General features: G+C 68.6%; 60 protein-coding genes and 1 pseudogene (1 of these 61 cut by a window edge). 50 read left to right on the top strand and 11 right to left on the bottom strand.

All coding sequences use genetic code 11. The features are described 5' to 3' along the window. The first annotated feature begins 27 nt into the window (after positions 1–27). Entirely contained in the window at positions 28–525 is a 498-nt protein-coding gene (locus JI746_RS02415) for a hypothetical protein (protein WP_201687173.1), read from the top strand. After that, positions 522–1,370 (top strand): hypothetical protein, encoded by an 849-nt coding sequence (locus JI746_RS02410; RefSeq protein ID WP_201687172.1) that lies wholly within the window; start codon positions 522–524, stop codon positions 1,368–1,370. The genes JI746_RS02415 and JI746_RS02410 overlap by 4 nt, the downstream gene beginning before the upstream one ends. Positions 1,371–1,877: 507 nt before the next feature. Here the strand turns inward: JI746_RS02410 and metK are convergent. Continuing rightward, on the bottom strand, positions 1,878–3,059 hold the full coding sequence (gene metK, locus JI746_RS02405) for a methionine adenosyltransferase (RefSeq protein WP_201687171.1): 1,182 nt from the start codon (positions 3,057–3,059) through the stop codon (positions 1,878–1,880). A 132-nt stretch (positions 3,060–3,191) separates the two neighbouring features. Here metK and JI746_RS02400 point away from each other — a divergent pair, with 132 nt between their 5' ends. Further along, complete coding sequence (locus JI746_RS02400; protein WP_201687170.1) at positions 3,192–4,016, top strand: lysophospholipid acyltransferase family protein; 825 nt, start codon at positions 3,192–3,194, stop codon at positions 4,014–4,016. Then, positions 4,013–4,879 (top strand): LpxL/LpxP family acyltransferase, encoded by an 867-nt coding sequence (locus tag JI746_RS02395; protein WP_201687169.1) that lies wholly within the window; start codon positions 4,013–4,015, stop codon positions 4,877–4,879. The genes JI746_RS02400 and JI746_RS02395 overlap by 4 nt, the downstream gene beginning before the upstream one ends. Positions 4,880–5,013: 134 nt before the next feature. Here the strand turns inward: JI746_RS02395 and JI746_RS02390 are convergent, their stop codons facing one another. Further along, on the bottom strand, positions 5,014–5,907 hold the full coding sequence (locus JI746_RS02390; protein ID WP_201687168.1) for an alpha/beta fold hydrolase: 894 nt from the start codon (positions 5,905–5,907) through the stop codon (positions 5,014–5,016). Further along, positions 5,904–6,581 (bottom strand): ribosome biogenesis GTP-binding protein YihA/YsxC, encoded by a 678-nt coding sequence (gene yihA / locus JI746_RS02385; RefSeq protein WP_201687167.1) that lies wholly within the window; start codon positions 6,579–6,581, stop codon positions 5,904–5,906. The genes JI746_RS02390 and yihA overlap by 4 nt, the downstream gene beginning before the upstream one ends. A 69-nt stretch (positions 6,582–6,650) precedes the next feature. On the opposite strand from yihA, the gene JI746_RS02380 reads away from it, so the two are divergent. From JI746_RS02380 to JI746_RS02365, 4 genes are all read left to right on the top strand, one after another. Continuing rightward, a complete protein-coding gene (locus JI746_RS02380) occupies positions 6,651–7,472 on the top strand; it encodes a c-type cytochrome (protein ID WP_330892921.1) in 822 nt (273 codons plus the stop codon). 159 nt (positions 7,473–7,631) lie between these two features. Then, positions 7,632–8,630, top strand: a complete 999-nt coding sequence (gene msrP / locus JI746_RS02375; protein ID WP_201687166.1) for a protein-methionine-sulfoxide reductase catalytic subunit MsrP — start codon at positions 7,632–7,634, stop codon at positions 8,628–8,630. A 16-nt stretch (positions 8,631–8,646) separates the two neighbouring features. Further along, positions 8,647–9,303: a protein-methionine-sulfoxide reductase heme-binding subunit MsrQ gene (locus JI746_RS02370; protein ID WP_201687165.1), complete on the top strand. Its 657-nt coding sequence runs from the start codon at positions 8,647–8,649 to the stop codon at positions 9,301–9,303. A gap of 125 nt (positions 9,304–9,428) precedes the next feature. Beyond that, positions 9,429–9,839 (top strand): hemerythrin domain-containing protein, encoded by a 411-nt coding sequence (locus tag JI746_RS02365; RefSeq protein WP_201687164.1) that lies wholly within the window; start codon positions 9,429–9,431, stop codon positions 9,837–9,839. 16 nt (positions 9,840–9,855) lie between these two features. Here JI746_RS02365 and lysA read toward each other — a convergent pair whose 3' ends face one another. The 3 genes and pseudogenes from lysA to JI746_RS28330 form a co-directional block, all read right to left on the bottom strand. Further along, on the bottom strand, positions 9,856–11,133 hold the full coding sequence (lysA, locus tag JI746_RS02360; RefSeq protein ID WP_201687163.1) for a diaminopimelate decarboxylase: 1,278 nt from the start codon (positions 11,131–11,133) through the stop codon (positions 9,856–9,858). A gap of 5 nt (positions 11,134–11,138) precedes the next feature. Beyond that, entirely contained in the window at positions 11,139–11,276 is a 138-nt protein-coding gene (locus tag JI746_RS28335; protein ID WP_236599545.1) for a hypothetical protein, read from the bottom strand. Between the two features lie 21 nt (positions 11,277–11,297). Then, positions 11,298–11,381: pseudogene (locus JI746_RS28330) on the bottom strand (hypothetical protein); the annotation flags it as partial. Between the two features lie 12 nt (positions 11,382–11,393). Here JI746_RS28330 and cyaY point away from each other — a divergent pair. Beyond that, the gene (cyaY, locus tag JI746_RS02350; protein WP_201687161.1) at positions 11,394–11,729 is read left to right on the top strand and encodes an iron donor protein CyaY; all 336 of its coding nucleotides are present in this window, start codon (positions 11,394–11,396) and stop codon (positions 11,727–11,729) included. A 52-nt stretch (positions 11,730–11,781) separates the two neighbouring features. Here cyaY and JI746_RS02345 read toward each other — a convergent pair whose 3' ends face one another. Then, on the bottom strand, positions 11,782–14,262 hold the full coding sequence (locus JI746_RS02345) for a penicillin-binding protein 1A (protein ID WP_201687160.1): 2,481 nt from the start codon (positions 14,260–14,262) through the stop codon (positions 11,782–11,784). A gap of 267 nt (positions 14,263–14,529) precedes the next feature. On the opposite strand from JI746_RS02345, the gene JI746_RS02340 reads away from it, so the two are divergent. From JI746_RS02340 to JI746_RS02280, 13 genes are read left to right on the top strand one after another with little or no spacing between them, the layout of a single operon-like run. Next, positions 14,530–15,609, top strand: coding sequence for a pilus assembly protein PilM (locus JI746_RS02340; protein ID WP_201687159.1), 1,080 nt, complete (start codon positions 14,530–14,532; stop codon positions 15,607–15,609). Continuing rightward, positions 15,606–16,310, top strand: coding sequence for a PilN domain-containing protein (locus JI746_RS02335; RefSeq protein ID WP_201687158.1), 705 nt, complete (start codon positions 15,606–15,608; stop codon positions 16,308–16,310). The genes JI746_RS02340 and JI746_RS02335 overlap by 4 nt, the downstream gene beginning before the upstream one ends. A 41-nt stretch (positions 16,311–16,351) precedes the next feature. Beyond that, entirely contained in the window at positions 16,352–17,032 is a 681-nt protein-coding gene (locus JI746_RS02330) for a type IV pilus inner membrane component PilO (RefSeq protein WP_201687157.1), read from the top strand. Then, complete coding sequence (locus JI746_RS02325; protein WP_201687156.1) at positions 17,029–17,571, top strand: pilus assembly protein PilP; 543 nt, start codon at positions 17,029–17,031, stop codon at positions 17,569–17,571. The genes JI746_RS02330 and JI746_RS02325 overlap by 4 nt, the downstream gene beginning before the upstream one ends. Then, positions 17,571–19,688 (top strand): type IV pilus secretin PilQ, encoded by a 2,118-nt coding sequence (gene pilQ, locus JI746_RS02320; RefSeq protein ID WP_201687295.1) that lies wholly within the window; start codon positions 17,571–17,573, stop codon positions 19,686–19,688. Before JI746_RS02325 ends, pilQ begins: the two co-directional genes overlap by 1 nt. Before the next feature lie 29 nt (positions 19,689–19,717). Further along, positions 19,718–21,481 carry an Ig-like domain-containing protein gene (locus tag JI746_RS02315; RefSeq protein ID WP_201687155.1) on the top strand — a complete coding sequence of 588 codons (1,764 nt, stop codon included), beginning with the start codon at positions 19,718–19,720 and terminating at the stop codon, positions 21,479–21,481. Between the two features lie 12 nt (positions 21,482–21,493). Continuing rightward, positions 21,494–22,021, top strand: coding sequence for a shikimate kinase (locus tag JI746_RS02310; protein ID WP_201687154.1), 528 nt, complete (start codon positions 21,494–21,496; stop codon positions 22,019–22,021). A 9-nt stretch (positions 22,022–22,030) separates the two neighbouring features. Continuing rightward, positions 22,031–23,134, top strand: coding sequence for a 3-dehydroquinate synthase (gene aroB / locus JI746_RS02305; protein WP_201687153.1), 1,104 nt, complete (start codon positions 22,031–22,033; stop codon positions 23,132–23,134). Positions 23,135–23,147: 13 nt separating this feature from the next. Beyond that, positions 23,148–24,281 carry a deoxyguanosinetriphosphate triphosphohydrolase gene (locus JI746_RS02300; RefSeq protein WP_201687152.1) on the top strand — a complete coding sequence of 378 codons (1,134 nt, stop codon included), beginning with the start codon at positions 23,148–23,150 and terminating at the stop codon, positions 24,279–24,281. After that, positions 24,278–25,507, top strand: a complete 1,230-nt coding sequence (locus JI746_RS02295; RefSeq protein WP_330892911.1) for an MFS transporter — start codon at positions 24,278–24,280, stop codon at positions 25,505–25,507. Before JI746_RS02300 ends, JI746_RS02295 begins: the two co-directional genes overlap by 4 nt. Before the next feature lie 11 nt (positions 25,508–25,518). Continuing rightward, complete coding sequence (locus JI746_RS02290) at positions 25,519–26,169, top strand: hypothetical protein (RefSeq protein ID WP_201687151.1); 651 nt, start codon at positions 25,519–25,521, stop codon at positions 26,167–26,169. A 2-nt stretch (positions 26,170–26,171) separates the two neighbouring features. Then, positions 26,172–26,723 carry a DUF1415 domain-containing protein gene (locus JI746_RS02285; RefSeq protein ID WP_201687150.1) on the top strand — a complete coding sequence of 184 codons (552 nt, stop codon included), beginning with the start codon at positions 26,172–26,174 and terminating at the stop codon, positions 26,721–26,723. Next, complete coding sequence (locus JI746_RS02280) at positions 26,720–27,583, top strand: class I SAM-dependent methyltransferase (protein ID WP_201687149.1); 864 nt, start codon at positions 26,720–26,722, stop codon at positions 27,581–27,583. The genes JI746_RS02285 and JI746_RS02280 overlap by 4 nt, the downstream gene beginning before the upstream one ends. Here JI746_RS02280 and JI746_RS02275 read toward each other — a convergent pair. Beyond that, a complete protein-coding gene (locus JI746_RS02275; protein WP_201687148.1) occupies positions 27,577–27,783 on the bottom strand; it encodes a hypothetical protein in 207 nt (68 codons plus the stop codon). The genes JI746_RS02280 and JI746_RS02275 overlap by 7 nt on opposite strands. Positions 27,784–27,897: 114 nt before the next feature. Here JI746_RS02275 and JI746_RS02270 point away from each other — a divergent pair, with 114 nt between their 5' ends. From JI746_RS02270 to hisF, 21 genes are all read left to right on the top strand, one after another. Next, positions 27,898–28,632 carry a transposase gene (locus JI746_RS02270; RefSeq protein ID WP_201687147.1) on the top strand — a complete coding sequence of 245 codons (735 nt, stop codon included), beginning with the start codon at positions 27,898–27,900 and terminating at the stop codon, positions 28,630–28,632. Positions 28,633–28,720: 88 nt separating this feature from the next. Beyond that, positions 28,721–33,457 carry a glutamate synthase-related protein gene (locus JI746_RS02265; RefSeq protein ID WP_201687146.1) on the top strand — a complete coding sequence of 1,579 codons (4,737 nt, stop codon included), beginning with the start codon at positions 28,721–28,723 and terminating at the stop codon, positions 33,455–33,457. Positions 33,458–33,475: 18 nt separating this feature from the next. Then, entirely contained in the window at positions 33,476–34,942 is a 1,467-nt protein-coding gene (locus tag JI746_RS02260; RefSeq protein WP_201687145.1) for a glutamate synthase subunit beta, read from the top strand. 210 nt (positions 34,943–35,152) lie between these two features. Beyond that, positions 35,153–35,968: an ABC transporter ATP-binding protein gene (locus JI746_RS02255; protein WP_201687144.1), complete on the top strand. Its 816-nt coding sequence runs from the start codon at positions 35,153–35,155 to the stop codon at positions 35,966–35,968. A gap of 85 nt (positions 35,969–36,053) precedes the next feature. Beyond that, the gene (gene mlaE / locus JI746_RS02250; protein WP_201687143.1) at positions 36,054–36,836 is read left to right on the top strand and encodes a lipid asymmetry maintenance ABC transporter permease subunit MlaE; all 783 of its coding nucleotides are present in this window, start codon (positions 36,054–36,056) and stop codon (positions 36,834–36,836) included. Between the two features lie 10 nt (positions 36,837–36,846). After that, on the top strand, positions 36,847–37,329 hold the full coding sequence (mlaD, locus tag JI746_RS02245; RefSeq protein ID WP_201687142.1) for an outer membrane lipid asymmetry maintenance protein MlaD: 483 nt from the start codon (positions 36,847–36,849) through the stop codon (positions 37,327–37,329). Continuing rightward, positions 37,326–38,111: an MlaA family lipoprotein gene (locus JI746_RS02240; protein WP_201687141.1), complete on the top strand. Its 786-nt coding sequence runs from the start codon at positions 37,326–37,328 to the stop codon at positions 38,109–38,111. The genes mlaD and JI746_RS02240 overlap by 4 nt, the downstream gene beginning before the upstream one ends. Positions 38,112–38,217: 106 nt before the next feature. Beyond that, positions 38,218–38,871: an MlaC/ttg2D family ABC transporter substrate-binding protein gene (locus JI746_RS02235; RefSeq protein WP_201687140.1), complete on the top strand. Its 654-nt coding sequence runs from the start codon at positions 38,218–38,220 to the stop codon at positions 38,869–38,871. 4 nt (positions 38,872–38,875) lie between these two features. Then, positions 38,876–39,145 (top strand): STAS domain-containing protein, encoded by a 270-nt coding sequence (locus tag JI746_RS02230; protein ID WP_201687139.1) that lies wholly within the window; start codon positions 38,876–38,878, stop codon positions 39,143–39,145. Between the two features lie 84 nt (positions 39,146–39,229). Continuing rightward, positions 39,230–40,150: an ABC transporter ATP-binding protein gene (locus tag JI746_RS02225; protein ID WP_201687138.1), complete on the top strand. Its 921-nt coding sequence runs from the start codon at positions 39,230–39,232 to the stop codon at positions 40,148–40,150. Positions 40,151–40,298: 148 nt separating this feature from the next. Next, positions 40,299–41,054, top strand: coding sequence for an ABC transporter permease (locus JI746_RS02220; protein WP_201687137.1), 756 nt, complete (start codon positions 40,299–40,301; stop codon positions 41,052–41,054). Positions 41,055–41,071: 17 nt separating this feature from the next. Continuing rightward, positions 41,072–41,317, top strand: a complete 246-nt coding sequence (locus JI746_RS02215) for a BolA family protein (protein ID WP_201687136.1) — start codon at positions 41,072–41,074, stop codon at positions 41,315–41,317. Between the two features lie 5 nt (positions 41,318–41,322). Beyond that, positions 41,323–42,588 (top strand): UDP-N-acetylglucosamine 1-carboxyvinyltransferase, encoded by a 1,266-nt coding sequence (gene murA, locus JI746_RS02210; protein WP_201687135.1) that lies wholly within the window; start codon positions 41,323–41,325, stop codon positions 42,586–42,588. After that, positions 42,585–43,274, top strand: a complete 690-nt coding sequence (hisG, locus tag JI746_RS02205; RefSeq protein WP_201687134.1) for an ATP phosphoribosyltransferase — start codon at positions 42,585–42,587, stop codon at positions 43,272–43,274. Before murA ends, hisG begins: the two co-directional genes overlap by 4 nt. Positions 43,275–43,362: 88 nt before the next feature. Further along, positions 43,363–44,682, top strand: coding sequence for a histidinol dehydrogenase (gene hisD / locus JI746_RS02200; RefSeq protein ID WP_201687133.1), 1,320 nt, complete (start codon positions 43,363–43,365; stop codon positions 44,680–44,682). A gap of 140 nt (positions 44,683–44,822) precedes the next feature. Continuing rightward, positions 44,823–45,899, top strand: a complete 1,077-nt coding sequence (gene hisC, locus JI746_RS02195; protein ID WP_201687132.1) for a histidinol-phosphate transaminase — start codon at positions 44,823–44,825, stop codon at positions 45,897–45,899. After that, the gene (hisB, locus tag JI746_RS02190; protein ID WP_201687131.1) at positions 45,896–46,492 is read left to right on the top strand and encodes an imidazoleglycerol-phosphate dehydratase HisB; all 597 of its coding nucleotides are present in this window, start codon (positions 45,896–45,898) and stop codon (positions 46,490–46,492) included. The genes hisC and hisB overlap by 4 nt, the downstream gene beginning before the upstream one ends. Beyond that, positions 46,489–47,139, top strand: a complete 651-nt coding sequence (gene hisH, locus JI746_RS02185; protein WP_201687130.1) for an imidazole glycerol phosphate synthase subunit HisH — start codon at positions 46,489–46,491, stop codon at positions 47,137–47,139. The genes hisB and hisH overlap by 4 nt, the downstream gene beginning before the upstream one ends. A 50-nt stretch (positions 47,140–47,189) precedes the next feature. Next, positions 47,190–47,930: a 1-(5-phosphoribosyl)-5-[(5-phosphoribosylamino)methylideneamino]imidazole-4-carboxamide isomerase gene (hisA, locus tag JI746_RS02180; protein ID WP_201687129.1), complete on the top strand. Its 741-nt coding sequence runs from the start codon at positions 47,190–47,192 to the stop codon at positions 47,928–47,930. Positions 47,931–47,942: 12 nt separating this feature from the next. Beyond that, complete coding sequence (locus tag JI746_RS02175; protein ID WP_201687128.1) at positions 47,943–49,127, top strand: AAA family ATPase; 1,185 nt, start codon at positions 47,943–47,945, stop codon at positions 49,125–49,127. Positions 49,128–49,149: 22 nt separating this feature from the next. Next, on the top strand, positions 49,150–49,929 hold the full coding sequence (gene hisF / locus JI746_RS02170; RefSeq protein WP_201687127.1) for an imidazole glycerol phosphate synthase subunit HisF: 780 nt from the start codon (positions 49,150–49,152) through the stop codon (positions 49,927–49,929). A 29-nt stretch (positions 49,930–49,958) separates the two neighbouring features. On the opposite strand, the gene JI746_RS02165 is transcribed toward hisF, so the two are convergent. After that, a complete protein-coding gene (locus JI746_RS02165) occupies positions 49,959–50,369 on the bottom strand; it encodes a hypothetical protein (RefSeq protein ID WP_201687126.1) in 411 nt (136 codons plus the stop codon). Between the two features lie 106 nt (positions 50,370–50,475). On the opposite strand from JI746_RS02165, the gene hisI reads away from it, so the two are divergent. The 7 genes from hisI (at position 50,476) to tatC (ending at position 53,616) form a co-directional block, all read left to right on the top strand. Then, complete coding sequence (gene hisI / locus JI746_RS02160) at positions 50,476–50,868, top strand: phosphoribosyl-AMP cyclohydrolase (RefSeq protein WP_201687125.1); 393 nt, start codon at positions 50,476–50,478, stop codon at positions 50,866–50,868. Positions 50,869–50,870: 2 nt separating this feature from the next. Next, positions 50,871–51,239, top strand: coding sequence for a phosphoribosyl-ATP diphosphatase (locus JI746_RS02155; protein WP_201687293.1), 369 nt, complete (start codon positions 50,871–50,873; stop codon positions 51,237–51,239). Between the two features lie 16 nt (positions 51,240–51,255). Continuing rightward, on the top strand, positions 51,256–51,609 hold the full coding sequence (locus JI746_RS02150; RefSeq protein WP_201687124.1) for a DUF4870 family protein: 354 nt from the start codon (positions 51,256–51,258) through the stop codon (positions 51,607–51,609). 10 nt (positions 51,610–51,619) lie between these two features. Further along, on the top strand, positions 51,620–51,979 hold the full coding sequence (locus tag JI746_RS02145) for a histidine triad nucleotide-binding protein (protein ID WP_201687123.1): 360 nt from the start codon (positions 51,620–51,622) through the stop codon (positions 51,977–51,979). A gap of 72 nt (positions 51,980–52,051) precedes the next feature. Next, positions 52,052–52,297, top strand: a complete 246-nt coding sequence (gene tatA, locus JI746_RS02140; RefSeq protein ID WP_201687122.1) for a Sec-independent protein translocase subunit TatA — start codon at positions 52,052–52,054, stop codon at positions 52,295–52,297. Positions 52,298–52,319: 22 nt separating this feature from the next. Beyond that, positions 52,320–52,778: a Sec-independent protein translocase protein TatB gene (gene tatB / locus JI746_RS02135; protein WP_201687121.1), complete on the top strand. Its 459-nt coding sequence runs from the start codon at positions 52,320–52,322 to the stop codon at positions 52,776–52,778. A 40-nt stretch (positions 52,779–52,818) separates the two neighbouring features. After that, positions 52,819–53,616 carry a twin-arginine translocase subunit TatC gene (gene tatC / locus JI746_RS02130; RefSeq protein WP_201687120.1) on the top strand — a complete coding sequence of 266 codons (798 nt, stop codon included), beginning with the start codon at positions 52,819–52,821 and terminating at the stop codon, positions 53,614–53,616. A gap of 131 nt (positions 53,617–53,747) precedes the next feature. Here the strand turns inward: tatC and JI746_RS02125 are convergent, their stop codons facing one another. Together JI746_RS02125 and JI746_RS02120 are read right to left on the bottom strand one after the other, a co-directional pair. Further along, positions 53,748–54,917, bottom strand: a complete 1,170-nt coding sequence (locus JI746_RS02125; RefSeq protein WP_201687119.1) for a S1C family serine protease — start codon at positions 54,915–54,917, stop codon at positions 53,748–53,750. A gap of 65 nt (positions 54,918–54,982) precedes the next feature. Next, a protein-coding gene (locus JI746_RS02120) for a 7TM diverse intracellular signaling domain-containing protein (RefSeq protein ID WP_201687118.1) crosses the window boundary here: on the bottom strand, positions 54,983–55,267 show its end. It continues 984 nt past the right edge of the window; the window shows 285 of its 1,269 coding nt (coding positions 985–1,269); its start codon lies off the right edge, out of view; the stop codon is at positions 54,983–54,985.

Below are 55,267 nucleotides of genomic sequence, written 5' to 3'. Positions count from 1 at the left end.
CACGCTGTGCCGAACCGGGTGACACCCATGAAATACTCACTGCGCAAGACGCCTTCCCACCTCCACCTCACGTACAAGTACGGCGAGGCGAATGGAGGACTTCTCGGTCGCAACCTGATGCTCGAAGTCGAGGGCAACGTGCTCACGCTCGAGGTCGACCTGTCCGCGAACCTGCTGGCCCGCAACAAGCAGTCGGCCTGGTACCTGGACGCCATCAGCCTGTCGACCAACTACCACAAGCTCAAGTCGCTGCAGTGCCCGGACAACCTGGTGCGGGCGCGGCTGATCCGCATCTGGGACGGCATGCAGGAGCCGAAGCTGCGCATGCGCCTGGTGCTCAATCCGCGCGGGCGCTACCTGTACGAAGTGGCGCCGCATTCGCTGTTCATGGGCGGCATCCAGCTCGACGTCCAGGCCTTCCTGGAAGAAGAGTCCGAGACCACCTCCGCCGAAACCGAAACCACCTCCACCGAAACCGAGGCTGCGCCGATGGCGGAAGCCGACCCCCACAGGAAACACGCATGATGCGCACCCAAAGACTCGCCCGCTGGTTCGCCGGCGTGGGCACCGCCTGCCTGCTGGCGTTCAGCAACATCGCGGCGCACGCCGACGCGGGCAGCCTGCGCGCCCGGTACGACGAGCTCAAGCCCCAGCTGCAAAGCAACTCGTACGGCCGCGAACTGTTCATCGATTCCTCGCAGGCCAGCAACTCGCTGCAGGGCGACGTCTACGCCGTGCTGGACCACCCGTACGACAAGGTCAAGGAAGCGCTGCAGGACCCGAATGCCTGGTGCGACATCATGCTGCTGCCCTTCAACACCAAGGCCTGCCAGGCGGGCGGTGGCCGGCTGGCCGTGCGCATCGGCCGCAAGTACAACCAGCCGGTGGAGGAGGCCTACCGCCTCGACCTCGGATTCCAGCGCGCGGCCGCCGGCCCCGACTTCCTGGAGACGCGGCTGGGCGCCGGGCAGGGTCCCTTCGGCACGCGCGACTACCGCATCGTGGCGGAGGCGATCCCGCTGGATGGCGGGCACACGTTCATGCACCTGAGCTACGCGTACGGGTATGGCGGCACGGGCAAGTTCGCGATGCAGGCCTACCTGGCCACGGCCGGCGCCAACAAGGCGGGCTTCACGTCGGGCGGCATGCGTGGCGCGATCGAGCGCAACGCGATGCGCTACTACCTCGCCATCGACGCGTACCTGGACACGATGGAGCTGCCGGCGGCGCAGCGCGTGGACCAGCGCATCAACAAGTGGTTCGCCGCGACCGAACGCTATCCGCGCCAGCTGCACGAGATGGACCGCAACACGTACGTCGAGATGAAGCGGCAGGAGTACGGAAGGCAGACGACGGCGTCGGTGCAGTAGATTTTCGTCATCCCGCGCGGGCAATGCACGTACGGTGAAGGTCCGGCGGCTTCGCGCGCCGGACTTCCCCGGAAAATCGGGCCTGCCGGCACGCGCAACATAACTTCCTCCAGGTTTGCCCCCGGTGCTTCGCGCCCCACGTGCGTCATTCCCGCGGAGGCGGGAATCCAGGGCGTTGGAAACTCGCCGCGCGCGGCGAGCATCGGGAGCCCTGGATTCCCGCCTTCGCGGGGATGACGTGAGAGGGCGCGGGGATGAGGGGAGAGGGCGCGGGGATGACGGGAGAGGGCGCGGGTGTGACGGGAGAGGGCGCGGGGATGACGGATCCCCACCGGCGATCCGTAGGCTGGCGGTGAGCGCCGAAGGCCGTGTCCCGCACCGTGCGCCAGCCGCCACGACGATCGGCCGCGCCCGGATGCCACGTACGCGACCACCGGAAAACAAAAGAGGGCGCCGTAGCGCCCCTCTGGGTTCCCGCCTGCGCGGGAATGACGAAGCCGAACCGGTTCAGCGAATCCCGGCCGCAGCGCGCAGCGCCCCCGCCTTGTCCGTCCGCTCCCACGTGAACTCCGGCTCCTCGCGGCCGAAGTGGCCGTAGGCGGCGGTCTTCGAGTAGATCGGACGCAGCAGGTCCAGCATCTGGATGATGCCCTTCGGGCGCAGGTCGAAGTGCTCGTTCACCAGTTGCGCGATCTTGTGGTCGGGGATCACGCCCGTGCCTTCGGTGTAGACCGTCACATTCATCGGCCGGGCGACGCCGATCGCGTACGCGACCTGGATCTGGCACTGGCGCGCCAGGCCGGCGGCCACCACGTTCTTGGCCACGTAGCGCGCAGCGTAGGCGGCGGAGCGGTCCACCTTCGAAGGGTCCTTGCCCGAGAAGGCGCCGCCGCCGTGCGGGCAGGCGCCACCGTACGTGTCGACGATGATCTTGCGGCCGGTCAGGCCGCAGTCGCCCTGCGGGCCGCCGACCACGAAGCGGCCGGTGGGGTTGATCAGGTAGCGGGTTTCCTTGAGCCACTCCTTTGGCAGCACCGGCTTGATGATCTCCTCGATCACCGCCTCGACGAAGGCCGGCTTCATCTTGTGGCCGTCGCTCATCTCGGGGCTGTGCTGCGAGGACAGCACCACCGTGTCGATGCTGTGCGGCTTGCCGTCGACGTAGCGCATCGTGACCTGCGACTTGGCGTCCGGGCGCAGGAAGGGCAGGCGGCCATCCTTGCGCACCTGCGCCTGGCGCTCCACCAGCCGGTGCGCGTAGTGGATCGGCGCGGGCATGAGCACCGGCGTCTCGTCGCAGGCGTAGCCGAACATCAGGCCCTGGTCGCCGGCGCCGGTGTTCAGGTGGTCGTCGGAGGCGTGGTCCACGCCCTGGGCGATGTCGTTGGACTGCTTGTCGTAGGCGACCAGCACCGCGCAGCCCTTGTAGTCGATGCCGTAGTCGGTGTTGTCGTAGCCGATGCGCTTGATCGTGTCGCGCGCGACCTGGATGTAGTCGACGTGCGCGTTGGTGGTGATCTCGCCGGCCAGCACCACGAGGCCGGTGTTGGCCAGGGTCTCGGCGGCGACGCGGCTGCGCGGGTCCTGCGCGAAGATGGCGTCGAGGATCGCGTCCGACACCTGGTCGGCCAGCTTGTCGGGGTGCCCTTCGGACACGGATTCGGAGGTGAAAAGGAAGTCGTTCGCCATTTGAATAAACTCCAGCGGTTGATGGGAAGGCGCGTTGCCTTCTGCCGGAGCTCGGGCGAACGCTTTAGCAGAATTTTTTCGCGTCGCCCTGCAAGTAGTTCAATAACTCGGCGACGCCCCATTCTAACCCGCGTGAAACGACTCTTCCAACTGCTCTCCGCCTGGCCGCTCCCCCTTTTGCATGGGGTCGGGACCGTGCTCGGCTGGATCACTTTCCTGGCCTCGCCCACCTACCGGCGACGCTTCGTGGCCAACGCCGCGCAAGGCGGCTACGGGTTTGCCCGGGTGCGCCACGCCGTCGCCGAGTCCGGCAAGCTGGTGGCCGAAACCCCGCGCCTGTGGTTCGGGGCCATGCCGCCGGTGCACTGGGAGCAGGCGGAGATGATCCGCGCGCTGCGGGCCGAAGGGCGCGGCATCGTCTTCCTCACGCCGCACCTCGGGTGCTTCGAGGTCACGGCGCGGTCCTATGCGGCGCAGTTCGGGCCGGTGACGGTGCTGTTCCGGCCGGCGCGCAAGCCCTGGCTGCGCGAGCTGGTCGCCACGTCGCGCAACCGCCCCAACATGACGGCCGTGCCGACCACGCTGGCCGGGGTGCGGCAGATGCTGCGCGCGCTCAAGGCCGGCGAGGCGATCGGCCTGCTGCCGGACCAGGTGCCCCCGCAGGGGCTGGGGGTGTGGGCGCCGTTCTTCGGCCGCGAGGCCTACACCATGACGCTGCCGGCGCGGCTGGTGCAACAGACCGGTGCCGTGCTGCTGTTCGTGTGGGGCGAGCGGCTGACGCGCGGCCGCGGCTACCACGTGCACGTGCAGCGCTTCGAGGGCGAGCTGTCGCGCGAGCCCGCGGAGGCGGCAGCGCAGATCAATGCCGAAATGGAGCGCATGGTGCGCGCCGGGCCGACCCAGTACCTGTGGGGCTATGCGCGCTACAAGCAGCCCCGCGAGGAGGCCGCGGCATGATGAGCCACCTCGGCGTGGCCTTCATGCGGCTGATCGCGCACCTGCCGCTGTCCTGGGTGCGGGCGCTGGGCCGCGCACTCGGCGCCGCGCTGTACGCGCTGGTGGCATCGCGCCGCAAGGTGGTCGACACCAACCTGCGCCTGTGCTTTCCGCAGTGGACGGCGCAGGAGCGCAGGCGCCGCTCGCGCGAGGTGTTCGTGTACGTCGCGCAGTCCTTCCTCGATCGCGCCTGGCTGTGGCATGCGCCGCCCGAGGTGGTGAAGCAGCGCGTGCACCTCACCGGCGCCGTGCAGGAGCTCGCCGGGCAGGATGCCACGATCCTGTTCTGCCCGCACTTCGTCGGCCTCGACGCCGGGGTGAGCGCGATGTCGCAGCAGGTGCCGCGCAGCTTCGTCGGCATCTACACGCAGCAGAGCAACCCGGTGGTCGACGCCTGGGTGCTCAAGGGGCGCAACCGCTTCGGCGATGCGCGTCCCATGAGCCGCTCCGAGGGCGTGCGCGACCTGATAGCCGCCCTGCGCGCGGGCCACGTGATGTACCTGCTGCCGGACATGAACTTCGGCCCGGAGGAGTCGATCTTCGTGCCGTTCTATGGCGTGCCGGCGGCCACGGTGCCCTCGCTCTCGCGCTTCGCCCGCCTGGGCCGGGCCAAGGTGGTGCCGCTGATCACGCAGCTCACGCCCACAGGCTACGAGGTGCGGCTCGGGGAGGCCTGGAAGGATTTCCCGACCAAGGACCTCGAAGCGGACACCGCGCTGATGAACCTGCGGCTGCAGGCCTACATCGACGAGATGCCGTCGCAGTATTACTGGGTGCACAAGCGCTTCAAGACGCGCCCGCCGGGGGAGCCCGGCGTTTACTGAGGGGATGCGCGGTTTCGTAGGCTGGCGGTGAGCCTTGCGAACCCCAGCGATCGGCGAGCGATGGCGGAGCTGGGGTTCACGGCGCGCATCCGCGCGCGTTCACCGCCAGCCTACGGTTCGCGCCAGCGATGTGGTCAGGACTGCAGGAATTCCGCCAGCCGCTCGACGACCAGCGCCGGCTGCTCGTGCACGATCCAGTGCGACGCCTCCGCCACCTTGTGCAGCGCCAGCCGCGGCACGTACGCCTCGAGGCCGTCGACCAGCTCCGGCAGCAACGCCGTGTCCTGCAGGCCCCACAACACCAGTGTCGGCACGTCCACCGTCAGCATCTCGCGCGGCAGCGTGATCGCGCTGGCGCCGGGATCGTCGGTGCGCGCCGGGCGCAGCGGCGAGGCGCGGTAGTAGTTCAGGCCGCCGGTGAGGCTGCGGTCCCACACGGCCCGGTACTGCGCCTTCATCGCCTCGGTGAGCCAGCTTGCCGGCCCCCAGTGCGTGAAGAACCCGAACAGGCGCCGGTAGCCGTCCTCGCGCAGCAGCGCCTCGGCATCGGGGCGCACCAGGAAATTCATGTACGCGCTGGCCTGCCGCTGCGCCTCGCTGTGCTGCAAGGCCTGCAGGAAGGTGCCGGGATGCGGCGCATTGAGGATGGCCAGCCGCTGCAGCAACGGCGGCTGCTGGTTGGCCACGCCCCAGGCGACGGCCCCGCCCCAGTCGTGCGCCACCAGGCAGGCCAGCGGCGCGCCTTCGAGCTGCGCCAGCGCCACCACATCCTGCACCAGGTGCCTGGGCCGGTAGGCGGAGACATCGGCGGGCTGCGACGAAGCTTCGTAGCCCCGCAGGTTGGGGGCCACGCAGCGGTAGCCGCCGTTGGCTTCCTGCGCGAAGTGCTCCAGGAGATCGTCCCAGATGAAGGCGGCTTCCGGGAAGCCGTGCAGGAACAGCAGGACCGGGCGGCCGCGCTCTCCCGCGGCGCGGCAACTCAGGGTGATACCGTGCGGAAGCGCCTGCTGCCAGGTCTCGATCGTCATGCCGGTTCCGGATGGGCCCAGTGCCACAGGAGCAGCGAAGTCTCCTCCACGCCCTGCTTCTTGAGGGCGGAGAAAAGTTTGACCTCGCCGCCGGCCGTCTGCAGTCGCGCGATCGACAGCGCCTTGCTGGCCTCCGAGCGATTGAGCTTGTCGGCCTTGGTCAGCAGCACCAGGAACTTCAGGCCCTCCTCGACGCGGGGGCGGATCACCTCGAGCAGGATCTCGTCGAGTTCGGTCAGCCCGTGGCGCGGGTCGACCATCATCACCACGCCCGTCAGGTTGGGCCGCGTGACCAGGTAGTTGGCCATGACCTGCTGCCAGCGCAGCTTGTCCTGCTTGGGCACGGCCGCATAGCCGTAGCCGGGCAGGTCGGCCAGCACGGCGTCGGTGATGCCCTGCTTGCCGAGCGCGAACAGGTTGATCGCCTGCGTGCGGCCCGGCGTCTTGGAGGCGAACGCGAGGCGCTTCTGCTGCGTCAGCGTGTTGATGCAGGTGGATTTGCCCGCGTTGGAGCGGCCGACGAAGGCGATCTCGGGCACCTCCGATTCGGGGAGGTGCTCGAGGCGCGGCGCGGTGGTGAGGAAGCGCGCGGTGTGCATCCAGGCGACGGCCTGCGCAGCGGAAGTCCCCGGCGTGGAGGTGGTGGGGGCACTGGGGCCCGGCGGGGAGGTCATCAGGGACGGAAGAGGGGAGGAGGCGGCATTGTAGAATCCCGGGGTTTTGCGCCAACGAACAGAAGAAACGTGATCAAGTCGCCTGCTTCCCTGCTGCTGGCCGCCGTGCTGGCCACCCTCGCGCTGCACACTGGGGCCCAGCAGCCGGCGGCTGCGCCCGCCAGCGGCGCCGCACCCGCAGCCAGCGCCGCCCCCGAGGCCGGCGCCGCGCCTGCCGCCAGCGCCGCCGCGCCGGGCGCTTCCGGCCTCACCGTCGCTCCTCCGGCCGCCCCCGCGGAATCCGCTCCCGGCGCGGCCGCTGCCACGCCGGCGCCCGCCGCGCCGAATACCGTGGCCGCTGCGGCCACCGGCAAGCCCGACCCGGCCGCCGGCGAGGCCCGTTTCGGCACCGTCTGCGTCGCCTGCCACGGGCAGGGCGGCAACTCGGGCACCCCGGCCAACCCGAAGCTGGCAGCCCAGCACCAGGCCTACATCGTCAAGCAGCTGGTCGAATTCAAGAGCGGCAAGCGCCCCAACCCGATCATGCAGGGCTTCGCCTCGCAGCTGACCGAAGCCGACATGAAGAACATCGCGGCCTACGTCGGCGCGCAGAAGGCCAGCCCGGGCTTCGCCAAGGACAAGGAACTGGTCTCGCTGGGCGAGAAGATCTACCGCGGCGGCAACCAGTCCCGCCAGCTGCCCGCCTGCGCCGGCTGCCACAGCCCCAACGGCGCCGGCATCCCCGCGCAATACCCGCGCCTGTCGGGCCAGCACGCGGACTACACCGCCAGCCAGCTGGTCGCCTTCCGCGACGGCATCCGCAAGAACAGCCCGCAGATGGCCCAGATCGCCGCCAAGCTGAACGATCGCGAGATCCGTGCCGTGGCCGACTACATCGCCGGCCTGCGCTGAACACGTCGAACGGTTGAACCAAGCGCCGCAGTGACGAACCAAAGGGCGGGTGCCTCGCAAGAGGGCCCGCCCTTTTTGCTGCGATTCCGCCGCCGCCGGCGGGGTTGCTGAATCCTTGCAAGAATGGGCTGCGTATCCAGACTACAAGGAGACACCAGGATGTTGATCCGGACCGGCCGCGACGGCTTCGAGCACCCCATCGCCAGCGAAATCACCCCGCGCGGCGTCTACGAGGACCGCCGGCGCCTGCTCAAGTGGATGGCCACCGGCGTGGCGGGCGCGGCGCTGGCGCAATGGGCGCAGCGCGAGGCCTTCGCACAGCAGGTGGCGCGCCCGGGCAAGCATGCGGTGCTGCAGGCCGTGCGCTCCACGGTTCCCGGCGCGGTGACGATGGAGAAGGTCACCGAGTACAAGGACGCCTCGGGCTACAACAACTACTACGAATTCGGCACCGACAAGGGCGATCCGGTCGAACACGCGCACACGCTCAGGACCTCGCCGTGGACGGTGGAGATCGAGGGCCTGGTGAAGAAGCCCGCGAAGTACGCGCTGGAAGACCTGGTCAAGCTCGCCCCGCAGGAAGAACGGATCTACCGCCTGCGCTGCGTCGAGGGCTGGTCGATGGTGATCCCCTGGGTCGGCTACTCGATGGCCAGGCTGATCGAGAAGGTCGAGCCGCAGGGCAGCGCGAAGTTCGTCGAGTTCGTCTCGCTGGCCGATCCGAAGCAGATGCCCTACGTGGGCTCGCGCGTGCTGGACTGGCCCTACGTCGAAGGGCTGCGCCTGGACGAGGCCATGAATCCCCTCACGCTCCTCACCTTCGGCATGTACGGCGAGGTGCTGCCGAACCAGAACGGCGCGCCGGTGCGCGTGGTGGTGCCGTGGAAGTACGGCTTCAAGAGCGGCAAGAGCCTGGTGAAGATCCGCTTCACCGACCAGATGCCCAAGACGGCGTGGAACAAGGCGGCCGCCAACGAGTACGGCTTCTATTCCAACGTCAACCCGAACGTCGACCACCCGCGCTGGTCGCAGGCGACCGAGCGTCGCATCGGCGAGGACGGCCTGTTCGCCAAGAAGCGCAAGACCCTGATGTTCAACGGCTACGAGCCGCAGGTCGGCCAGTTGTATGCGGGCATGGACCTGAAGAAGAACTTCTGATGGGCGCCGCGCACGCATGACGCTCGCGCGCACGCTGCTGCACCCTGCGGCCAAGCCGGTCCTGTTCGTCCTGGGGCTGCTGCCGTTCGCCTGGTTGTTCTACGGGGCGGCGACGGACCATCTCGGCGCCAATCCCGCCGAGTACCTCTCGCGCTCCACCGGCGACTGGACGCTGCGCTTCCTGTGCCTGACGCTCGCCGTCACGCCGGTGCGCGTGGTGGCGGCCCTGCCGACGCTGGCGCGCTTCCGCCGCATGCTGGGGCTGTTCACGTACTTCTACGTCTTCCTGCACTTCCTCGCCTGGGCCTGGTTCGACCAGGGGCTGGATCCGACCGAAATGGGCAAGGACATCGCCAAGCGCCCCTTCATCCTGGTGGGCTTCGCGGCCTTCGTGCTGCTCACGCCGCTGGCGGCGACCTCCTTCAACCGCGCCGTCAAGGCACTGGGCGCGCGGCGCTGGCAGGCGCTGCACAAGCTGGTCTACGTGATCGCCGGCCTCGGCATCCTGCACTTCTTCTGGATGCGGGCGGGCAAGAACAACTTCGCCGAAGTGTTCGTGTATGCCGCGATCCTCGCCGTGCTGCTTGGCTGGCGGGTGAGCGAGTTCCTGCGCAAGCGCCGTTCGGGCGGCCGCATGCCGGCCGGCGCGACGGGGCCGCGGCCCTCGCGCTGATCGGCGTTCGCCTGTCGGATGGCCATCGCCGGCCGTCGCCCTGCGCTGTGCCGGCGCGAAGTCTGCACGCACGGTACTGTTACTCCTCGATACGATCCGCCCCTTTCGAGCTGGCGGAGCAATCGATGGCGTATACGGACAACTTCAGGCGGCAGCACCAGGACCTGCTGGCCATGGCGGGGGAGATCGCGACCAAGCTGAAGGCGCAGCCGTTCGACGCGCGCGGGCTGCGCAACCTGCTGTCCGCCCTGGCGGGCAAGCTGACGGTGCACCTGACGATGGAAGACAAGGCGCTGTACCCGAGGCTGGTGCAGGTGAACGTGGAGAACTCGCGCGGCTTGGCCGAGGCGTTCCAGCAGGAGATGGGCGGCCTGGCCGCCACCTTCGCGACCTACAACCAGAAGTGGCAGATCAACGCGATCGCGGCCGACCCGGCCGGTTTCTCGCGCGACACGCATGCGGTGTTCGCGGCCATCGGCCGGCGCATCGCGCGCGAGAACAGCGAACTGTATCCGCTGGCCGACCGGGCGCTCTGAACGCTCTGCGCGTGACTCAGGGCAGCAGGTGTTCCTTGCGCAGCAGGTCGGCGTCGTCCTCGCGCTCGCGCACCAGGTGCACCTGGGCGCCGTCCACCAGCACCTCCGCGGCGCGCCCGCGCGCGTTGTAGTTGCTGGCCATGCTCATGCAATAGGCGCCGGCCGAGAGCACCGCGAGCAGGTCGCCGGGCTGCACGGACAGCGTTCGCTCGCGGCCGATCCAGTCGCCGCTCTCGCATACCGGCCCCACCACGTCGTACACCGCGGACTGCGCGATGCGCCGCTGCAGCGGCACGATCTGGTGGAAGGCCTCGTACATCGCCGGGCGGGGCAGGTCGTTCATCGCCGCATCGATGATGCAGAAGTTCTTCTGCTCGCCCGGCTTGAGGTACAGCACCTCGCTCACGCACAGGCCGGCGTTGCCGACCAGTGAACGCCCCGGCTCGATCATCAGCTGCCGGTCGCCGAAGCCGCGCGCGTCCAGCCGCTGCAGCAGGCGCTGCCACAGCGCATCGGCCGCCGGCGGCTGCTCCTCGTTGTAGACGATGCCCAGGCCGCCGCCGAAGTCGATGTGCGCGATCGGGATGCCGGCCGCCTCGATCTGCGTGACCAGGTCCATCACGCGGTCCATCGCATCGAGGTAGGGCGAGACCTGCGTGATCTGCGAGCCGATGTGGCAGTCGATGCCGACCACGCGCAGCCCCGGGAGCGCGGCGGCGCGCTGGTAGGCGCGCAGCGCGTTCTTGTGCGCGATGCCGAACTTGTTGCCCTTCAGGCCGGTCGAGATGTAGGGATGGGTGAGCGGATTGACGTCGGGGTTGACGCGCAGGCTCACCGGGGCGCGCGTGCCGAGTTCGACCGCCACCTCGCTCAGCACCTCCAGCTCCGCCTCGCTCTCGACGTTGAAGCAGTGGATGCCGACTTCGAGCGCGCGCCGCATCTCGCGCCGGCTCTTGCCGACGCCGGAGAAGATGATGTCGCCGCCGCTGGCGCCGGCGGCCAGCACCCGTTCCAGCTCGCCGCCGGAGACGATGTCGAAGCCGCAGCCGGCGCGCGCGAACACCTGCAGGATCGCGAGCGAGGAGTTGGCCTTCATCGCGTAGCAGATCTTCGCCTTGCGGCCGGTGAAGCCGCGCTGGTAGGCCGCGAGCGCCGCGAGCATCGCCGCGCGCGAATAGACGAACAGCGGCGTGCCATGTTCACGCGCGAGGTCGCCGACCGGGACCTCCTCGACGAACAGCTCGTCGCCGCGGTACTGCACGAAGGGAGCGCCCGGCAGGCGTGCGGGGTTCATGGCGCTCATGGCCGCGGCGCCGGGACGGCGGTGCCGGTCGGCGGTTGCGATGCGGCGGGCGTGGGCGTCACGGCGGTGGTGGACGGCGCCAGGGTCTGCGGCAGCGTCGCGCGGCCGGCCGCGGCCTCCCCGCTGGGCAGCACGAGCGGTCCCTTCTGGCCGCAGGCCCCCAGCAGGGAACTCGCGACGAGGGCGAGAAGCGCGCGGCTTGCGCGAGCGCTGACTAGAATTTGGCGATCACCTGGCATCTGGAAATTGTAATGACCGATCTCGAGTACCTCGACCGCGCCGAAGCGCTGCTGAAGGCGGTGGAAGCCGCTTGCGACCGGATCAACGAGAACACCGACGCCGACGTCGACAACCAGCGGGTCGGCGGAATGATCACCCTGGTGTTCCCCAACGGCAGCCAGATCGTCGTCAACCTGCAGAAGCCGCTGCAGGAAGTGTGGCTGGCCGCCAAGGCGGGCGGCTTCCACTACCGCTTCGACGGCCAGGCCTGGCGCGATACCAAGGGGCAGGGCGGCGAGTTCTTCGCCGACCTGGGCCGCTACGCGAGCGAGCAGGCGGGGCGGCCGCTCGCGTTCGCGCCGCTTTGAGGGAGCTGGGGTTCCGGCGCTTCGCGCATCACCGCCAGCCTACGCAGAGGCGTCAGTTGCGGAAGAGATCCAGGATGCTGCGTCGCTCGTCCGCCGGCGGATGCGGCACCTGGCCATCCGAGTTGAGCAGGCTGCGGTCGGCCGGCGCGCCCGGCGACTGCTCGCCCGAGGGACCGTACCCGCGCGGCGCTCCGTTGGCGGGGGCGCCAGCGCCGCCCGGTTCACCCGCCAGCCCCAGGCTGCGGATGCCCGCGCCGGGCGCGTATTCCTCGTAGTACCACTCGCCGGCGACGTTGATCACGCCTTCGGGGGCAGCGGGCTCCATGGTGGGCACGCCCTTGAGCGCCGTTTCCATGAAGTTGATCCAGATCGGCAGGCTCAGGCCGCCGCCCGTCTCGCGGTCGCCCAGGGAGCGCGGCGTGTCGTATCCCATCCAGACGATCGCCACCAGGCTGGGGTGGAAGCCGTTGAACCAGGTGTCGATCGAATCGTTGGTGGTGCCGGTCTTGCCGTACAGGTCGGCGCGCTTGAGTTCGCGCTGCGAGCGGGCAGCCGTGCCGGAGCGGGCCACTTCCTGCAGCAGCCGGTCCATGATGAAGGCGTTGCGGGCGTCGATCGCGCGCATCGATTCGTTCAGCAGGGGCGGCTGGCTTTCCACCAGGGCCTTGCCCTTCTGGTCCGTGATCCGGGTGATCAGCCACGGGTTGATGCGGTAGCCGCCGTTGGCGAACACCGAGTAGCCGAGCGCCATCTGCATCGGCGTGACCGAGCCGGCGCCCAGCGCCATGGTCAGGTAGGGCGGGTGCTTCTCGGCGTCGAAGCCGAAGCGCGTGACCCAGTCCTGCGCGGCCTGCGTGCCCACCGCCTGCAGGATGCGAATCGAGACCATGTTCTTGGACTTGGCCAGCGCCGTGTGGAGTGGCATCGGGCCTTCGAACTTGCCGTCGTAGTTCTTGGGCTCCCAGGGCGGCCCGCCGGTGACGTCGCCGCCGAAGAACAGGGGCGCGTCGTTCACGATGGTGGAGGGCGTGAAGCCCTTTTCCAGCGCCGCGGAGTAGATGAAGGGCTTGAAACCGGAGCCCGGCTGGCGCCAGGCCTGGGTGACGTGGTTGAACTTGTTCTTGTTGAAGTCGAAGCCGCCGACCAGGGCGTGGATCGAGCCGTCGCGCGGGTCGACCGCGACGAAGGCGCCTTCCACCTCGGGCAGCTGCGTGATCTCCCAGGTGTCCTTGGGCGACTTCATCGCGCGGATCACCGCCCCGCGGCGGATCTTGATCTTCGGCGGTGCCTTGTCCGACAGGCCCGACTGCGCCGGCCGCAGGCCCTCGCCGGTGATGTCGATCTGGTCGCCGTTGGCGCGCACCGCCACGATCTTCTTGGGCGTCGCCTCCAGCACCACCGCCGCCAGCACGTCGCCGTTGTCGGGGTGCTCGGCCAGGGCGTCGTCGATCGCGTCGTCGAGTTCCTTGGGGTCGGACGGCAGGTCGACGAAGCGCTCCGGGCCGCGGTAGATCTGGCGCCTCTCGTAGCCCATGATGCCCTGGCGCAGCGACTTGTACGCCGCTTCCTGCTCCTTGGCGCGGATGGTGGTGAACACGTTCAGGCCGCGGGTGTAGGTCTCGTCGCCGTACTGGGCGTAGACCAGCTGGCGCACCGTTTCCGCGATGTACTCGGCGCGCACGGCCGTCGTCTGCAGGCCGGTGCGCACGTGCAGTTCCTGCTTCTTGGCCGCCTCGGCCTGCTCGTGGGTGATGAAGCCGTTGTCCTCCATCCGCTCGATGATGTACAGCTGGCGGGCGCGGGCGCGCGACGGGTTCTGCACCGGATTGAAGGCCGAGGGCGCCTTGGGCAGGCCGGCCAGCATCGCCGCTTCGGCGATGGTGATGTCCTTGAGCGGCTTGCCGAAGTAGGTTTCCGAGGCGGCCGCGAACCCGTAGGCGCGGTTGCCCAGGAAGATCTGGTTCATGTAGATCTCGAGGATCTGGTCCTTCTTCAGCTGGTGTTCCAGCTTGAAGGTCAGGAGCACCTCATAGAGCTTGCGGGTGTAGGTCTTCTCGGAGGACAGGTAGACGTTGCGCGCCACCTGCATCGTGATGGTGGAGGCGCCCTGGCTCTTGACCCGGCCCAGGTTGGCGAGCGCGGCGCGCAGCATGCCCTTGTAGTCGACGCCGCTGTGCGAATAGAAGCGCGCGTCCTCGATGGCGAGGACGGCATTTTTCATCACTTGCGGGATCTCGTTGATCGGCGTCAGGTTGCGCCGCTCCTCGCCGAACTCGCCGAGCATGACGCCGTCGCTGGAATACACGCGCAGCGGCAGCTTGGGCCGGTAGTCCGCCAGGTCGGCGATGTCCGGCAGGTTGGGGTACGCCACCGACAGCGCGACGCCGCCGACGGCCAGGCCCGCCACGAGCAGCGCCAGGGCGATGCCGAAGGTCCAGGCGAAGAAGCCGAAGAGGAAGCGGAGCCAGAACGGCCGCTGGCGGCGGGGCGCAGGGCCGGAACCGGGAGCGTCGGAAGTGGGTTCGGAAGCCATAAAACTCCAGCGGACGTCCCGGGGCGCCCATTAAGAAAAAGCATACGTCTGAGCCGGGATGGGCGGCGCAGTTCCGCACCGCCGCAAGGTCGAGGCGCGCGGGCCCCCGCAACGCCGCAGTATCGCAGCAATGTGCGTCGGCTTTTCCCAACGGCACGCACCGTGACTGCCAGGAAATTCCTTTGGCGACAAGGACCTTACTGCTAGCATTGATGTGGAATCTTAAGTTCGTTACGCCTTGACACAGAGGCGTTGGAGGAGGCGGGTTTGATCTCTCTCGGGTCTTTGTTCGGCCGCCAGACGGCCCCCCTGCTGGGGCTGGACATCAGTTCATCCAGTGTGAAGCTCGTCGAGCTGACCCTTCGCAAGGACGGCGGCTACGTGCTGGAGCGTTGCGCGATCGAGCCGCTGGAGCGCGGCTGGATCAACGACGGCAATGTCGAGAAGTTCGACGAAGTGGCCGAGGCCATGCGCCGGGTCATCAAGAAAAGCGGCACGCGCACGCGCAACGTCGCCATGGCGCTGCCGGCCTCGGCGGTCATCACCAAGAAGATCATCCTGCCCGGCGGCCTGTCGGAGCAGGAACTCGAAATCCAGGTGGAGACCGAGGCCAACCAATATATCCCATTCTCGCTCGACGAAGTGAGCCTGGACTTCTGCGTCGTCGGGCCCAGCAGCACGTCGGCCGGCGACGTCGAGGTGCTGATCGCCGCCTCGCGCAAGGAAAAGGTGCAGGACCGCCAGGGCCTGGCCGAAGCGGCGGGCCTCAAGCCGGTGATCATCGACGTCGAATCGTACGCGGCGCGCCTGGCCGCCAGCCGCCTGATCGGCGCGCTGCCCGACGGCGGGCACGACCAGCTGGTGGCCCTGTTCGAGGTGGGCGCCACCACCACCAGCATGCAGGTGATCCGCAACGACGAGGTCCTGTACGACCGCGACCAGGCCTTCGGCGGCGCCCAGCTCACCCAGCTGATCGTGCGCCACTACGGCTTCTCGCCCGAGGAGGCCGAGACCAAGAAGCGCAGCGGCGAACTGCCCGAGGACTACGAGATGGGCGTGCTCAAGCCCTTCGTCGACAGCATGGCGCAGGAAGTGGCGCGCGCCCTCCAGTTCTTCTTCACCAGCACGCCGCACAACCGGGTCGACCAGATCATGGTGGCCGGCGGTTCGGCGGCCCTGCCGGGGCTGAGCGAGGCCATCACGGCCCAGACGTCCTTCCCCTGCGTCCTCGCCGATCCCTTCCAGGGCATGGACTTCGGCGCCAACGTGCGGGAGAAGAAGGTGCGCCGTGAAGCGCCCTCGTACCTGACCTCCTGCGGCCTGGCCATGCGGAGGTTCCTGCAGTGATCCTGATCAACCTGTTGCCGCACCGCGAGGCGGCACGCAAGCTGCGGCGCGAGCTGTTCTACGCCGGTCTCGGGGCGTCCGCCGTGGCGGGCGCGCTGATCGCCGGCGGCATCTTCCTCTGGTACGCGGCGCAGATCGGCACGCAGCAGGAACGCAACCAGCTGCTGGCGCGCGAGATCACGCAGCTCGATGCCCAGATCAAGGACATCGCCACCCTGCAGGAGGAGATCGCCGCGCTGCGGGCCCGCCAGCAGGCGGTGGAAGACCTGCAGGCCGACCGCAACATGCCCGTGCACCTGCTCAACGAGCTGTCGCGGCTGCTGCCCGAAGGCGTGTACCTCACGAGCATGAAGCAGAACGGGGACACCGTGTCGCTGGCCGGCATCGCCCAGTCCAACGAGCGCGTCTCCGAGCTGCTGCGCAACCTGAGCTCCGGCAGTGCCTGGATGGCGCGGCCCGAGCTGGTGGAGATCGTCGCCGCCACCGTCGCCCTGGCGCCCAAGGACAGCCGGCGCGTCTCGAATTTCAAGATGACCGTCAAGCTGCTGCGCGCCAGCGAGGCGCAGAAGGCCGCATCCGCGGCCGCCGCTGCCGCCTCCGCCAGCAACGCGCTCACGCCCACCGGGGCCGCCAGTGGCGCCCTTGCCAGCGCCGCGATCGCCGGCGGCGCTTCCGCGCCTGTCGCTTCGGGCCGCAAGTGATGCACCAAGCCCGCCCGTCCGCCGCAACCTGGGACTGAACCATGGCGACCGCCCCCTCCATCGACACCGCCGCCCTGAAGGAACACATCGCTTCCCAGTTCCGGGGCCTCAATCCGAACGACCCGGCCTCGTGGCCGCTGATCCCCAAGCTGCTGGTCTGCCTGGCCGTGATCGCCGGCATCGTGATCGCGCTGTGGTTCGTGTGGCTCACGAGCTCCGCCGAGGAACTCGAGACCGCGCAGAAGAAGGAAATGGTCCTGCGCGAGGACTACCGCAAGAAGCTGACGCAGGCGGTCAACCTCGATGCGCTGCGCAAGCAGCGCGAGCAGGTGCAGCAATACGTGACGCAGCTCGAAAAGCAGCTCCCCAGCAAGGCCGAGATGGACGCCCTGCTGTCCGACATCAACCAGGCCGGTCTCGGCCGCAGCCTCACCTTCGACCTGTTCCGCCCGGGGCAGGTGAGCGTGAAGGAGTACTACGCGGAGCTGCCGATCAGCGTGCGCGTCCAGGGGCGCTACAACGACATCGGGGCCTTCGCCTCCGACATCGCGCACCTGTCGCGCATCGTGACGCTCAACAACCTCGACATCCAGCAGACGAAGGACGGCAACGCGCTGGCGCTCGACGCCACGGCCAAGACCTTCCGGTACCTGGATCCCGAGGAAGTCGCGGCGCAGCGCAAGGCGACCAGCAAGAACGCGCCCAAGGGAGCGAAGAAATGAGAACGAGCCTGATGCTCGCAGGCCTGGCCGCCTGCTCGCTGCTCGCTGCCTGCGATGCGGAGCAGGGGGAGGTCCACGCCTGGATGCAGGAGCAGCGCGCCTCGATCAAGCCGCAGGTGCAGCCGATCCCCGAGCCGAAGCGCTTCACGCCGCAGGCGTACACGCAGGAAGCTGCCGTCGATCCCTTCAGCCAGCAGAAGCTGGTGGTCGCCCTCAAGCGGGACTCGCAGCAGGTCGGCACCCCGAGCGCCGCCCTGCTGCAGCCCGAACTGAACCGACGCAAGGAGCCGCTGGAAGCCTATCCGCTCGACGCGATGCTGATGGTCGGCAGCCTGATGAAACAGGGTCAACCCGTGGCCCTGCTCAAGGTCGACAACCTGCTGTACCAGGTCAAGCCCGGGAACTACCTGGGACAGAACTACGGGCGCATCACGAAGGTGACGGAGACGGAGGTGGTGCTGCGCGAGCTGGTGCAGGACGCCGCCGGGGAGTGGGTCGAGCGAGTCGCGACACTGCAATTGCAGGAGAAGTCAAAATGATGAAAACAACGAAGTGGAGCTGGCGTGCCATCGTGGCCGTCGGGGCGATGCTGGCGTCGGCCTGCTGGGGCGTGGCCCAGGCGGCGCCGGCGGTCGAGAGCGTCCGCGGGAGCATGCAGGGCGGCGTGGAGGTCGTGCGCATCGACTTCACCGAGCCCCTGACCTCGGTGCCCACCGGCTTCGCCATCCAGTCGCCGGCGCGCATCGCGCTGGACATCCCCGGCGCCACCAACGCCATGGGGCGCAGCGCCGTCGACATCAACGTCGGCAACCTGCGTTCGGTGAACGTGGTGCAGGCGCCGGACCGCGCGCGTCTCGTGCTGAACCTCAAGACGCCCACCAACTACCGGACCCAGGTCGAGGGCAAGTCGCTGATCGTGACGCTCGACGGCGTGGCGCTGGCCGGCTCGACGCAGCCGGCGCCGCAGACCTTCGCGGAAAGCCGCAACCGCGACACCCAGCCGATCCGCGACCTCGATTTCCGGCGCGGCCCGGACGGCTCCGGCCGCATCGTGGTCGACCTCCCGAGCAACCAGGTCGGCGTCGACATCCGCCAGCAGGGCCAAACCCTGGTGGTGGAATTCCTCAAGTCGACGCTGCCCGAGGGCCTGCGCCGGCGCATGGACGTCACGGACTTCGGCACGCCGATCCAGACCGTGAGCACCTTCCAGCAGGGTGACCGCGTGCGCATGGTGATCGAGCCGCGCGGCGCCTGGGAACACAGCGCCTACCAGTCCGACAACCAGTTCGTGGTGGAAGTCCGCACCCAGCGGCAGGACCCGAACAAGCTGTCGCAAGGGCCCGGCTACACCGGCGAGAAGCTTTCGCTGAACTTCCAGAACATCGAAGTGCGGGCGCTGCTGCAGGTCATCGCCGACTTCACGAACTTCAACATCGTGACCTCCGACTCGGTGAGCGGCGGCGTGACGCTGCGCCTGAAGGACGTGCCCTGGGACCAGGCGCTGGACATCATCCTGCAGGCCAAGGGCCTGGGCATGCGCCGCACCGGCAACGTGCTGTGGATCGCGCCCAAGGACGAGATCGCCGCCAAGGAAAAGCTGGAACTGGAATCGAACGCGGCGATCCAGAGCCTGGAGCCGCTGCGCACCCAGGGCTTCGTCCTGAACTACACCCGCGCCGCGGACGTCGCCGTGCAGCTCACGGGCACCGGCTCGTCGCGCATCCTCAGCGCCCGGGGCAGCGTGATCGCCGAGCCGCGCACCAACCAGCTGTTCGTGACCGACGTGCCGGCCAAGCTGGAACAGGTGCAGCAGCTGATCTCCCGGCTCGACATCGCGGTGCGCCAGGTGCTGATCGAGGCGCGCATCGTCGAGGCCTCCGACACCTTCGGCAAGACGCTGGGCGTGCGCCTGGGCGGCAGCGACCTGCGCGGGGTGCGCAACGGCGATGCCGGCTACTCAGTGGCGGGCAACAACCGCGTGGCCTTCGGCGGCACCTACGACGCCGTGTCGGGCACGACCGGCGAAAGCTCCACGGCGCTGACCACGGTGAACACGAACTTCGTCAACCTGCCGGCGGCCGGCGTGGGCGGCTTCCCCGCCTCGACCTTCGCGATCTCCATCTTCAATTCCGCCGCCAACCGCTTCCTGAACCTGGAACTGTCGGCGCTGGAAGCCGACGGCAAGGGCAAGCTGGTGTCGAGCCCGCGCATCGTGACGGCCGACAAGACCAAGGCGCTGATCGAGCAGGGCACGGAGTTCCCGTACCAGCAGGCGACCTCCAGCGGCGCGACCTCGGTGGCCTTCCGCCGCGCGACGCTGAAGCTGGAAGTGACGCCGCAGATCACGCCCGAAGGCAACATCATCCTGGACCTGGACATCAACAAGGACAGCCGGGGCGAGACGACGGCCGCGGGCATCGCGATCAACACCAAGCACATCCGCACGCAGGTGCTGGTCGAGAACGGCGGCACCGTCGTGATCGGCGGCATCTTCGAGCTGACCGAGACGGAGAACGAGACGCGCGTGCCGCTGCTGGGCGACATCCCCATCGCCGGCAACCTGTTCAAGAACCGTCTGCGCAATACGAGCAAGCAGGAAATGCTTGTCTTCATCACGCCGAAGATGGTGGCGGATCGCCAGCCAGCCGGCCGTTAAAACAGATAGACCGAAGAGGATAGTTTCTGATGAATCGCAATGTGAAGGCGCTGACGGCGCTGTTCCTCGCGTGCGCGCTCGCCGCCTGCGGCGGTGGTGGCGGCGACCCCGGTACGACGCCGGGAGCCGGGACGGGGACCGGAACGGGTACGGGAACCGGGACTGGCACCGGCGGCACCACGACGCCGCCGCCGGCGCCCACGCCGGTCGCCGCGGCCATGATCTTCGAATTGAGCAAGCCCGCGCTGGACAACTCCGGCGGTGATTCGACCGTGCTCACCGCCACCGCGCTCGACGCCAACAACAACCCGGTTGCCGGCGTGCCCCTCAGCGTCGCCGTCGACAGCGGCGTGTTCACGCCCGGGGTCGCGACGACCGGGACCGATGGGCGCGCCAGCGGCGCGATCACCATCGGCGGCAACAAGACCAACCGCAACATCACGGCCACCATCAAGCTGGGCAACCAGACCGCGACGGCGGTCGTGCCCGTGGCCGGCGGACAACTGACGGTGACACCGCTGCCCGGCACGCCGGCGCCCGGCGAGTCGGTTCGCGTGGACGTGAAAGTGGTGGACTCCACCGGCGCTGCGGTCCCCAACGCGGAGGTGACCTTCTCCGGCAGCCTCGGCCTGACCGGCAAGGCGCCGGCCACGGACTTCAACGGCAACACCTCGGGAACCCTCGGTGCCGCTCCCGCTGCACCCGGTGCGTACACGGTGAACGTCTCCGCGCTCGGACTCACGACCAGCCGCACGGTGCAGGTTCTCGCCCCCTCGGGTGGCGGGATCGCGGACGCGGTGGGCCCGATCAGCTCGGCCAGCCTCTCCATCGTGCCCAACACGATCAGCCCCAACAGCGCGGGCAGCACCACCAACCGCGCCGCGCTGCGCGCGAAGTTCAGCAACGGCAGCAACCAGGCCGTGCAGAACGTGCGCGTGCGCTTCGAGATCGAGGCTCCCGCGCTGGGCGCCGGCGAGCAACTGAGCTCGGGCGGCGGCACCGTGTTCTCCGATGTCAACGGTGAGGCGATTGCCGACTACATCGCCGGCACACGCTCCAGCCCGACCAACGGCGTGAAGATCCGCGCCTGCTACGGCCTGACGGATGCCGCCATCGCGAACGGGGCCTGCCCCAACGTGGTCCGCGGCACGCTCACGGTGGCGAGCCAGCCGCTGGCGATCACGCTGGGGGACAACAACGAACTCGTCAAGGGCACCGCCAACCTGACCTACATCAAGACCTTCGACGTGGCCGTGGCCGACGCCGCCGGCAACGCGGTGGCCAACGCCGTCGTTTCCGCGAGCGTGGACATCAGTCACTATGGCAAGGGCCAGTTCACCGACCGTGGCCCGCTCGGCGTCTACCAGGTGACGGGCAACACGCCCCCGGACACGAGCACCACCGGTCTCAGCATCACGGCCACGCCAGGTGCGGCGAGCGGCCGGATCTGGTGCCCGAACGAGGACACGAACCGCAACGGCTCCATCGACACCACGCCGCAGATCGAAGACATCAACGGCAACGGCAAGCTCGAGCCCCGCAAGGCCGATGTGATCCTGTCGTTCATCGGCTCCAACACCACGGGCGCGAACGGCCGCATGCAGATCCAGGTGGAGTACCCGCAGAACGTCGCGACCTGGCTGGCGTATACGGTCAAGGTCACCACCAACGTGGCGGGCTCCGAAGGGACCGACGCGAAGAGCTACATCACCTCGTTCGTCGACGGCGATGAGGAGAACGGCTCGTTCCTGACGGCGCCGTACGGCTCGAAGACGTGTACCTCGGCGCAATGATGCCGAGGTGAGGTGACCATCACCCTCGTCGGCATGCCCGGCAGTGGCAAGACCACTGTCGGGCGGCAACTTGCAAGGCGGCTGATGCTGCCTTTTTTTGATTCCGACCACGTGATCGAGGAACGCCTCGGGTGCTCGATCCGCGACTACTTCGCCCACCAGGGCGAAGCTGCGTTCCGGGACCTGGAACAGCAGGTGCTGGCCGAACTCGCGAACGGCCCCGAGGCGGTCCTCGCAACGGGCGGCGGTGCCGTGCTGCGCGAAGCGAACCGCGCCTGCCTGCGCGCCGCCGGCCCGGTGCTGTACCTGCGCTCCTCGCCCGAGGAGCTGTACCGGCGCCTGCGCCACGACACGTCGCGGCCGCTGCTGCAGGTGGCCGATCCGCTGGCCAAGCTGCGCGAGCTGTACGAGCAGCGCGACCCGCTGTACCAGCAGGCGGCCCACTTCCGCATCGAGACCGGCCGCCCCACGGTGCCGCGGCTGGTGAACATGATCCTGATGCAGCTCGAGCTCGATGGGGGCCCTGCGGGCGCCGCTTAAACTCGGGGCATGCCCGCCCCGCTTTCCGATTCCCCCCAGCAGGTGCACATCGCGCTCGGGGACCGCAGCTACGACATCCGGATCGGCGCCGGCCTGCTCGCCGAAGCCGCGAGCTGGGACGGCCTGCCAGCCGCGGCGACCGCGCTGATCGTCACCAACACCACCGTCGCGCCCCTGTACCTCGCGGCCCTGCGCCATGCGCTGGCCGGCCGCTACCGCACCGTCTTCGACGTCGTCCTTCCCGATGGCGAGCAGCACAAGGACTGGTCCACGCTCAACCTCATCTTCGATGCGCTGCTGGCGCACGGCTGCGATCGCAAGACGGTGCTGTTCGCGCTGGGCGGCGGCGTGGTGGGCGACATGGCCGGCTTCGCGGCGGCGAGCTACATGCGCGGCGTGCCCTTCGTGCAGGTGCCCACGACGCTGCTGGCGCAGGTCGATTCCTCGGTGGGCGGCAAGACCGCGATCAACCACCCGCTGGGCAAGAACATGATCGGCGCGTTCTACCAGCCGGCGCGCGTGGTCTGCGACCTCGCCACGCTGAAGACGCTGCCTGCGCGCGAGCTGAGCGCGGGCCTGGCCGAGGTGATCAAGTACGGCCCGATCGCCGACATGGCGTTCTTCGACTGGATCGAGGCGAACATCGATGCGCTGGTGGCGCGAGAGCCGGCCGCGCTGGCGCATGCCGTCAAGCGCAGCTGCGAGATCAAGGCCGATGTCGTGGGCCAGGACGAACGAGAAGCCGGCCTGCGGGCGATCCTCAATTTCGGCCACACCTTCGGCCACGCGATCGAGGCCGGCCTCGGCTTCGGCGAATGGCTGCATGGCGAGGCCGTGGGCTGCGGCATGGTGATGGCGCTGCGCCTGTCGCAGCGCCTGGGCCTGGTCGACGCCGCCTTCGTGCAGCGTGTGACCGCACTGATCGCGCGCGCCGGCCTGCCCACCGTGGGCCCGGCACTCGGTGCGGACCGCTACCTCGAACTGATGCGGGTGGACAAGAAGTCGGAGGCGGGCCAGATCCGCTTCGTCGTGATCGAGCGTCCGGGCCAGGCCGCGGTGCGGGGTGCGTCGGACGACTTGGTGCGCGAGGTGCTCGCCGCATCGACGCGCTGAGGCGCCGCATCTCATGAGCCTTGCCGCCTACGCCAGCGATCCGGCGGCCAGCCGGGGGCGCCGGCACCCGGAGCCGCCGCCGCCCACGCGCACCGAATTCCAGCGCGATCGCGACCGCATCGTGCACTCCACGGCGTTCCGGCGACTGGTCTACAAGACGCAGGTGTTCCTCAATCACGAGGGCGACCTGTTCCGCACCCGCCTGACGCACTCGATCGAGGTTGCGCAACTCGCGCGCTCCGTCGCCCGGCCCCTGGGCCTCAACGAAGACCTGGTGGAGGCGATCGCGCTGGCGCACGACCTGGGGCACACGCCGTTCGGCCACGCTGGCCAGGACGCGCTCAACGAATGCATGGCCCTGCACGGCGGCTTCGAGCACAACCTGCAGAGCCTGCGGGTGGTCGATGCGCTGGAGGAGCGCTATCCCGACTTCGACGGCCTCAACCTCTGCTTCGAGACGCGCGAGGGCATCCTGAAGCACTGTTCGCCGGCGAACGCGCAGAAGCTGGAACAGGCGGAGCCGGGCGGGGTAGGCCGGCGCTTCATCGAGCGCACGCAGCCGAGCCTGGAGGCGCAGCTGTGCAACCTGGCCGACGAGATCGCCTACAACGCGCACGACATCGACGATGGCGTGCGCTCGGGCCTGATCACGATCGAGCAGGTCGCGCAGGTGCCCCTGTTCGGCGAGCACTGCGCGCAGGCCCGCCGCGACCATCCGCAACTCGCCGGCCGGCGCCTCCTGTACGAGGCGATCCGGCGCATGCTGAGCGCGATGGTCTACGACGCGATCGCCGCGACGCAGGAGAGGCTCGACGAAGCGCAGCCGGCCAGCGCGGACGCGGCCCGCCGCCTCGGGCCGCTGGTGACCTTCAGCGTCGCCTTGCGTGCGCAGGCGGCGCAACTGAAGCACTTCCTCTTCCACAACCTGTACCGGCACCCGCGCGTGACCGAAACCACCGGCCGGGCGCAGGAGATCGTCCGCCAACTGTTTGCCCGCTACCTCGCGCAGCCGCAGGAGATGCAGGCCGGGTTCACGGCCCGCCCCGATACGGCGCGGGCGGTGGCCGACTACATCGCCGGCATGACCGACCGCTACGCCGTGCGCGAACACGAGCGGCTGACCGGCTGCCGGCTGCTGTCGCCGTGAAGCGGCCCGATCCCGCACTCGTCGTCGTGCTGGCGGGCATCAGTGCCGCGCTGCACATCGGGAAGCTGCCGCCGGCGCTGCCCGTGCTGCGCGACAGCCTGCAGCTGTCGCTGGTGGAGGCCGGCTTCCTGCTGTCGCTGGTGCAGGTGGCCGGCATGACCCTCGGCCTGGCCATGGGCGCCGCGGCCGACGCGATCGGCGCCCGCCGCACGATGGTCCTCGGCCTCGTGCTGCTGTCCATTGCGAGCTTCGCCGGCGGGACGGCAACCACTGCGCAGGCGCTGCTGGTGCTGCGGGCGTTGGAGGGCGTCGGCTTCCTGCTGGCCTCCCTGCCGGCCCCCGGCCTGATCCGCCGGCTGGTGCCGCCGGCCCGCCTGCCCGGCATGCTGGGCCTGTGGGGCGCCTACATGCCTTTCGGCACCGCCGCCGCGCTGCTGCTCGGCCCCGCCTTCATCGCGGCGAGCGGCTGGCCGGGGTGGTGGTGGCTGCTGGGCACGCTGTCCTGCGCCATGGCGGCCGCGCTCTGGTGGCTGGTGCCGGCCGACGCCGATCATCGCGTCGCCGGTGCGGCGGCCAGCCTGCGCGGACGCATCGCGCGCACCGTGCGCTCGCCGGGTCCCTGGCTGGCGTCGGCGGCCTTCGCCATGTACTCGGCGCAGTGGCTCGCCGTCGTCGGCTTCCTGCCCACGATCTATGGGCAGGCGGGGCTGCCGACCACCTTCAGCGCGGTGGCGACGGCGCTGGCGGCGGCCGTCAACATGATCGGCAACATCGGCTCGGGGCGGCTGCTGCAGCGCGGCTGGCGGCCGTCCGTACTCTTGCAGTGCGGCTTTGCGGCCATGCTCGCCGGTGCGATCGTGGCCTTCGCGCCGTGGGCCTCCGGCGCGTCCGACGGCCTCGCGATCGTCCGCTACGCCGGGGTGCTCCTGTTCTCCGCCGTCGGCGGCCTGGTGCCGGGCACCTTGTTCTCGGTGGCGGTGCGCGTGGCGCCGGACGAAGGCAGCGTGTCGACCACCGTCGGCTGGATGCAGCAATGGTCCGCCTTCGGCCAGTTCATCGGGCCGCCGCTGGCGGCCTGGGCCGCCGCGAAGGCCGGCGGCTGGCACGCGCTGTGGTGGATCACGGGGGCTTTCGCGCTCGCCGGCATGGGTATCGCCGTGGCAATCGCCCGCTTCCTGGCGGTGCACTCCGGCCAGCGGAGTGCAGCGCCGCAGGGAGCGTCTTAAAATCCTGTTACATGAGCTTCCTCAATCAGCTGAAATCGCAGGCGCAAGAGCTCCAGAGCAAGCGCTCGGACGAGGACCGCCAGTTCGAGGAGCACGCCGCGCGCACCGAGCAGGCGTGCCGGCAGATCGCGTCGTACTTCGACGACCTGGCGCGGCAGCTCTCGGTGATCCAGCCGCCGGGCCCTGCGCTCACGCTCGATGGCAAGGCGAAGTGGCCGCCGATGAAGCTGGTGGACTTCCGCTCCGACGCCCGCCGCAAGCGCCTGCGCGACCAGGAAGTGTTCGACTACATCGGGATGGGCTGGCGCATCGTGCCGCGCACGGGCGAGCCGGTGCCGGCGGCCGTGGCGGTGAATTTCCCGATCGAGATGAAGCGGGTCGAGGAGCGCCTGATGATGGGTCCCGTGAAGCACGACCGGCGCGAGATCCGCGATCCGGAAAAGAAGAACGCGCTGCGCGAGGTCCGCTACGAATTCCTCACGCAGACGCGCGGCAGCGTCAGCGCGACCCCCGACCACGAGCGCGGGCACGTGCATTTCCGCCTGCTGAACACGGCCGGTTTCGAGGTCGTGCAGACGATCTGGCCGGCCACGCGCATCAACCAGGAACTGCTCGACGAGCTCGCCAAGCGCCTCGTCGGGCAGCCGAGCACCTTCGCCTGACCATGGCCGATGCCGCCGCCGCCCTGGCGGACACGCGCCGCTGGCTGGAGCGCGCGGTGATCGGATTGAACCTGTGCCCGTTCGCCAAGGCGGTGCACGTGAAGGGGCAGGTCCATTACGCCGCCAGCGAGGCCGGGGACGGGCAGGGCGTGCTGGAGGACTTCGCGCGCGAGCTCGAGGCGCTGGTGGCGCTGCCGGCCCGCGAGCGCGACACGACGCTGCTGGTCGTCCGGCGCGGCATGGAGGATTTCCTGGCCTTCAACGACGTGGTCGCGCGGGCCGAGCGCCTGGTGCGCAAGCGCGGGCTCGAAGGCGTGATCCAGGTGGCGAGCTTCCATCCGCGCTTCGTGTTCGCCGGCACGGAGGACGACGACGTCACGAACTTCACCAACCGCGCGCCCTGGCCGACGCTGCACCTGCTGCGCGAGGAAAGCCTGGACCGCGCCGTCGCCGCCTTCCCGGATGCGGCGGCGATCTACGAAACCAACATGGAGACGCTGCGCCGCCTGGGCCGCGACGGCTGGGCCGGGCTGGACGTCGGACCGCACCCATGACGAAGAAGGACGTGCGCGAGGAACTGGGCCTGCGCCCTGGCCAGTCGGTCGAACTGCTGCAGGAACTGCACATCGTCACCCGCGAGGGGCGCATCAACCAGGACTCGCGCCGCAAGCTCAAGCAGGTGCTGCACCTGTACCAGTTCATCGAAAAGCTGCTGCTGGAACTGCCGGCGGAGGGCGGACACCCGACCCTGGCCGACCACGGCGCGGGCAAGTCCTACCTGGGCTTCGTGCTGTACGACCTGTTCTTCCAGCCCCGCGGCGTGGGGCACATCTACGGCATCGAGACGCGCGCGGAGCTGGTGGAGAGGTCGCGCGAGCTGGCGCGCCGGCTTGGCTTCGAGCGCATGTCCTTCCTGCACCTGAGCGCGGCCGAGGCGGCCGATGCGGCGCAGTTGCCGGAGAAGATCGACGTCGTGACGGCGCTGCATGCCTGCGACACGGCCACCGACGACGCGATCGCCTTCGGCCTGCGCAAGCACGCGCGCTTCATGGTGCTGGTGCCTTGCTGCCAGGCGGAACTGGCGAGCGCACTGCGCGAGCACAAGGCGCTGGCGCTGGCGCGCACGCCGCTGGCGGAGTTGTGGCGGCATCCGCTGCACACGCGCGAGCTGGGCAGCCAAGTGACCAACGTGCTGCGCTGCCTCTACCTGGAGGCGATGGGTTACACCGTGACCGTCACCGAGCTGGTTGGCTGGGAGCACAGCCTGAAGAACGAGTTGATCCTGGCACGCTGGACCGGCCAGCGCCGGCGCGCCTCCGCCGAGCGGCTGCGCGCCATCCTGGCGGAGTTCGGCCTGCAGGCGCTGGAGCCGCGGCGCTATCCGGGCCTGCCGGCGGAGCCCGCGACTCAGTAGTCGTCCGCTCGGCGGCCGCCGTCGGTGTGCGCCGGGGGATCCTTGGGGCGGGTGCGCTTGACGGCGGACAGGATGCCGATCCCGAACAGGATCACGGCGCCGATGATGATGTAGGTCTGCGGCACGCCGGCGACCATCGCGCCCCAGGCCAGGCCGACGATGACGATGATGAAGCCGATCAGGTAGAGCGCGAAGGACATGGTTGGACTCCTTGGCCGCGCATTCTCTGCAGAGGCGAGCTGCGATCCTGTCAGCGCAGGGCGCGATCCTGGGTCAGCCGAAATTGGGGTCAGATTCCAATTTATCATCGCCGGATGGCGCGCCTTCCCCGCTTGACGGTCCCCGGTTACCCGCACCACATCATCCAGCGCGGCAACAACCGGCAGCCGATCTTCGGCGATCGGGCCGACTACGAGCTGCTGCTGGGGCTGATCGACGAGCACGCGCGCAAGCAGCAGGTGGCCGTGCACGCGTACGTCCTGATGTCGAACCACCTGCACCTGCTGGCCACGCCGGAAACGGTGGAAGGCATTCCGCAACTGATGCAGGCAGTGGGCCGGCGCTATGTGCGCACCTTCAACCTGCGCCACGCACGGACCGGTACGCTGTGGGAAGGGCGCTACCGCTCGACGCTGATCCAGGCCGAGCGCTACCTGCTGGCCTGCATGGTCTACCTGGACCTCAATCCGGTGCGCGCCGGCATGGTCGCGGACCCGGCGGAATATCCGTGGTCGAGCTACCACCACTATGTCGGCCGGCGCAACGACCGGCTGGTGACGCCGCATCCCCTCTACTGGGAGCTGGGCAACACGCCCTTTGCACGCGAGCAGGCCTACGAGGAGCTCGTGCATGCCGGGATCACGCCATCCCAGCAGCAGGCGCTGACCGACTCGGCCCTGCGCGGCTGGGCCTTGGGCGAACCGGACTATGTCGCAGATCTGCAGCGGCGCACGGCGCGCCGCGTTGCGCGCTCCCAGGCCGGACGGCCGCGGGTGAAAGCAGATGATCTGTCCCCAATTCAAGAGGAGAGCTTGCCGAGTCAAGATTAATTGGAATCTGACCCCAATTATTTTGCTTGGCAGCCGTGCTGCGCTGCACTATCCTCGGGTTTTCCCCGTAGATCCTGAGGTGCGCGCCATGACCACGGCTGCCGAGATTGCCCATCTTCAAGAACAAGGCCTGTACACCGGCGCGAACGAACACGACGCGTGCGGCGTCGGCTTCGTCGCCCACATCAAGGGCGAGAAGAGCCACAACATCGTCACCCAGGCGCTGAAGATCCTGGAGAACCTCGACCATCGCGGCGCCGTCGGCGCCGACAAGCTGATGGGCGACGGCGCCGGCATCCTGATCCAGTTGCCGGACGCGCTGTACCGCGAGGAAATGGCCGCCCGCGGCGTCGAGCTGCCGCCGCCCGGGGAATACGGCGTCGGCATGATCTTCCTGCCCAAGGAGCACGCCTCGCGCCTGGCCTGCGAACAGGAGATGGAGCGTGCCATCCGCGCCGAAGGCCAGGTGCTGCTGGGCTGGCGCGACGTGCCGGTGGATACCGAGATGCCGATGTCGCCCGCGGTGCGCCAGAAGGAACCGATCATCAAGATGGTGTTCGTGGGCCGCGGCACCGACGTCATCGTGCAGGACGCGCTCGAGCGCAAGCTCTACGTGATCCGCAAGACGGCCAGCGCCGCCATCCAGCGCCTGAAGCTCAAGCACTCCAAGGAGTACTACGTCCCCAGCTTCAGCAGCCGCACCATCATCTACAAGGGCCTGCTGCTGGCCGACCAGGTCGGCGTCTACTACAAGGACCTGCAGGATGCGCGCTGCATCTCCGCCCTGGGCCTGGTGCACCAGCGCTTCTCCACCAACACCTTCCCCGAGTGGCCGCTGGCCCACCCGTACCGCTACGTCGCCCACAACGGCGAGATCAACACCGTCAAGGGCAACTACAACTGGATGAAGGCGCGCGAGGGCGTGATGACCTCGCCCGTGCTGCAGGCCGACCTGAAGAAGCTCTATCCGATCAGCTTCCCCGACCAGTCCGACACGGCCACCTTCGACAACTGCCTCGAGCTGCTGACGATGGCCGGCTACCCGCTGTCGCAGGCCGTGATGATGATGATCCCCGAGCCGTGGGAGCAGCACACGCTGATGGACGAGCGCCGCAAGGCCTTCTACGAGTACCACGCCTCGATGCTGGAGCCCTGGGACGGCCCGGCCTCCATCGTCTTCACCGACGGCCGCCAGATCGGCGCCACGCTCGATCGCAACGGCCTGCGCCCCTCACGCTACTGCGTGACCGACGACGACCTGGTGATCATGGCCTCCGAGTCCGGCGTGCTGCCGGTGCCGGAGAACAAGATCGTGCGCAAGTGGCGCCTGCAGCCCGGCAAGATGTTCCTGATCGACCTGGAGCAGGGCCGCATGATCGACGACGAGGAACTGAAGTCCTCGCTCGCCAACGCCAAGCCCTACAAGCAGTGGATCGAGAACCTGCGCATCAAGCTCGACGACCTGTCCGAGACTTCGGGTGACGCACCCAAGAACAACGTCGAACTGCTCGATCGCCAGCAGGCCTTCGGCTTCACGCAGGAAGACATCAAGTTCCTGATCGCGCCGATGGCCGCGTCGGGCGAAGAGGGCATCGGCTCGATGGGCAACGACAGCCCCCTGGCCGTGCTGTCGGACAAGAACAAGCCGCTGTTCAACTACTTCAAGCAACTGTTCGCGCAGGTGACCAACCCGCCGATCGACCCGATCCGCGAAGCGATCGTGATGTCGCTCGTCTCCTTCATCGGCCCCAAGCCGAACCTGCTGGACATCAACCAGGTCAACCCGCCGATGCGGCTGGAAGTGAGCCAGCCGATCCTCGACTTCGCCGACATGCAGAAGCTGCGCGAGATCGAGAAGCACACGCACGGCAAGTTCCGCAGCTACACGCTGGACATCACCTATCCGCTGGCGTGGGGGCACGAGGGCGTGGAAGCCAAGCTGGCCTCGCTGAACGCGGAAGCGGTCGATGCGATCCGCAGCGGCCACAACATCCTGATCATCAGCGACCGCGGCGTGTCGGCCGCGCAGGTCGCCATCCCGGCGCTGCTGGCGCTGTCGTCCATCCACCAGCACCTGATCCGCGAAGGCCTGCGCACCACCGCCGGCCTGGTCGTGGAGACGGGCAGCGCCCGCGAAGTGCACCACTTCGGCGTGCTCGCCGGCTACGGCGCCGAAGCCGTGCACCCGTACCTGGCGATGGAGACGCTGGTCGAGATCCACAAGGACCTGCCGGGCGAGCTGAACGCCGAGAAGGCGATCTACAACTACATCAAGGCGATCGGCAAGGGCCTGTCGAAGATCATGTCCAAGATGGGCGTGTCGACGTACATGTCCTATTGCGGCGCCCAGCTGTTCGAGGCGATCGGCATCAACACCGACACCATCGAGAAGTACTTCACCGGCACCGCCAGCCGCGTCGAGGGCATCGGCGTGTTCGAGATCGCCGAGGAAGCGATCCGCCTGCACCGCGCCGCCTTCGGTGGCGATCCGGTGCTGTCTTCCATGCTCGACGCCGGCGGCGAATACGCCTGGCGCACCCGCGGCGAAGAGCACATGTGGACGCCCGACGCCATAGCCAAGCTGCAGCACTCGGCGCGCGCCAACAACTGGAACACGTACAAGGAATACGCCCAGATCATCAACGACCAGAGCCGCCGCCACATGACGCTGCGCGGCCTGTTCGAGTTCCGCGTCGATCCGGCCAAGGCGATCCCGCTGGACCAGGTGGAATCGGCGAAGGAGATCGTCAAGCGCTTCGCCACCGGCGCGATGTCCCTCGGCTCGATCTCCACCGAGGCGCACTCCACGCTCGCCATCGCCATGAACCGCATCGGCGGCAAGAGCAACACCGGCGAAGGCGGCGAGGATCCGGCCCGCTACCGCCAGGAGCTCAAGGGCATCCCGATCCGCAAGGGCCAGACGATGGCCGAGATCATCGGCCGCGAGCAGGTCGAGGTCGACATCCCGCTGCAGGACGGCGATTCGCTGCGTTCGCGCATCAAGCAGGTCGCATCGGGCCGCTTCGGCGTGACGGCGGAATACCTGTCGTCTTCCGACCAGATCCAGATCAAGATGGCGCAGGGCGCCAAGCCGGGCGAGGGCGGGCAACTCCCGGGCGGCAAGGTCTCGAAGTACATCGGCAAGCTGCGCTATTCGGTGCCGGGCGTGGGCCTGATCTCGCCGCCGCCGCACCACGACATCTACTCGATCGAGGACCTGGCCCAGCTCATTCACGACCTGAAGAACGTCGCCACCCAGGCGTCGATCAGCGTCAAGCTGGTGTCCGAGGTGGGCGTGGGCACGATCGCCGCCGGCGTGGCCAAGTGCAAGGCCGACCACGTGGTGATCGCCGGCCACGACGGCGGCACGGGCGCCTCGCCCTGGTCGTCGATCAAGCATGCCGGCTCGCCGTGGGAGATCGGCCTGGCCGAGACGCAGCAGACGCTGGTGCTGAACAGGCTCAGAGGCAGGATCCGCGTGCAGGCCGACGGCCAGATGAAGACCGGCCGCGACGTCGTGATCGGCGCGCTGCTCGGTGCCGACGAATTCGGCTTCGCCACCGCGCCGCTGGTGGTCGAGGGCTGCGTGATGATGCGCAAGTGCCACCTGAACACCTGCCCGGTGGGCGTGGCCACGCAGGACCCGGTCTTGCGCAAGAAGTTCTCCGGCAAGCCGGAGCACGTCGTCAACTACTTCTTCTTCGTCGCCGAGGAAGTGCGCCAGATCATGGCGCAGCTGGGCATCCGCAAGTTCGACGAGCTGATCGGCCGCGCCGACCTGCTCGACACCCGCAAGGGCCTGCAGCACTGGAAGGCCCGCGGCCTGGACTTCAGCCGCCTGTTCGCGCAGCCGAACGTGCCGGCCGACGTGCCGCGCTTCCACTGCGAGCTGCAGGACCACAAGCTGGAAAAGAGCCTGGACAAGGTCCTGATCGAGCGCTCCAAGGCCGCCATCGAGCGCGGCGAGAAGGTGCAGTTCATGGAGGTGGCGCGCAACGTCAACCGCTCGGTGGGGGCGATGCTCTCCGGCGAACTGACCAAGCACCATCCCGAGGGCCTGCCGGACGACACGCTGCGCATCCAGCTCGAAGGCACGGGCGGCCAGTCCTTCGGCGCCTTCCTGGCGCGCGGCATCACGCTGTACCTGATCGGCGATGCCAACGACTACACGGGCAAGGGCCTGTCCGGCGGCCGCATCGTGGTGCGTCCGAGCATCGACTTCCGCGGCGAAGCCACCAAGAACATCATCATCGGCAACACCGCGCTGTACGGCGCGACCTCCGGCGAGGCGTTCTTCAGCGGCGTGGCGGGCGAACGCTTCGCTGTGCGCCTGTCCGGCGCGACGACGGTGGTCGAAGGCACGGGCGACCACGGCTGCGAGTACATGACGGGTGGCACGGTGGTCGTCCTGGGCCGCACCGGCCGCAACTTCGCGGCCGGCATGTCGGGTGGCATCGCCTACGTCTACGACGAGGACGGCAAGTTCGCCAGCCGCTGCAACACGGCGATGGTGTCGCTGGAGCGCGTCGGCTCCACGGCGGAACAGCAGGCCAGCCAGGGCAAGACCCGCCTGCACCGCGACCAGACCGACGAGGCGCTGCTCAGGAAACTGCTGGACGAGCACAACCGCTGGACCGGCAGCCGCCGCGCCCGCGAACTCCTGGACAACTGGGCCGAAGCGCGCATGAAGTTCGTCAAGGTGTTCCCCAACGAATACAAGCGCGCGCTGGCGGAGATGTACGAGCGCGAGGTGGAACTGGCCAGCGCCGGGACCAACGCGCAAGTGGGCATCAAGCACGAACAGCAGCCGGTGCCGGCGAAGTAAGAGACGGAGAGAAGAAACATGGGCAAGGTCACCGGCTTCATGGAATTCGAGCGCATCGAGGAGGGCTACAAGCCCGTGCCCGAGCGCGTGAAGCACTACAGGGAATTCATCATCGGCCTGAGCGACGAGCAGGCCAGGGTGCAGGGCGCGCGCTGCATGGACTGCGGCATCCCGTTCTGCAACTCGGGCTGCCCCGTCAACAACATCATCCCGGACTTCAACGACCTGGTGTACCGCCAGGACTGGCAGGACGCCTTCACGGTCCTGGACTCCACCAACAACTTCCCCGAGTTCACCGGCCGCATCTGCCCCGCACCCTGCGAGGCGGCCTGCACGCTGAACTTCAACGACGACCCGGTGGGCATCAAGTCGATCGAGCACGCGATCATCGACCGCGCCTGGGAGAACGGCTGGGTGGAGCCGCGCGTGCCGCGCATCAAGACGGGCAGGAAGGTCGCCGTGGTGGGTTCGGGTCCCGCCGGCATGGCGGCGGCGCAGCAGCTCGCGCGCGCCGGCCACGACGTGACGCTGTACGAGAAGAACGACCGCATCGGCGGCCTGCTGCGCTACGGCATCCCCGACTTCAAGATGGAGAAGCACCACATCGACCGGCGCGTGAAGCAGATGGAAGCCGAAGGCGTGACCATCCGCACCGGCGTGATGATCGGTGAGCTGCCCAAGGACTCGAAGGTCACGAACTGGGCGAAGGAGACGATCTCCGCGCAGCAGCTGCAGCAGGACTTCGACGCCGTGGTGCTCACCGGCGGCGCCGAGCAGTCGCGCGACCTGCCGGTTCCCGGCCGCGAGCTCGATGGCATCCACTTCGCCATGGAGTTTCTGCCCCAGCAGAACAAGGTCAACGCGGGCGACAAGGTCAAGGGCCAGATCTCTGCCTCCGGCAAGCACGTGATCGTGATCGGCGGCGGCGACACCGGCAGCGACTGCGTGGGCACCAGCAACCGCCACGGCGCGAAGAGCGTGGTGCAGTTCGAGCTGATGCCCATGCCGCCGGAGCAGGAGAACAAGGCGCTGACCTGGCCCTACTGGCCGTACAAGCTGCGCACCTCGTCGTCGCACGAGGAAGGCTGCGAACGCGAATTCGCCATCGCGACGAAAGAGTTCACCGGCGAGAAGGGCAAGGTCACGGGCCTGAAGACCGTGCACGTGGAGATGAAGGACGGCAAGTTCGTCGAGATCCCCGGCACGGAGAAGGAATACAAGGCCGACCTGGTGCTGCTGGCCATGGGCTTCGTCAGCCCCGTGGCCTCCATCCTGGAAGGCTTCGGCGTGGACAAGGACGCCCGCGGCAACGCGAAGGCGAGCACCGATTTCCATGGCGGCTACGTAACGAATGTGCCTAAGGTGTTCGCCGCCGGTGACATGCGCCGCGGCCAGTCGCTGGTCGTGTGGGCGATCCGCGAGGGGCGGCAGGCGGCGCGGGCGGTGGACGAGTTCCTGATGGGGTTCAGCGACCTGCCGCGCTGAAGGGCGCCGGCTGCGCGTCTCGTAGGCTGGTGGTGACGCGCGAAGCGCCGGAACCCCAGCGCTGGGGTTCGCGCGCTTCGCGGCTCACCGCCAGCCTACAAACCCCGTGGCCCATTTGCGCCCCCACCACACCCCGCCCAATGCTCGGCAGCATAGGGCCTATGATCCGGGGCTTTGAGAAATCGGGCCCCACGGCCTTCCATCCCCCGGATGACCCACGACGACTCCGGCCCGCTGGTCGAATGCCGCAACCTGAGCTTCGGCTACGACGCGCGCCTCATCCTCGATGACGTGAGCTTCACCGTGCCGCGCGGCAAGGTGACGGCGCTCATGGGCGCGTCCGGTGGCGGCAAGACCACGGTGCTGCGCCTGATCGGCGGCCAGATCCGCCCCAGCGAGGGGGAACTGCTGTTCGACGGCGAGAACATTCCCGCGCTCGACGCCGCCGGCCTGTACCGCATGCGCCGGCGCATGGGCATGCTGTTCCAGTTCGGCGCGCTGTTCACCGACCTGAGCGTGTTCGACAACGTCGCCTTCCCGCTGCGCGAGCACTCGGGCCTGCCGGAAAACCTGGTGCGCGACATCGTGCTGATGAAGCTCAATGCCGTGGGCCTGCGGGGCGCGCGCGACCTGATGCCCAGCGAGGTGTCCGGCGGCATGGCGCGCCGGGTCGCCCTCGCGCGCGCGATCGCGCTCGACCCCGAGCTCGTGATGTACGACGAACCCTTCGCCGGCCTCGACCCGATCTCGCTCGGCACCGCGGCGCAGTTGATCCGGCGCCTGAACGACACCCTGGGCATCACCAGCATCGTGGTGTCGCACGACCTGGAGGAGACCTTCCACATCGCCGACCAGGTGATCGTGCTGGCCAACGGCCGCATCGCCGCGCAGGGCACGCCGGAGGCCGTGCGCAACTCCGACAACCCGCTGGTGCACCAGTTCGTGAATGCGCTGCCGGAAGGGCCGGTGCATTTCCACTATCCCGGCCCCACCGTAGACCAGGACTTCAGCGGGGGGCTGCGATGAGGCCCCCACGCTCCCTCACTGCGTGTAGGTCGCTGCCCCCCGAGGGGGCGTTCGACGCCCTTCGGGCGGCCGGGCGGGCGTCGACATGACCTGGTGGCGCCCTTCCGACGTCGGCTTCGCCACGCGCGGCAAGCTCGCGGACATCGGCAATGCATCGCGCCTGTTCGTGCGCCTGCTGGCGCTGGTCGGCGCAACCTTTGCGCGGCCCCGGCTGGTGCGCGACCAGGTGCACTTCCTGGGCAACTATTCGCTGGCGATCATCGGCGTGTCCGGCCTGTTCGTCGGCTTCGTGCTGGCGCTGCAGGGCTACTACATCCTGCAGCGGTACGGCTCCTCGGAAGCGCTGGGCCTGATGGTCGCATTGAGCCTGGTGCGCGAACTCGGGCCGGTGGTGACCGCGCTGCTGTTCGCCGGCCGGGCCGGCACGTCGCTGACGGCGGAGATCGGCCTCATGAAGGCCGGCGAGCAGTTGTCGGCGATGGAGATAATGGCCGTCGACCCGGTGCAGCGCATCCTGGCGCCGCGCTTCTGGGCCGGCGTGGTCGCCATGCCGCTGCTGGCAGCGGTGTTCAACGCGGTCGGCATCATCGGCGGCTGGGTGGTCGGCGTGGTCCTGATCGGGGTCGATCCCGGCGCCTTCTGGAGCCAGATGCAAGGCGGGGTGGACGTGTTCAAGGACGTCGGCAACGGCGTCATCAAGAGCCTGGTGTTCGGCATCGCCGTCACCTTCATCGCGGTGCTGCAGGGGTATGCAGCCAGGCCCACGCCGGAGGGCGTCTCGCGCGCCACCACGCGCACGGTGGTCATGGCCTCGCTCGCCGTGCTCGCACTCGATTTCGTGCTGACCGCAATGATGTTCAGCATCTAGGAGAAGAACCATGGATCGCGCCAAGAACGACGTCTGGGTGGGGCTGTTCGTCCTCATCGGCGCCGCCGCGCTGGTGTTCCTCGCGCTGCAGGCGGCCAACCTGCTGACGCTCAGCTTCCAGCCGACCTACCACCTGGACGCCAAGTTCGACAACATCGGAGGGCTGAAGCCGCGGGCGGCGGTGAAAAGCGCCGGCGTGGTGGTCGGCCGCGTGGAATCGATCACGTTCGACGACAAGTCCTTCCAGGCGCGCGTGGGCCTGGCGATGGAAACGCGGTACAAGTTCCCGAAGGACAGTTCCCTGAAGATCCTGACCAGTGGTCTCCTGGGTGAGCAATATGTGGGGATCGAAGCCGGTGCGGACGAGAAGTTGCTGGCGCCGGGCGATACCATTGTCACGACGCAATCCGCGGTCGTACTGGAAAACCTCATCGGCCAGTTCCTCTACAACAAGGCGGCGGAAGGCCCGAGCACGGGGACCACGAAGAAATGAAATCTGCAAGCGTGCGGGGCCTGCTCCTCGCCTCGACGATCCTGGCGCTGGCCGGATGCGCCACCACGGGCGAGGCCCGCAACCCCCGCGACCCGTGGGAGCCCTTCAACCGCCACGCCTACAACTTCAACGAGGGCCTCGACCGCGTGCTGCTCAAGCCCGTGGCCACGTTCTATCGCGACAAGGTGCCGCCGCTGATGCGCACCGGCGTCTCCAACTTCTTCGGCAACCTGTCCGATGGCTGGTCGGCCGTGAACAGCCTGCTGCAGGGGCGCCTGCCCGACTTCGAGGAGAACCTGGCCCGCTTCCACGTCAACACCATGTTCGGCGTGCTCGGCATCTTCGACGTCGCCAGCGAACTGAACATCGAGCGGCACCGCGAGGATTTCGGCCAGACGCTGGGCCGCTGGGGCGTGCCGGCCGGTCCCTACATCATGCTGCCCTTCCTCGGCCCGTCGACGCTGCGCGACACCGCCGCTCTGCCGGTCGAGTGGCGCTACAACATCATCCGCAACGTCTGGCCCGAAGGAGGGCAGGATGCCGTCTTCGCCGTGCAGGCGATCGACAAGCGGGCCAACCTGCTGCGCGTGGGCAACGTGCTGGAGGAGGCCGCCCTGGACAAGTACTCCTTCACCCGCGACGCCTACCTGCAGCGCCGCCGCGCGGAGATCAACGATCGGCAGGACAATCGGGAAGTGCCGCCGCCCCTGCCCGACGAATCGAAGGAGCCCCCCGCGGCGGCTCCGGCCGGCGCTCCGCCGGCGCGCCCGCCCGCCCGTTGAGGCGGGTTGCAGGCTGTTGCACATGCGCGGCAGCCGCCGAAACCCGGCGCCCCGGCCGAATTCCAACAGGGGCCGGGCGCAAGCCCGGCAGCAAGAAAGGATTGCAATGAAACGACGTTCCCTCTTCCGCGTCGCAGGCTCGCTGTTCACGGCCGCCGCGATGGCCGGTGCCTGGCCGGCCGCGCACGCCGCGGACGAAGCCCCCGACGCGATGATCAAGCGCCTGTCCGACGAAGTGCTGAACATCATCCGCACCGACAAGAGCGTGCAGGCCGGGGACATCAACCGGATCATGGGCGTGGTCGACAGCAAGATCATGCCGAACGTGAACTTCCAGCGCATGACGGCCTCGGCGGTCGGCCCGGCCTGGCGCCAGGCGACGCCGGAGCAGAAGAAGCGCCTGCAGGACGAATTCAAGCTGCTGCTGGTGCGCACCTACTCGGGCGCGCTGTCCCAGATCTCCGACGAATCCGTCGCCGTCAAGCCGCTGCGGGCCCAGCCGACCGACACCGACGTGGTGGTGCGCAGCGAAATCCGCGGCCGGGGCGACCCGATCCAGCTCGAATACCGGCTGGAGAAGACGCCCGGCGACGGTACCGGCTGGAAGATCTACAACCTGAACGTGCTGGGCGTGTGGCTGGTCGAGACCTACCGCAGCCAGTTCACGCAGGAAATCAACACCAAGGGCCTCGACGGCCTGATCGCCGCGCTGGCGGAGCGCAACCGCGCCAATTCCACCGGCACCCCGCGCAAGGGTTGAGCGCGTGCTGGTGCTGCCCGCCGAACTGACGCACGCGCGCGCCACGGCCTGCTGCCGCATGCTGGCGCAGGCCCTGCATTCGGATCCGTCCCGTGCCGCCGTCGCCGATGCGTCGGCGCTGCGTGTGTTCGACTCCTCGGCGCTGGCGGTGCTGCTGGAATGCCGGCGCGAGGCCCTCGCGCTGGGCAAGTCGTTCGCGGTCAGCAACCCGCATCCGCGGCTGCGGGCGCTCGCCGCTTTGTATGGTGTGAGCGAGTTGCTGCCTGACGCTTGAGGCGTCAGGCAGGCCGGGCTCGCGCGCAGCGCGATACCGCAACGGCAGCGCCCATGCGCCGCGCCGTAAAATCGCGGGTTCCCCATGCCCGCCATCTCCTTCCAGTCCGTCTCCAAGACCTATTCCAGCCCGCGCGGCGCCTTCCAGGCCCTGGATGGCGTCAGCTTCGACATCGAGGAAGGCGAGTTCTTCGGCCTGCTCGGCCCCAACGGTGCCGGCAAGACCACCCTGATCAGCGTGCTGGCCGGCCTGGTGCGGCCCACGGGCGGGCGCGTGCTGGTGCGCGGTCACGACGTGCAGCAGGCGTACGCCGCGGCGCGCCGCCAGCTCGGGGTGGTGCCGCAGGAGCTGGTGTTCGATCCCTTCTTCACGGTGCGCGAGGCGCTGCGCATCCAGTCCGGCTACTTCGGCGTGAAGAACAACGAGGGCTGGATCGACGAACTGCTGCACAACCTGGGCCTGGCCGACAAGGCCACCTCCAACATGCGGCAGCTCTCGGGCGGCATGAAGCGGCGCGTGCTCGTGGCCCAGGCGCTGGTGCACCGGCCGCCGGTGATCGTGCTGGACGAGCCGACGGCGGGCGTCGACGTCGAACTGCGGCAGACGCTGTGGCAGTTCATCGCCAAGCTCAATCGCGCGGGCCACACGGTGCTGCTGACGACGCACTACCTGGAGGAGGCGGAGGCGCTGTGCAGCCGCATCGCCATGCTCAAGACGGGCAAGGTGGTGGCGCTGGAGCGCACCAGCGACCTGCTCAAGGCGGCTTCGAGCAACGTGCTGCGCTTCAAGATCGACGGCCAGCTGCCGCGCGAATTCGAAGGAAAGGCCCGCGTCACCGGCCGGATCGTGCAGCTGCCGGCGCACGACGCCCACGAGATCGAGCAGCACCTGTCGGTGATCCGCCAGGCCGGCCTGCGCGTGGAAGACGTCGAGATCCGCAAGGCGGACCTGGAGGACGTCTTCCTCGACGTGATGACGGCGGGCCGGGCGGAGGTGCCTGCATGAAGAAGGCAGGACAACCGAACGCAAAGGCCGCAAAGGTGACGCAAAAGCCGCAAAGGGAATTCAACATTTCTTGTGGATGTTCTTTGGCGGTCTTTGCGAAACCTTTGCGGCTTTTGCGTTCGGCTGTCCGCGTTCCGGGAGCCCAGGCATGACCGGCTGGCAGACGCTCCTCTACAAGGAGACGCTGCGCTTCTGGAAGGTCGGCTTCCAGACGGTCGCGGCGCCGGTGCTCACGGCCTTGCTGTACCTGCTGATCTTCGGGCACGTGCTGTCGGATCGCGTCAAGGTGTACGAGACGATCAGCTACACCGCGTTCCTGGTGCCGGGGCTGGTGATGATGAGCGTGCTGCAGAACGCGTTCGCCAACAGCTCCTCCTCGCTGATCCAGAGCAAGATCATGGGCAACCTGGTGTTCGTGCTGCTCACGCCGCTGTCGCACTGGAGCTGGTTCATCGCCTACGTCGGCTCCTCGATGGCGCGCGGCCTGTGCGTCGGGCTGGGCGTGTTCATCGTCACCACCCTGTTCACGCACGTGAGCTTCGCCGCGCCGCTCTGGATCGTGGTGTTCGCGGTGCTCGGCGCCGGCATGCTGGGGGCCCTGGGACTCATCGCGGGCCTCTGGGCCGAGAAGTTCGACCAGATGGCCGCGTTCCAGAACTTCATCATCATGCCGATGACGTTCCTCTCCGGCGTGTTCTATTCGATCCACTCGCTGCCCGAAGTCTGGCAGCGCGTGAGCCACCTCAATCCCTTCTTCTACATGATCGATGGCTTCCGCTACGGCTTCTTCGGCGTGAGCGACGTCTCGCCCTGGCTCAGCCTGGCGATCGTCGGCAGCGCCATGCTGGTCGTGAGCGCCATCGCCGTCCACCTGCTGCGCATCGGCTACAAGATCCGCGGCTGAACCCTCAGGGAAACACCATGACCGCCGACGAACTCCGCTCCCTCATCGCCACCAGCCTCCCGTGCGACCACCTCGAGATCGACGGCGACGGCCGCCACTGGTCGGCGGTGATCGTGTCGGCCGAGTTCGCCGGTTTGCGTCGAATCCAGCGCCACCAGAAGGTGTACGCAACCCTTGGTGCGAGAATGCAGAACGACGAGGTGCACGCCTTGTCGATGCAGACTTTCACGCCCGAGGAATGGGCGGCACTACAGCAACCCTGAGGCACATGGACAAGCTCTTGATTCGCGGCGGCAAGCCGCTGCACGGCGAGATCCGCATTTCCGGCGCCAAGAACGCGGCCCTGCCCGAACTGTGCGCCGCGCTGCTCACGGCCGAACCGATGACGCTGAAGAACATCCCGCGCCTGCAGGACGTGGCGACGATGCTCAAGCTCATCCGGAACATGGGCGCGAAGGCCGAGTTCAACAGCGACGGCACGGTCCTGATCGACTCGAAGGACCTGCACTTCCCCGAGGCGCCCTACGAGATGGTCAAGACCATGCGCGCCTCGGTGCTCGCGCTCGGGCCGCTGCTGGCGCGTTTCGGCGAAGCGACGGTGTCGCTGCCGGGCGGCTGCGCCATCGGCGCGCGGCCGGTCGACCAGCACATCAAGGGCCTGCAGAAGATGGGCGCCGAGATCGTGATCGAGCACGGCTACATGATCGCCAAGCTGCCCAAGGGGCAGGACCGGCTCAAGGGCGCGCACATCCGCACCGACATGATCACGGTCACCGGCACCGAGAACTTCATGATGGCCGCCGCGCTCGCCGACGGCGAGACGATCCTCGAGAACCCGGCGCAGGAACCGGAGATCACCGACCTGGGCGACATGCTCAATGCGATGGGCGCCAAGGTCGAAGGGCATGGCACCGGCCGCATCCGCATCGTCGGCGTCGACAAGCTGCACGGCGCCACGCACAAGGTGGTGGCCGACCGCATCGAATGCGGCACCTTCCTGTGTGCCGTCGCCGCCACCGGCGGCGACGTGATGCTGCAGGACGGCCGCGCCGACCACCTCGGCGCCGTGATCGACCTGCTGCGTGCCGCCGGGGCGGAAGTGGAGCCCCGCGCGGACGGCATCCGCGTCAAGTCCGACCGCCGGCTGGAAGCCCAGAGCTTCAAGACCACCGAGTACCCGGGCTTTCCCACCGACATGCAGGCGCAGTTCATGGCGCTCAACTGCATCTCGGAGGGCGACTCCAAGATCACCGAGACGATCTTCGAGAACCGCTTCATGCACGTCAGCGAACTGATGCGCATGGGCGCGCACATCGACGTCGACGGCAAGGTGGCCGTGACGCACGGCGTGCCCTCGCTGTCCGGCGCGGCCGTGATGGCCACCGACCTGCGCGCCTCCGCGTCGCTCGTCATCGCCGGCCTGGTCGCCGACGGCGAGACGCTCGTCGATCGCATCTACCACCTGGACCGCGGCTACGAACAGATGGAACACAAGCTGCGCGCGCTGGGCGCCGACATCGAAAGAATCACATGAACGCTGGGGTCCGCCCCACCCTCACCCTCGCCCTGTCCAAGGGCCGCATCTTCGACGAGACCCTGCCGCTGCTGAAGGCGGCCGGGATCGAGGTGCTGGAAGATCCCGAGAAGTCGCGCAAGCTGATCATCGGCACGACGAATCCCGAACTGCGGGTGGTGCTGGTGCGCGCGACCGACGTTCCGACCTACGTGCAGTACGGCGGCGCGGACCTCGGCGTGACCGGCCTGGACACGCTGATCGAACATGGCGCCACCTGGGGCGCCGGAGCCAGTGCCGCGGGCCTGTACCAGCCGCTCGACCTGCAGATCGCCAAGTGCCGCGTGAGCGTCGCCGTGCGCGCGGACTTCGACTACGCGTCGGCCGTGCGCCAGGGCGCGCGCCTGAAGGTGGCCACCAAGTACACCAGCATCGCGCGCGACTTCTTCGCCGCCAAGGGCGTGCACGTGGACCTGATCAAGCTCTATGGCTCGATGGAGCTGGCGCCGCTCACGGGCCTGGCCGATGCCATCGTGGACCTGGTGTCCACCGGCGGGACGCTCAAGGCCAACAACCTGGTGGAAGTCGAGCGCATCATGGACATCAGCTCGCGGCTGGTCGTCAACCAGGCGGCCCTCAAGCTGAAGCAGGAACCGATCCGCCACCTGATCGACGTGTTCGCGAAGACCGTCGCCGCCCGGAACTGACCCGCCCCTTTCGGGGACTCCCCTCGAGACGCGCCGCCGGCGGCCCGGCAAAGCCGGGTTGGCGCCGGCGCTGGATAATGGCTTCCCTATGAGCTCCGCCGCCCGCCCCCTGCGCCTGTCCACCCGTGACGCCGGCTTCGACGCCGCGTTCAAGGCCCGCCTGCACTGGTCGGCGGAAACCGATGCCGGCATCGAGCAGGCCGTGGCGAACATCCTCGCCGAGGTGCAGCGGCGCGGGGATGCGGCAGTGCTGGAATACACCAACCGCTTCGACGCGATGGACGCGCAATCGCTGCAGGCGCTGGAACTGCAGCCGGCGGAACTGAAGGCGGCCTTCGAAGCCCTGCCGGGCAAGCAGCGCGCCGCGCTCGAAGCCGCCGCCCGGCGCGTGCGCAGCTACCACGAGGCGCAGAAGAAGGCGTCCGGCGAGAGCTGGAGCTACCGCGATGCCGACGGCACGCTGCTCGGCCAGAAGGTCACGCCGCTGGACCGCGTCGGCATCTACGTGCCGGGCGGCAAGGCAGCCTATCCGTCCTCGGTGCTGATGAACGCGATCCCGGCGCAGGTCGCGGGTGTCGGCGAGATCATCATGGTGGTGCCGACGCCGCGCGGCGAGAAGAACCCGCTGGTGCTGGCCGCCGCGCACGTGGCCGGCGTGACGCGCGCCTTCACGATCGGCGGCGCGCAGGCCGTCGGGGCGCTGGCCTATGGCACGGAGACGGTGCCGCGCGTGGACAAGATCACCGGCCCGGGCAACGCGTATGTCGCCAGCGCCAAGCGCCGCGTGTTCGGCCAGGTGGGGATCGACATGATCGCCGGCCCGAGCGAGATCCTGGTGCTGGCCGACGGCAGCACGCCGGCCGACTGGGTGGCCATGGACCTGTTCTCGCAGGCGGAGCACGACGAACTGGCCCAGAGCATCCTGCTGTGCCCTGACGAGGGCTACATCGCGCAGGTGCAGGCCGCCATCGACCGCATGCTGCCGGAGATGCCGCGCGCCGGCATCATCGCCAGCTCGCTCACCGGCCGCGGGGCGCTGATCCACACCCGCAGCATGGAAGAAGCCTGCGAGATCAGCAACCGGATCGCGCCCGAGCACCTGGAGATCGCCAGCCACGAGCCGCACCGCTGGGAGCCGCTGCTGCGGCATGCCGGCGCGATCTTCCTGGGCGCGTACACCAGCGAGTCGCTGGGCGACTACTGCGCCGGGCCGAATCACGTGCTGCCGACGTCGACCACGGCGCGCTTCTCGAGCCCGCTGGGCGTCTACGATTTCCAGAAGCGCAGCAGCCTGATCGAGGTGAGCGAAGCCGGCGCCCAGACCCTGGGCGCCATCGCCGCCGAACTCGCCTACGGCGAAGGCCTCCAGGCCCACGCCCGGGCCGCGGAGCTGCGCCTGAAGCGCTGAGACCCCGGACAACCGAACGCAAAGGACGCAAAAGCTACGCAAAAGACGCAAAAAAGAAAGGATTCGATAATGGATCCCCTTTTGCGGCCTTTGCGAAACCTTTGCGTCCTTTGCGTTCGGATGTTCCTCCCCCGTTCCCCATGACCCCCACCCTCGAAAAACTCATCGCCACGCGCATCCGCCAGGACGTGCAGGGCATGCATGCCTATGCCATCCAGGATTCCAGGGGAATGGTCAAGCTCGATGCGATGGAGAATCCGCATCGGCTGCCGGCGCGCCTGCAGAAGGAACTCGGCGAACGCCTCGCCGCAGTGGCCCTGAACCGCTATCCCGGCGAGCGCATCGAGGACCTGAAGCGCGCGCTGGCGAAGCACGCGCAGGTGCCCGCCGGCTGCGAGCTGATGCTGGGCAACGGCTCCGACGAACTGATCTCGCTGCTGGCGCTCGCCTGCGACGTGCCCGGCGCCACCATCCTCGCCCCGCAGCCGGGGTTCGTGATGTACGCCATGAGCGCGCAGCTGCAGGGCCTGAAGTTCGTCGGCGTCGACCTCACCCCCGACTTCGAACTCGACGAGAAGGCGATGCTGGATGCGATTGCGCTGCACCAGCCCGCCATCGTCTACCTCGCCTACCCGAACAATCCCACGGCCAACCTGTGGGACGACGCCGTCGTCGACCGCATCGTGCAGGCCGCCCCCGGACTGGTGGTGATCGACGAGGCGTACCAGCCGTTCTCCAGCCGCAGCTTCCTGAGGCGGCTGGCGCAGCACGAACATGTGCTCCTGATGCGCACCCTGAGCAAGTTCGGCCTGGCCGGCGTGCGGATCGGCTACATGATGGGCCGCTCGCAGCTGGTCGCCCAGATCGACAAGGTCCGCCCGCCCTACAACGTGAGCGTGCTGAATGCCGAAGCCGCCCTGTTCGCCCTGGAGCACGAGGACGTGTTCGCGGCCCAGGCCGCCGACCTGCGCAGCGAGCGCGAGCGGCTGCAGCAGGCGCTGAAGGAAATGGGCGTGCAGTCCTGGCCCAGCGATGCCAACATGATCCTGGTGCGGGTGCCCGATCCGGCCCGCAGCTTCGAAGGCATGAAGGCGCGCAAGGTGCTGGTCAAGAACGTTTCTAGAATGCACCCGTTGCTGGCCGGCTGCCTGCGCCTGACCGTCGGCACCGCCGAAGAGAACACGCAGCTGCTGGCCGCCCTGCAGTCCACCCTATGAGCACGCCCCGCACCGCGGAGATCACCCGCAACACCGCCGAGACGCAGATCCGCGTCGCGGTGAACCTCGATGGCACGGGCCAGGCGAAACTGGCCACCGGCATCGGCTTCTTCGACCACATGCTGGACCAGATCGCCCGCCACGGGCTGATCGACCTGGACATCGACGCCAAGGGCGACCTGCACATCGACGGCCACCACACGGTGGAAGACGTGGGTATCACGCTGGGACAGGCCGTCTACAAGGCGGTGGGCGACAAGAAGGGCATCCGCCGCTACGGACACGCCTACGTGCCCCTGGACGAGGCGCTGTCGCGGGTGGTGATCGACTTCTCCGGCCGGCCGGGCCTGGTCATGAACGTGCCGTTCAAGAGCGGCATGATCGGCACCTTCGACACCCAGTTGGCCCACGAATTCTTCCAGGGCTTCGCCAACCACGCCTTCGTGACGCTGCACATCGACAACCTGCGCGGCGAGAACGCGCACCACCAGTGCGAGACGGTGTTCAAGGCCTTTGCCCGCGCCCTGCGCTTCGCGCTGGAGCTCGATCCGCGGGCCGCCGGCATGATTCCGTCGACGAAGGGATCGCTTTGAGCCGAGGCACCGTCGCGGTGGTCGACTACGGCATGGGCAACCTGCGCTCGGTGTCGCAGGCGGTCCTGCACGTCGCCCAGGGCAGCGGCCTGGAGGCGGTGATCACCTCACGCCCCGAAGAGGTGCGTGCCGCCGAACGCGTCGTCCTGCCGGGGCAGGGCGCCATGCCCGATTGCATGCGCGAGCTGCGCGAGTCGGGCCTGCTCGAATCGGTCCTGGAGGCCGCCGCCAGCAAGCCGCTGTTCGGCGTCTGCGTGGGCATGCAGATGCTGCTGGATCGCAGCGAGGAAGGGCCCACGGACGGCCTGGGCCTGATCCACGGCGAGGTCGTGCGCTTCCGCCTCGAAGGCCGGTTGCAGCCCGATGGCAGCCGCTACAAGGTGCCCCAAATGGGCTGGAACCGCGTCATGCAGGCGCAGCCGCACCCGATGTGGGCCGGCGTGCCCGACGCCAGCTGGTTTTATTTCGTCCATTCGTTCTACACCAGGCCGTCGGACCCGCGCCACAGCGTTGGGGAATCCGAGTACGGTGTTCGCTTTACGTGCGCGGTGGCCCGCGATAATATTTTTGCGACGCAGTTCCATCCCGAAAAAAGCGCCGACCAGGGGCTCTCGCTCTATCGCAACTTCCTGCACTGGAACCCCTGACCGTCCACGGGTCGCGGCACGCCGCCGGCGGCCGTCCTCCACCAAGCCCCATGCTGCTGATCCCCGCGATTGACCTGAAAGACGGCCACTGCGTACGCCTCAAACAAGGCGACATGGACCAGGCGACCACCTTCAGCGAGGACCCCGCCGCCATGGCGCGGACCTGGCTGGAGCGCGGTGCCCGGCGCCTGCACCTCGTCGACCTGAACGGCGCGTTCGCCGGCAAGCCCCAGAACTTCACCGCCGTGCGCTCCATCCTCAAGGCGGTGGGCGACGACATCCCGGTGCAGCTGGGGGGCGGCATCCGCGACCTCGACACCATCGAGAGGTACATCGACGGCGGTCTGCGCTACGTGATCATCGGCACCGCCGCCGTGAAGAACCCGGGCTTCCTGAAGGACGCCTGCACCGCCTTCGGCGGCCACATCATCGTCGGCCTCGACGCCAAGGAGGGCAAGGTCGCCACCGATGGCTGGAGCAAGCTCACCGGCCACGAGGTGGTCGACCTGGCGCGCAAGTTCGAGGACTGGGGCGTCGAGTCCATCATCTACACGGACATCGGCCGCGACGGCATGCTGACCGGCATCAACGTCGATGCCACCGTGAAGCTGGCGCAGTCGCTGTCCATCCCGGTGATCGCCTCCGGCGGCCTGTCCTCGATGGACGACATCGAGAAGCTGTGCGCGGTGGAGGACGAAGGCATCGAAGGCGTGATCTGCGGCCGCGCCGTCTACTCCGGTGACCTCGATTTCGCCCGGGCCCAGGCCCGCGCCGACGAACTGAACGGCTGACGCCGGGCCGGCGTGCTGCGGACGCTGGCCATCGCGAACTACCGCTCGCTGCGGCACCTGCTGGTGCCCCTGGGGGCGTTGACGCTCATCACCGGCCCCAACGGCAGCGGCAAGTCCAGCGTCTACCGCGCCCTCCGCCTGCTGGCCGACACGGCCCATGGCGGCGTGGTGCGCTCGCTGGCACGCGAAGGCGGCCTGCCTTCGGTGCTGTGGGCCGGTCCCGAGGAGATCTCCGCCGCCATGCGGCGCGGCGAACAGGAGGTGCAGGGCACGGGTCGCCGCAACGCGCCGGTGCACCTGCGCCTGGGCTTCGCCGGTGACGGCCCGGCGGACTTCGGCTACGCGATCGACATCGGCCTGCCGACGCCGGTGCCGCGCACCCTGTTCGGGCAGGATCCCGCCATCAAGGTGGAGGCGGTCTGGAGCGGCCCCGTGCTGCGCCCCGCGGCCACGCTGGTCAAGCGCAAGGGCGCGCTGCTCGAGACGCGCGACGCCCAGGGCCGCTGGTACCCGGTGGAACGCCTGCTGCCCGCGTACGCCAGCATGCTGGCCGAATTCGTCGACCCGCGCACCGCGCCCGAGATGCTGGAGGTGCGCGAGCAGGTGCGGGCCTGGCGCTTCTACGACCATTTCCGCTCCGACCCCGAAGCGCCGGCCCGCCGGCCGCAGATCGGCACGCGCACCCCGGTGCTGGGCCACGACGGCGCCGACTTCGCCGCCGCCGTGCAGACCATCCGCGAGATCGGCGATGCCGAAGCCCTGGATGCGGCGGTCGACGACGCCTTCCCCGGCGCGCGGCTGGAGGTGCGACTGCAGGAGGGGCAGTTCGAGGTGCTGATGCGCCAGCCCGGGCTGCTGCGGCCGCTGCGGGCGGCGGAGCTTTCCGACGGCACGCTGCGCTACCTGCTGTGGATCGCGGCCCTGCTGACGCCCCGGCCGCCGCCGCTGCTGGTGCTCAACGAACCGGAAGCCAGCCTCCATCCGGACCTGCTGCCGGCCCTGGGCCGCCTCGTGGCACAGGCTGCGCGCGCCTCGCAGGTGGTGGTGGTGTCGCACTCGACGCGGCTGATCGCCGCCCTGGACGCCGCCGCGGACCTCGACCTGCGCTCCATCGTGCTGGAAAAGGAACTGGGCGAGACCCGGATCGTGAACCTCGACGCGCTCGACGCGCCCGCCTGGCAGTGGCCGGCCCGCTGACGCGGCTCCGTAGAATCGCGCCATGCTCGCCAAACGCATCATCCCCTGCCTCGACGTCACCGGCGGCCGCGTCGTCAAGGGCGTCAACTTCGTGGAACTGCGCGACGCGGGCGACCCGGTGGAGATCGCCGCCCGCTACAACGAGCAGGGCGCCGACGAACTGACCTTCCTGGACATCACGGCCACCAGCGACGGCCGCGACCTGATCCTGCACATCATCGAGGCCGTCGCCTCGCAGGTCTTCATCCCGCTCACGGTCGGCGGCGGCGTGCGCACGGTGGAAGACGTGCGCCGGCTGCTCAATGCCGGGGCCGACAAGACCAGCTTCAATTCGGCAGCCATCGCCAACCCGGACGTGATCAGCGCCGCCTCCGCCCGGTACGGCGCGCAGTGCATCGTGGTGGCGATCGACGCCAAGCGGCGCGGCGCCGAGGCGGCCGCCACCCAGGGGCCCGGCTGGGACGTCTACAGCCACGGCGGCCGGCGCAACACCGGCCTGGACGCGGTGGCCTGGGCCACCGAGATGGCGCGTCGCGGCGCCGGCGAGATCCTCCTGACCAGCATGGACCGCGACGGCACCCGCTCCGGCTTCGACCTCGCGCTCACGCGCGCGGTGGCGGACGCCGTACCGGTGCCGGTGATCGCCTCCGGCGGCGTCGGCACCCTGGACCACCTGGCCGACGGCGTGCAGCAGGGCGGCGCCGACGCCGTCCTGGCCGCCAGCATCTTCCACTACGGGGAGTACACCGTGGCCCAGGCCAAGGAGCGGATGGCGCAGCGCGGCATCCCGGTGCGGCTGTAGGCCCTCCGCACTGGGCGCCCCCGGCGCGCTCAGGGCACCTGTTCGACCGACCAGGTGATGCCGTCCGCCTGGGTGATCTCCACCGTGCTGCCCCCGCTGACCGCCACCTCGGCGTCGAAGGTCGGCGGGGTCTGGGCGCTGCCGATCGGCGTGTTGACCGCGAACGAGCCGCCGATGCTGACCACGAAGTTCTGCGAAGCGGCGGCGCTCGTCCCCCGGATCCGCAGTCGCCTGACGTCGGCGGGCAACTGGAACGACGCGTCGCCCGTTCCCGAACGCGTGAAGATCTGCACCACGGAGCCACCGCCGCCGCCGCCCGGGCCCGCGCCCGCATCGGCGCACAACTGCGCGCTGCCGCTGCACTCCCCCGGATTGCCGCCGCCGCCCCCGCAGGCGCCCAGCAGGCCCGCCACGAGGATGGACGCGAGGAATGTTTTCATGGCGAGCGCCCCCTTCGAGCTTCCTGTGACCCGTCGAGGATAGCCGGGTCGCCCCCTGGATTGCCAGTGCGGCCGGGCGTCCGCGGCGCGCGTGGGACAATCGCGCATGGACTGGCTCGACGAAGTGAAATGGGATGCGCAGGGCCTGGTGCCCGTCATCGCGCAGGAAGCAGCCACCGGCGACGTGCTGATGTTCGCCTGGATGGACCGCGAGGCGCTGCGCAGGACCGCGGAACTCGGTCGCGCCGTCTATTTCAGCCGCTCGCGCGGCAAGCTCTGGTTCAAGGGCGAGGAGTCGGGCCACGTGCAGCAGGTGCACGAGATCCGCATGGATTGCGACAACGACGTGCTGCTGCTGAAGGTCACCCAGCACGGGCACGATCCCTCGATCGCCTGCCACACCGGCCGCCACAGCTGCTTCTTCCAGGTCTGGCGCGACGGCGCCTGGAAATCGGTGGAGCCCGTCTTGAAAGATCCTTCCACCATCTACACCTCATGAGCATGAGCGACGTCGACGCGCTGGCCCGCTTGGCCGAAGTCATCGAGAGCCGGAAACCCGCCAACGGGGGCGACCCGGAGGCGAGCTATGTCGCGCGCCTGCTGCACAAGGGCCCGGACGCCTTCCTCAAGAAGATCGGCGAGGAAGCCACGGAGGTCGTGATGGCCGCCAAGGACGCCGACCACGGCGGCGACCGCGCCCGGCTGGTCGGCGAGGTGGCCGACCTGTGGTTCCATTCCATGATCGCGCTGGCGCACTACGGCCTGCGTCCCGCCGACGTGGTGGCCGAACTGCAGCGGCGCGAGGGCCTGGGCGGCCTGGAGGAAAAGGCCATGCGCAAGGCGCGCGAACGCGAAGCCGGCAAGTCGTAGCAAGCAAGGAGCATTCATGGCCGAGACGGACTTCGTCACCCTGGAAGACAAGCGCGCGGACCGCCCGACGATGCACGTGCTGTACGGCCTGCACACGGTGGCGCCGTTCTCGCTGTGGACGCTGTCGGTGATCGCGCTGGTCGTCAACTACGTCAAGCGGAGCGACGAGGCCGACCGCCTGTACACGGCGCACCACAACTACATGATCCGCACCTTCTGGTGGACGCTGCTGTGGCTGGTGCTCACCGCGCCGCTGTTCGCCCTGCTGCTCTTCCCGGGCTACATCGCCTGGACGGTCATCGGCGCCTGGTACATCTACCGCTTCCTGCGCGGCTGGCTGCGCTTCAACGACAATCGCTTCCCCCAGTAGCGAGGCGCGCATGAGCCACGATCCCGACTGCATCTTCTGCAAGATCGCCCAAGGCCAGATCCCGTCGAAGAAGGTATATGAGGACGAGGAGATCCTCGCCTTCCACGACATCCAGCCCTGGGCGCCTGTGCACTTCCTGCTTATTCCGAAGCGGCACATCCTGTCGCTGGCCCACGTCGGGGAGGCGGATGCGCCCCTGCTCGGGAAAATGATGAGCCTGGTGCCGGCGCTGGCGAAGCAGGAGGGCTGCCGCCCGTACCCGGAAGGCGGCTTCCGGCTGGTGTGCAACACGGGCGACGACGGTGGCCAGGAAGTGCAGCATTTGCACTTCCATGTGATCGGCGGACCACGCCCCTGGCGCAAGGGCTAGGGGATATGGTCGGGCAGGGCGATGAACTTCCCCTGCCCGACTAGAATCCGAGCAGTAAGACAGGAGAGATCCATGGGTTCGTTTTCCATTTGGCACTGGCTGATCGTGCTGTTGATCGTTGTGCTCGTTTTCGGCACCAGAAAGCTCAAGAACATCGGGCAGGACCTCGGCGGCGCCGTCAAGGGCTTCAAGGACGGCATGAAGGAAGGCTCGACGCCGGAAACCCCGGTGCCGCCGTCGGCCCAGGTCACGTCCACGCCGCAGCCGGCCGGGGCCGACAAGGCCACCATCGACGTCGAAGCGCGGAACAAGTCCTGACCCCCAGCCCCGATTCCACGCAGTGATCGACCTCGGCCTCTCGAAGATGGCGCTGATCGGCGCCGTGGCCCTGATCGTGATCGGGCCGGAAAAGCTGCCGCGCGTCGCGCGGACCGTCGGGACCTTGCTGGGCAAGGCCCAGCGCTACGTGAACGACGTGAAGGCGGAAGTCAACCGCTCCATGGATCTCGACGAACTCCGCAAGATGAAGGAGACGGTCGAATCCGCCGCCCGCGACGTCGAGAACTCGGTCTCCACCGCTGCCTCCGACTTCGAGAAGCAGTGGCAGGACGCGGGCTCCAGTTCCTCGCCCGCGCTCGACGAGCCGCCCGCCTTCCCGGAATACAAGCACCCGAAGAAGAAGTGGCGCGTCAAGCAGGGTGCCGTGCCGCACTGGTACAAGGCGCGCACCGGGGTGCGCACGCGCGCGCTGTCCGGCGCGGCGCGTGTGGCCAGGTACCGCCCGCAGAAATTCAACTGAAAGCGGCCGCGCCCCCCAGAACGGGCGCCAGCCGATCCTCATGCCCGATCCCCAAGTCGACAAGGAAGACGAACTCGCCGGTACGGAGCAGCCCTTCGTCGCGCACCTCATGGAGCTGCGCGACCGGCTGATCTACTGCATCTACGGGATCGCCGCCGCCATCATCGCCCTGGCGATCTGGCCGGGGCCGAACGGCCTGATCGACTTCATCGCGCGCCCGATCCGCGCCCACATGCCGCCGGACGCGAAGCTGATCGCCGTCGGCGTGTTCTCCCCCTTCTTCGTGCCGCTCAAGGTGCTGCTGCTGGTGGCGGTGCTGCTGGTGCTGCCCTGGCTGATGTACCAGCTGTGGGCCTTCGTGGCGCCCGGCCTGTACAGCCACGAGAAGAAGTTCGCGCTGCCGCTGATCCTGTTCGGCAGCCTGCTGGCCTATGGCGGCATCGCGTTCGTGCAGTTCTTCGTGCTTGATCGGATGTTCGCGTTCATCCAGGGCTTCACGCCGGCCAGCGTGGCGGCCACGCCCGACATCGCCTCGTACGTGGAGGCGATCCTGGGGCTCTACCTCGCCTTCGGCCTGGCCTTCCAGGTGCCCATCGTGGTGATGCTGCTGGTGCGCTTCGAGATGATCACGGTGGCCAAGCTCAAGGAATTCCGCGGCTACTTCGTGGTGCTGGCCTTCATCATCGCCGCCGTGATCACGCCGCCGGACGTCGTCTCGCAGCTCGCGCTGGCGATCCCGATGGTGCTGCTGTACGAACTGGGGATCTGGGCCGCGCAACTGTTCGTCAAGCACTCCAAGGCACCCGAAGAAGAATCGGGCGAAGCCGCCGCGAAGTGACGGCGTAGGGAAGGGGACGGCGCAGCGAAGGGACGGCGCAGCGAAGTACGCCGTCATCCCCGCGCAGGCGGGGATCCATGCCCGCAGCGAAGAGCGCCGTCATCCCCGCGCAGGCGGGGATCCATGCCTTCCTACCGCCCCGGCAAGCCCGGCAGCTGCGGTGCCGGCTGCTTCGGCTTGGGCCGCTTGCCCGGCGTGACGGTCACGTCGACGTTGTCCTCGCGCCGCTGCAGCTTGAAATGGGTGGCGTTGCCCGGCTTCAGCGCGGCCACGGTGGACAGCAGTTCCGACACGTTGGCGACATCCTTGTCGCCCACCTGCACGACGACGTCTCCCGGCTTCACGCCGGCCTGCGCCGCCGGGCCGTTCTGCAGCACGCCCGTGATCAGCACGCCCTTCTTCGCCTTGACGCCGAAGGTTTCCATCAGCTCGGGCGACAGGTCCGCGGGCTCCACGCCGATCCAGCCGCGCGTCACCACGCCGTCCTTGACGATGCCCTCCAGCACCAGCTTGGCCGTCGACACGGGGATGGCGAAGCCGATGCCCATGCTGCCGCCGGAGCGCGAGTAGATCGCGGTGTTGATCCCCATCAGGTTGCCGTTGACGTCCACCAGCGCACCGCCCGAGTTGCCGGGATTGATGGCCGCATCGGTCTGGATGAAGTTCTCGAAGGTGTTGATCCCCAGCTGGTTGCGCCCCAGTGCGCTGACGATGCCGCTGGTGACGGTGAGGCCGACGCCGAAGGGATTGCCGATGGCGAGCACCTGGTCGCCGACCTGCAGCGCGTCGGAGTTCCCCAGGGTCATCACCGGCAGGCGGTCGGCGTTCACCTTCAGGATCGCGAGGTCCGTCTCGGGGTCGGTCCCTATGACCTTCGCGCGCGCCTTGCGGCTGTCGTTGAGGGCGACCTCGATCTCGGTGGCGCCTTCGACCACGTGGTTGTTGGTGAGGATGAAGCCGTCGGGGCTGATGATCACGCCGCTGCCCAGCCCGCTTTGCGGCACCGCGCCCTGGTCGCCGAAGAAGAAGCGGAACCACGGATCGCTGGAAGAGGGCCGGTCGGCCGCCTTGCTGGTGTTGATGCTCACCACCGCCTGCGACGCCTTCTGGGCCGCCGAACGGAAGCTGCCCGGGGGCGCCGGCGCGCCGGGCAAGGTGGGCGCCTCCTGCAGCGAGATGCCGGTGGAGGCGGTCGTGACCGGGCGGCGATTGAGCCATTCCGGCTTCATCGTGATCACGACGAAGTACGCGGCCAGCAGGATGGTCACCGCCTGCGAGAAGACGAGCCAGTAGCGTCGCATGGGTCGGGGTTGCGGAAAGCCCAAGTGTATGCGGGATGCAGGGCCCCGCTGGGCTGATTCCGCCGCTATTGGAGTGCCAGATCGGGGGCCGCGACGGGTGCGCGCCGGCGCCGCTGGCGGCGCCCCCAGCGGGCTTGCTCGATGGGCACCGGGCGGCCGCTGGCCGCGTCCGGCGCTGCCGCGCGCGACGGCATGGCGCGTGCCGCTTCCGCGAGGCGCTGCACCTCGTCGAGCACGTCCTCGACTTCGGGGTGGACTGCGGCCAGGTGGACCACGCCGACGCCGGCTTCGACCTGCACCCGCACCGGCTCGCCGTCGCGCCCGGTCACCTCGATCGGCTTGCGCAGGCT

Source organism: Ramlibacter alkalitolerans (genome assembly GCF_016722765.1).
In the GTDB taxonomy this organism is placed as follows: Bacteria; Pseudomonadota; Gammaproteobacteria; order Burkholderiales; family Burkholderiaceae_C; genus Ramlibacter; species Ramlibacter alkalitolerans.
The sequence above is the reverse complement of the archived record's forward strand: the minus strand, read 5'-3'. Positions and strand labels throughout refer to the sequence as shown.

Coding starts and splice junctions, on each gene's coding strand:
- JI746_RS02220 (WP_201687137.1), top strand. CDS start 40,299: ATGACCGGCTGGCAGACGCTCCTCTACAAGGAGACGCTGCGCTTCTGG.
- JI746_RS02125 (WP_201687119.1), bottom strand. CDS start 54,917: ATGCGACGCTACTGGCTCGTCTTCTCGCAGGCGGTGACCATCCTGCTG.
- tatA (WP_201687122.1), top strand. CDS start 52,052: ATGGGTTCGTTTTCCATTTGGCACTGGCTGATCGTGCTGTTGATCGTT.
- lysA (WP_201687163.1), bottom strand. CDS start 11,133: ATGAACCCCGCACGCCTGCCGGGCGCTCCCTTCGTGCAGTACCGCGGC.
- JI746_RS02280 (WP_201687149.1), top strand. CDS start 26,720: ATGACGAAGAAGGACGTGCGCGAGGAACTGGGCCTGCGCCCTGGCCAG.
- cyaY (WP_201687161.1), top strand. CDS start 11,394: ATGACCGATCTCGAGTACCTCGACCGCGCCGAAGCGCTGCTGAAGGCG.
- JI746_RS02155 (WP_201687293.1), top strand. CDS start 50,871: ATGAGCGACGTCGACGCGCTGGCCCGCTTGGCCGAAGTCATCGAGAGC.
- tatC (WP_201687120.1), top strand. CDS start 52,819: ATGCCCGATCCCCAAGTCGACAAGGAAGACGAACTCGCCGGTACGGAG.
- JI746_RS02330 (WP_201687157.1), top strand. CDS start 16,352: ATGGCGACCGCCCCCTCCATCGACACCGCCGCCCTGAAGGAACACATC.
- JI746_RS02275 (WP_201687148.1), bottom strand. CDS start 27,783: ATGTCCTTCGCGCTCTACCTGATCGGCTTCATCATCGTCATCGTCGGC.
- JI746_RS02325 (WP_201687156.1), top strand. CDS start 17,029: ATGAGAACGAGCCTGATGCTCGCAGGCCTGGCCGCCTGCTCGCTGCTC.
- JI746_RS02410 (WP_201687172.1), top strand. CDS start 522: ATGATGCGCACCCAAAGACTCGCCCGCTGGTTCGCCGGCGTGGGCACC.
- JI746_RS02240 (WP_201687141.1), top strand. CDS start 37,326: ATGAAATCTGCAAGCGTGCGGGGCCTGCTCCTCGCCTCGACGATCCTG.
- JI746_RS02260 (WP_201687145.1), top strand. CDS start 33,476: ATGGGCAAGGTCACCGGCTTCATGGAATTCGAGCGCATCGAGGAGGGC.
- JI746_RS02285 (WP_201687150.1), top strand. CDS start 26,172: ATGGCCGATGCCGCCGCCGCCCTGGCGGACACGCGCCGCTGGCTGGAG.
- JI746_RS02235 (WP_201687140.1), top strand. CDS start 38,218: ATGAAACGACGTTCCCTCTTCCGCGTCGCAGGCTCGCTGTTCACGGCC.
- aroB (WP_201687153.1), top strand. CDS start 22,031: ATGCCCGCCCCGCTTTCCGATTCCCCCCAGCAGGTGCACATCGCGCTC.
- JI746_RS02255 (WP_201687144.1), top strand. CDS start 35,153: ATGACCCACGACGACTCCGGCCCGCTGGTCGAATGCCGCAACCTGAGC.
- hisF (WP_201687127.1), top strand. CDS start 49,150: ATGCTCGCCAAACGCATCATCCCCTGCCTCGACGTCACCGGCGGCCGC.
- hisB (WP_201687131.1), top strand. CDS start 45,896: ATGAGCACGCCCCGCACCGCGGAGATCACCCGCAACACCGCCGAGACG.
- hisI (WP_201687125.1), top strand. CDS start 50,476: ATGGACTGGCTCGACGAAGTGAAATGGGATGCGCAGGGCCTGGTGCCC.
- hisG (WP_201687134.1), top strand. CDS start 42,585: ATGAACGCTGGGGTCCGCCCCACCCTCACCCTCGCCCTGTCCAAGGGC.
- JI746_RS02365 (WP_201687164.1), top strand. CDS start 9,429: ATGGCGTATACGGACAACTTCAGGCGGCAGCACCAGGACCTGCTGGCC.
- JI746_RS02315 (WP_201687155.1), top strand. CDS start 19,718: ATGAATCGCAATGTGAAGGCGCTGACGGCGCTGTTCCTCGCGTGCGCG.
- hisC (WP_201687132.1), top strand. CDS start 44,823: ATGACCCCCACCCTCGAAAAACTCATCGCCACGCGCATCCGCCAGGAC.
- JI746_RS02390 (WP_201687168.1), bottom strand. CDS start 5,907: ATGACGATCGAGACCTGGCAGCAGGCGCTTCCGCACGGTATCACCCTG.
- mlaD (WP_201687142.1), top strand. CDS start 36,847: ATGGATCGCGCCAAGAACGACGTCTGGGTGGGGCTGTTCGTCCTCATC.
- JI746_RS02215 (WP_201687136.1), top strand. CDS start 41,072: ATGACCGCCGACGAACTCCGCTCCCTCATCGCCACCAGCCTCCCGTGC.
- msrP (WP_201687166.1), top strand. CDS start 7,632: ATGTTGATCCGGACCGGCCGCGACGGCTTCGAGCACCCCATCGCCAGC.
- JI746_RS02300 (WP_201687152.1), top strand. CDS start 23,148: ATGAGCCTTGCCGCCTACGCCAGCGATCCGGCGGCCAGCCGGGGGCGC.
- hisD (WP_201687133.1), top strand. CDS start 43,363: ATGAGCTCCGCCGCCCGCCCCCTGCGCCTGTCCACCCGTGACGCCGGC.
- JI746_RS02415 (WP_201687173.1), top strand. CDS start 28: ATGAAATACTCACTGCGCAAGACGCCTTCCCACCTCCACCTCACGTAC.
- JI746_RS02395 (WP_201687169.1), top strand. CDS start 4,013: ATGATGAGCCACCTCGGCGTGGCCTTCATGCGGCTGATCGCGCACCTG.
- yihA (WP_201687167.1), bottom strand. CDS start 6,581: ATGACCTCCCCGCCGGGCCCCAGTGCCCCCACCACCTCCACGCCGGGG.
- pilQ (WP_201687295.1), top strand. CDS start 17,571: ATGAAAACAACGAAGTGGAGCTGGCGTGCCATCGTGGCCGTCGGGGCG.
- JI746_RS02270 (WP_201687147.1), top strand. CDS start 27,898: ATGGCGCGCCTTCCCCGCTTGACGGTCCCCGGTTACCCGCACCACATC.
- JI746_RS02290 (WP_201687151.1), top strand. CDS start 25,519: ATGAGCTTCCTCAATCAGCTGAAATCGCAGGCGCAAGAGCTCCAGAGC.
- murA (WP_201687135.1), top strand. CDS start 41,323: ATGGACAAGCTCTTGATTCGCGGCGGCAAGCCGCTGCACGGCGAGATC.
- JI746_RS02145 (WP_201687123.1), top strand. CDS start 51,620: ATGAGCCACGATCCCGACTGCATCTTCTGCAAGATCGCCCAAGGCCAG.
- hisA (WP_201687129.1), top strand. CDS start 47,190: ATGCTGCTGATCCCCGCGATTGACCTGAAAGACGGCCACTGCGTACGC.
- JI746_RS02345 (WP_201687160.1), bottom strand. CDS start 14,262: ATGGCTTCCGAACCCACTTCCGACGCTCCCGGTTCCGGCCCTGCGCCC.
- JI746_RS02265 (WP_201687146.1), top strand. CDS start 28,721: ATGACCACGGCTGCCGAGATTGCCCATCTTCAAGAACAAGGCCTGTAC.
- JI746_RS02225 (WP_201687138.1), top strand. CDS start 39,230: ATGCCCGCCATCTCCTTCCAGTCCGTCTCCAAGACCTATTCCAGCCCG.
- mlaE (WP_201687143.1), top strand. CDS start 36,054: ATGACCTGGTGGCGCCCTTCCGACGTCGGCTTCGCCACGCGCGGCAAG.
- JI746_RS02370 (WP_201687165.1), top strand. CDS start 8,647: ATGACGCTCGCGCGCACGCTGCTGCACCCTGCGGCCAAGCCGGTCCTG.
- metK (WP_201687171.1), bottom strand. CDS start 3,059: ATGGCGAACGACTTCCTTTTCACCTCCGAATCCGTGTCCGAAGGGCAC.
- JI746_RS02150 (WP_201687124.1), top strand. CDS start 51,256: ATGGCCGAGACGGACTTCGTCACCCTGGAAGACAAGCGCGCGGACCGC.
- JI746_RS02165 (WP_201687126.1), bottom strand. CDS start 50,369: ATGAAAACATTCCTCGCGTCCATCCTCGTGGCGGGCCTGCTGGGCGCC.